The organism is Prauserella muralis (genome assembly GCF_003202285.1).
GTDB classification, from domain to species: domain Bacteria; phylum Actinomycetota; class Actinomycetes; order Mycobacteriales; family Pseudonocardiaceae; genus Prauserella_B; species Prauserella_B muralis.
The window spans coordinates 227,930-283,401 of record NZ_MASW01000007.1 but is presented as its reverse complement, the minus strand read 5'-3'; the positions used below and the strand labels follow the sequence as shown (position 1 = coordinate 283,401).

Sequence of the window (55,472 nt, the reverse complement as noted above, 5' to 3'; positions counted from 1 at the left end):
ATGATGAAACACGAGAACAACCGGTTCCAGCCCAGCGACGGTCAGACCGGCTCCGAGGTGTTCCCGTTCGTGGTCACCACCTACCGGCTCACCGAACACCACACCGCGGGCGGCATGTCCCGCTGGCAGCCGTACCTGTCCGAACTGCAGCCCGAGATGTTCTGTGAGGTCTCGCCCGAGCTGGCCACCGAACGGGGGCTGGAACACCTGGAGTGGGCGACGATCGTCACCGCGCGCACCGCCATCGAGGCGAGGGTGCTGGTGACCGACCGGATGCCGTCGCTGCGGGTGCAGGGCCGCACGGTGCACCAGGTGGGGCTGCCGTACCACTGGGGCCCCAACGGCCTCAGCACGGGCGACGCCGCCAACGAGCTGGCCTCGCTGTCACTGGACCCGAACACCCACATCCAGGAGGTCAAGGCGCTGACGTGCGACATCCGGCCGGGCCGCAGGCCACGGGGACCCCAGCGCATCGAGCTGGTGCGCGAGTACCAGCAGCGGGCAGGCATCACCGACGAGACCGGGACCGAGGTGTGAGATGACGACCGCGCGCGAGGCGACCGATCCCGCGGCCGAGAGCGGGTACACCGACCACCCGCCGAGGATGGGCTTCTTCACCGACACCACCGTGTGCATCGGCTGCAAGGCCTGTGAGGTGGCCTGCAAGGAGTGGAACGCCGTGCCCGCCGACGGCCTCGACCTGACGGGTATGTCCTACGACAACACCGTCGGGCTCGGTGCCAACACGTGGCGCCACGTGGCCTTCATCGAGCAGCGCAAGCCGCTCGCCGCGCAGGATCCCGGCCTGCACCACGACACCGACGTGCTGGCGATGGCCGAGCACGGGTCGGCGACCCAGCCGCCCGAGGCGGGCATGACACCCACCACGCCCGGCTCCGGCGACGACTTCCGCTGGCTGATGGCCTCGGACGTGTGCAAGCACTGCACGCACGCGGCATGCCTGGACGTGTGCCCCACCGGCTCGCTGTTTCGCACCGAGTTCGGCACGGTCGTGGTGCAGGAGGACATCTGCAACGGCTGTGGCTACTGCATCCCGGCCTGCCCGTACGGCGTGATCGACCAGCGCCCCGACGACGGCAGGGCCTGGAAGTGCACGCTCTGCTACGACCGGCTCGGCGAGGGCATGGAGCCCGCGTGCGCCAAGGCGTGTCCCACCGACTCCATCCAGTTCGGACCGCTCGACGAGCTGCGGGAGCGCGCCCAGCAACGCGTGCGGCAGCTGCACGAGGCCGGGGTGGGCGAGGCCCGGCTCTACGGCGACGACCCGGACGACGGCGTCGGCGGCGACGGGGCGTTCTTCCTGCTGCTCGACGAGCCGGAGGTGTACGGGTTCCCGCCGGACCCCGTGGTCACCACGCGCGACCTGCCCAGCATGTGGCGGCACGTGGGCGCGGCGGCGGCGACACTGCTCGCCGGTGCCGCCGCCGCGTTCCTCGGAGCCGGGAAGGGACGATGACGATGAGCGACGGGCACGGATCACTCGCCGCCCGCCCCGCGCGGGAGGCGACCACCGGGGTGAACACGGGCCGCCGCCGCGGGCGGCGGGGTGAGCAGCCGGTGGTCCCCGACACCCAGTTCACCTCCTACTACGGCAAGCCGATCATCAACGGCCCGGTCTGGAAGTCACCGGACATCCCCGCCTACCTGTTTCTCGGCGGGCTCGCCGGCGGCTCCTCGCTGCTGGCCGCGGGGGCCCAGCTGACCGGGAGGGGGCGGCTCGCGGCGGTCACCAAGGTCGGGGCGTTCGGCGCCATCACCCTCTCGCTCGGCGCCCTCGTCCACGACCTCGGCAGGCCCGCCCGGTTCCTCAACATGCTGCGCGTGTTCAAGCCGACCTCGCCGATGAACATGGGTTCGTGGCTGCTCGCAGGCTACGGCCCGCTCGCCGGTGGCGCCGCCGCCTCCGCCGTGACGGGAAAGCTGCCGAAGGCGGGCGCTGCCGCCACGGCGGGCGCGGCGCTCACCGGGCCCGCCGTCGCCGCCTACACCGCCGCGCTCGTCAGCGACACCGCCGTGCCCGCCTGGCACGACGGCCATCGCGAGCTTCCGTACGTCTTCGTGGGCTCGGGCGCGGCCGGCGCCGCGGGGCTCGGCCTGCTCGGTGCGCGCCAGGGCGAGGAGTCACCCGCCCGCAACCTGGCCCTGTTCGGCACCGCGCTGGAGCTGGCGGCATTCAAGCGGATGGAGAAGCGACTGGGCATGGTCGCCGAGCCGTACCGCGCAGGCCGGGCCGGTCTGCTGGTCCGCGCGGGGGAGACGCTGGCGGCCGCCGGCGCCGCGGGCTCGGTGCTCGGCAGGCGCTCGCGCGTGGCACGCCTGCTCTCCGGAGCGGCGCTGCTCGCCGGGTCGGCGTGCACCAAATGGGGTGTCTTCGAGGCAGGGCTGACCTCCGCCGAAGACCCGAAGTACACGGTGGTGCCGCAGCGCGAGCGGCTGCTCCGGCAGAATCACGCGGGTGGTGGCGAAGCGCAGCGCGGGAATCCTGCTGTACCGCAGAGCGGGTGAGGGCGCCGAGGTGCTGCTCGGGCACATGGGCGGCCCGTTCTGGGCCCGTAAGGACGCGGGCGCCTGGTCCGTGCCGAAGGGCGAGTACGGGCCCGGCGAGGAGCCGCTGGCCGCGGCCCGCCGCGAGTTCCAGGAGGAGCTCGGGCTGCCCGCACCGGACGGCGAACCCGCCGAGCTGGGCGCTGTGAAGCAGTCCGGTGGCAAGGTCGTCACCGTGTGGGCGGTGGAGGGCGACCTCGAGCCCGACACCATCGTGCCGGGCACCTTCGAGCTGGAGTGGCCCCGGGGCTCCGGCCGGATCCAGCTGTTTCCCGAGGTGGACCGCGTGGCGTGGTTCGGGCTCGCACAGGCCCGCGAGAAGCTCGTCGCCGGGCAGCGCCCGTTCCTCGACCGCCTCGCCGTCCGGCTCGGGCTGTGACGACGGTGGCGGGCGGCGAGCGTCGGCGTCACCAGAGCCCGTAGGCGTTCTCCAGCTCCTGGATGCACTCGTCGACGATGGCGTTGATGGCCGGGTCGGTGGTGCCGGACCTGAGGGTCTCGAAGTACCAGTTGGCCATCCACAGCCCGGCCGCGGTACCCGCCTCGGCGAAGACGTGCCGGAGGACCTGGACGGCGTGCTCGGGGTCCGAGCGCTCAGTGCTGATCGCCAGCTCCCGCGCCTGGCAGGCGAGGTAGGCGTTGCGATCGAGGTTCGGCAGGTCGCTGCCACCCATTGCCGTTCTCCCCGTCGTGCTGGAACACCAATCTCGCGCGGTGTACCCGATCGGACACGGTTGAAACCTGTACGGCCGCACGTTTGGTGATGTTCGTGCGGGGGCATGTTCCGCCCATGGACACTGCGCCGGTACCCACGCCGGGAGCGCCCGGGCCGGTCCGGCTCGGAGGCGGAAGCGAGCCGGGGCTCCTCTACGGGCCCGGCTGGTCGGTCGAGGTGCTGTGCGCATACCCGGCGGGCTGGACGGCCAGGCTCTACAGCCTCGCCGCGAGGATCGAGTTCGTCTGCGCCGAGTGCGGCGAGTGGTGCGAGGCCACGCTCGTGACCGTGAGGGACGAGCAACTCGTGTGCCCGGGCTGCTACCCGGCCGTGGCGGCCGGAGAACGGAACGCCGACGTCAGAATTGGGGGCTTTCGGCCCTGCCGTGAGGAGCCTGCGCCGGTCAAGCTGTATGCGTCCACCCGTTAGGGCCACGGTGAAACGGGGGAACCGATAGGGGTCCGTCCGTGGCAGGTACCGACCGTTGCGGGGAAAACAACCGGACGGTACCGGGGGCGTGTGGGAGCAGTGCGGTGTCGGGGCCGCGTGCGCCCGGTTCACGGCCCGATCAGGTGCGGGCAGCCGGCTCGATGCCGGCTGCCCGCACCAATACCCGTCACGGCAGTGGGTTCACGCCGGGCGGCCCGCCTCCGTCGTCGTCCGCGCCGCGCGCCGGGAACCACAACACGAACGTGCTGCCCTGGCCCGGCTCGGAGAACACCGCGACGCGACCGCCGTGCGACTCGACGATCTGGCGCACGATCGCCAGCCCGAGCCCCGTGTGCCGGTCGCGCGGCCGCCCGTCGGCCACATCGGTTTCGCGCCGCCAGAACCGGTCGAAGATCCGGGCGTGATCCTCGCCCGCGATGCCGGGGCCGTGGTCTCCGACGGCCAGCCACAGCCAGCCGCCGGACCGGCCGGAGCCGATGGTGATGAGGCCGCCGGCGGGGGAGAGCCGCACCGCATTGGACAGCAGGTTCCCGACGGCCCTGCGCAGCGCGTCGTGGTCGCCGATCACGGTCAGCTCGTCCCGCAGCCGGTAGGAAAGCCGCAGGCCGCGCTCGCCGGCCAGCACCGCGAAGTCCTCACCGGCCTCCCGCGCGACCGCCGCCAGGTCCACGTCGGTGTCGGCGAGGGTGTCGGTGTTCCTGCGGGCCGTCGCGAGCAGGTCCTCCACAAGGCGGGACATTCGCTCGGCTGCCCTGTCGATCACCTGCACCGCCCGCGCCCGTTCGGCGTCGCTGGCCTCGGGCGACTTCAGCGAGGCGTCCAGCTGGGCCCGCATGATCGCCAGCGGGCTGCGCAGTTCGTGCGAGGCGTCGTCGATGAGCTGGCGCTGGCTGCGGAACGCCTCGTCGAGCCGGTCGAGCATCGAGTCGATGGTGTCCGACAGCTCCCGCAGCTCACCGCGCGTGCCCTCCAGCCGGATGCGCCGGGACAGATCGGTCGCCTGGATCTCGCGTGCCGCGTGCGCGATCGAGCGCGCGGGCCGCAGCGCGCGGCCGGACAGCACCCAGCCGATGCCGAGACTGAGCACGAACAACCCGCCGCCCGCGGCCGCGGAGTAGTTCCGCAGCGCCTGCAGCGTGCGCAGGTTCACCTCCGACTCGATCTGCTCGACGGCGGCCACCTCCATCGTGCCCAGCACGACCTCGCTGCCGTCGGCCTTGCGTTTGACCAGTTCGGCCTCGTAGCGCTCGGTGACCGGCTTCGGATCGGTGCTGCGCTCCACCGCGACGTAGATGCCCACGAGCGCCACCCCGGCGAGCAGGAACAGCAGCGTCGAGTACAGCACCGTGAGCCGGAAGCGGATCGAGTGCACGAAGCCGGGCAGGCGCATCACTCCTCCTTGAGCCGGTAGCCGCGGCCGACGACCGTCTCGATGATCGAGTGCTCGTCGCCGCCCGCGATCTTGCGCCGCAGGGTGCCGATCGTGACGCGCACCGTGTGGGTGAACGGGTCGATGTTCTCGTCCCAGACGTGTTCGAGCAGCTCCTCGGCGGACACCACGTGCCCCGGCCGGGTCATCAGGTACTCCAGCACGCCGAACTCCTTCGGCGAGAGCGGCAGCGTCCGCTCGCGCCGCCACGCGCGGTGCCGCGCGGTGTCCAGCCGCAACTCGCCGACCTGCAGCACCGCGCTCCCGCCGCGCGTCTCCCTGCGCAGCAGCGCCCGCACCCTGGCCAGCAGCTCGTCGAGCGCGAACGGCTTCACCACGTAGTCGTCGGCGCCGTCGTCGAGACCCCGCACGCGGTCGGCGAGCGCACCGCGGGCGGTGAGCATGAGCACGCGCAGGTCGGTGCCGCCCACGACCGCGAGCTCGCCCTCGCGGATGGCGCGGCACAGCGAGAACCCGTCGCCGTCGGGCAGGGCGAGGTCGAGCAGCAGCAGGTCGTAGTCGTTGACGGTGAGCCGCTCGGTCGCCGTCGCCACCGTGGCGGCGGTGTCGACGGCGTAGCCCGCGCGCTTCAGGCCCAGCTGGACGGCCTCGGCCAGGTCCTCCTCGTCCTCCACGAGCAGCAGGCGCATCGGCTCACCTGCCCGCGATCAGTCGTTCGGCGACGTCGGCCGCACGGTCGACCGGGATGGCGAACCCGATGCCGATCGAGCCGCCGCCGTCGTAGGTGGCGATGGCGGTGTTCACCCCGATCACCTCGCCGCGTGCGTTGACGAGCGGGCCTCCCGAGTTGCCCGGGTTGATCGAGGCGTCCGTCTGCACCGCCGTCTGCGAGGTGCCGCCGAGCCGCACGTCCCGCTCGACGGCACTGACGATGCCGGAGGTGACGGTGCCCGCGAGCCCCAGCGGCGAGCCGACCGCCAGCACCCGCTCGCCCACCTGCACGTTGCCCGAGCGGCCGAGCGGCAACGGCCGCAGCGCCGAGCTCGGCTCCACCCGCAGCACCGCGATGTCGGTGCGGGGGTCGCGGCCGACCACCTCCGCGCTGACCCGCCGCCCGTCCGAGCCGGTGATGCTCACCGAGTCCGCCCCGGACACGATGTGGTCGTTGGTGAGGATGTGCGTGCGGTCGTCGAGCACGAAACCCGATCCGCCCGCGACCCCGCCGCCACGGGGCGCGGAGATGGAGACCACCCCGGCCCGCGCCCGCTCCGCGACGCCGACCAGCCCGCCGCTGTCATCGGGTGCGAGCTCGGCGCGGGGCAAGCTCACCTCGCCGGTGCCATCGGGTGCGGCCGCTCGCCCGGCGAGTGCGCCCGTGCTCGCGGAGACGGCGGCGACCAGCAGCCCGGCGCCGAGCAGCCGGGGCCACCGGCGCTGCCGGTCGCCGCCTTGCGGGGGAGAGTGGTACGGGGTGCCGGGCGGAGGCGGGGGCGCCGTCGCCCGCGGGGCAGGGACGAACCGCGGGCCGCGTGGCTCGCCGAGCCCGGTCGGTGCCGTGGTCATGACTGGTTCCTCGCTTTCACGGGATCCGGGAGAACCAGAGCATCGAGGTCCCTGCCGTGGCGAGCGCGAACACCAGCCCGAAGCCGATGAACCGGCTGGACACGTCGCGCTGCTCGCTGCGGAACCCGACGGAGCTGCCGATGTCGCCGTAGACCTCGCGCAGCTCGGAGGCCGTGGCGGCCTCGTGGTAGGCGCCGCCGGTCTGCTCGGCGACCATGCGCAGTGTCTCGCCGTCGACGGGAACGCCCTGGGTGCGCCCGCCGATGTCGACCTCACCGGCCTCGGTGCCGACCGAGATCGTGTCGACCGGGATCTCCTCGGTGGCGGCCTGCGCGGCCATCTCGGCGGGTGAGCGGCCGGAGGTGTTGGCGCCGTCGGAGAGCAGCACGACCCGGGCGGGCGGTGGTTCGGTGGCGGCCCTGGCGTCGAGGCTGCGCACGGCCTCGAGGGAGGCGGCGATGGCCTCGCCGATGGCCGTGCCCGCGGTGCCGGTGTTGCCGATGGACAGGCGGTCGAGCCCGGCCAGCAGCGCGTCGCGGTCGGTGACCGGGGGCACCACCACGGTGGCGTTGCCCGCGAAGGCGACGAGCCCGACGTTGAATTCCTCCGGCAGCGTGCCGACGAACTCGGCGGCGGCGTCGCGGGCGGCGGCGAGCCGGTCGGGCTGCACGTCGGTGGCCCGCATCGACAGCGACACGTCCACCGCCACCAGCACGGTCGCCCGCTCGCGGGGCACCTGCACCTCGTCGGCGGGCCGGGCGAACCCGACGACGAGCAGCCCCAGCATGGCCAGGAAGAGCCCGGCAGGCACGTGCCTGCGCCAGCCGGGACGGGCCGCCGAGACCCGTTCCAGCAGCGGCAGGTTCGTGAACCGCATCGCGTACCGGCTGCGGCGCCGCTGCAACACCAGGTACGCCACGAGCAGGGCGGCCACCGCCAGCAGCAGCCACAACCGCCCCGGTGAGAGGAACGTCATCGCCGGACACCCCCTGTGCTCATCCTGCGCTGCTCCAGCACGTGCCGGGCCAGGTCGGCGACCCAGTCCCGGTCGGTGCGCAGCGCCACGTGGGCCGCGCCCGCCGCGCGCACGGCGGTGCGGACACGGTGCCGTTGTTCGGCGGCCGCCTCGGCGAAGCGCTCCCGCAGCCGCCTGCTCCCGGTCGGGACCTCCTGCCGCCGCCCGGTCTCCGGATCGACCACGGTCAGCAGGCCGACGTCGGGCAGTTCCAGCTCCCGTGGATCGGTGACCTCCACGGCGATCACCTGCTGCCGCTGGGCCAGCCTGCGCAGCTCGGTGTCCCAGGGTCCGTCGTCGAGGAAGTCGGACACGACCACGACCAGCCCGCGCCTGCGCAGGCCCCGGCGCAGGCCGTGCAGCGCGGCGGCCAGCTCGGGGGCGGAGGCACCCTCGGCGGCCCTGGGCGCGCCGAGCAGTGCGTGCAGGATGCCGAGCAGGTGGGCCCGGCCCGCGCGGGCGGGAAACCGGCGCGGGCCGGACGCGCCCAGCAGCTCCGCGCCGAGCCGGTTGCCCGCGCCCGCGGTGAGGAAACCAACCGCCGCGACGGCGGCGACGGCCAGCTCCCGCTTCTCCAGGCGCACCGTGCCGAAATCCATGCTGGCCGTCCCGTCGACCAGCACGTGCACGGTCAGCTCCCGCTCGGCGATCGTGTCCCGCACGTGCGGCGTGCCGGTGCGGGCCGTGACGGCCCAGTCGATGCGCCGCACCTCGTCCTCTCCTGGCCGGTACTCGCGGCTGCCCGCGGGCTCGGTGCCCGCGCCGGGCAGCAGCCCCGCGTACTGTCCGCGCAGCAGCCCGTCGAGGCGGCGCGTGATGGTCAGCTCAAGGCGGCGCAGTCGCGGATCGGCGGTGAGGACACTCATGCCGCCGCCTCCGCCTGGCTGGGCGCCACCTGCGGCACGGGAACCGTCGTGACGACGCGGCGCACCACGTCCTCGGCCCGTACCCCGTCGGCCAGCGCGTCGAACGACAACACGAGCCGGTGGGCGAGCACGTCGACGGCCAGCTCCTGGATGTCGCCGGGCAGCACGTAGTCCCTGCCGCGCAGCAGCGCCAGTGCCCGGGCGGCGGCGACCAGCCCGAGCGTCGCGCGCGGGCTGGCCCCGAAGGCCACCAGTGGCACCAGCTCGGGCAGCCCGGCCTGCTCCGGCCTGCGCGTGGCCAGCACCAGGCGCACCACGTACTCGGCGAGCGCGTGATGCACGTAGACGTCGCGGGCCTGTTCCTGCAGCCGCAGGATGAGCTGCGGATCCAGCACCCGGCGGGCGACCGGCGGCCGCACGCCCATCCGGTACAGGATGCCCAGCTCGTCCGACTCGGTCGGGTAGTCCACGAACACCTTCATCAGGAACCGGTCCCGCTGCGCCTCGGGCAGCGCGTAGACGCCCTCGGACTCGATGGGGTTCTGCGTCGCGAGCACGAGGAACGGCTCGGGCACCGGATAGCTGCGGTCGCCGATCGACACCTGCCGGTCGGCCATCGACTCCAGCAGCGCCGACTGCACGCGCGCGGGAGCCCGGTTGATCTCGTCGGCCACCACGACGTTGGCCATGATCGGCCCTAGTTCGACGTCGAAGGTCTCGCTGGAGGACCGGTAGATCCTGGTGCCCACGATGTCGGAGGGCACCAGGTCCGGGGTGAACTGGATGCGCGAGAAGCTGCCGCCCGCCGCGGTCGCGAGGGTCTGCGCGGCCAGCGTCTTCGCCACCCCCGGCATCCCCTCCAGCAGGCAGTGCCCGTCGGCCAGCAGGGCGATGACGAGCCGCTCCACGAGCCGGTCCTGCCCGACGATCATGCGTTTGACCTCGAACAGGGTCTGTTCCAGCTGGTCGCTCACAGCCCGGTCTCCGTCGTGGGCGTGCCCGCCTCCCCGGGGCAGTCCCGCTGCTCACCGGGCTGGGAGTCCTGCACGATGCGCACGGTCGGTTCGGCGCCGCGCTCGCCGTCTCCGGTGCTCGCGTAGGCGACGCCACCCGCGATCGCCGCCGCCGAGGCGCCTGCGATGGCGATTCCGGCCAGAGTCCTGATCCGCATGATCCATCCCCTTCCACAGTTTCGTCCCGCTTCGCCGTTATCCGACCAGACGAAGGCGAAAGGCCCGGTAAGCAAAACCGAGGTGAAAGGGCGTTGCTGAGAGGAATCTCAGGATTTGCAGGAGGACCCGGCCGGCTGGATGTCCACTGTGCTTACTGCGCGTCGCGGTTGCCGGCGACATCCGAGTTCCCCGCCACCGGGGTTGGGCGGTGGGGAAGCGGTGACCGTGGTCCAGCCGGGGCGGCGGGAGAACCACCTCGAACGGATGGGCGGCGGCCCCGGTATGTCCGAATCGGACGTCGCGGTCCAGCCAGTGGTGTGGGCCATGTCCTCGGGAAAGCGCCGACCACGGTGCCGCCCCCGCCGCCGAACCAGCCCGGAGCGCACCACCCCGGGCGCGAGCCGAAGGGCACCGTGGGTACCCACCACATGCCCACGGTGCCCCTCGGCTCGGTGCCGGCCCGCGGACCACGTCCCGGAGGTGCCTGCGGAGCCCCGGCCTAGCCGGCGGCGGTGTCCCGCGGCGGCTGGCTGCGGGCCGCGTGCCGGAACAGCAGGGCCGATCCGGCGAAGAGCGCGACGAAGAACCCGTTCAGCAGCACGATCTCGGATGGTCCGCTCCACGGGCGGCCCAGACCGGCGGCGAGCGCGATCACGGCGACCACGGCCTGTGCGGCGGCCGTGGCGAGCAGCGCCCTGGCCATGCCGTGGGGCCGCCGGCGTGCGATGACGGCGCCGATGATCCCGACGGCGAGCACCCCGGCGTACATCAGGTTGGCGCGGTCGCCGTCCTTGCCGATGACGCCGACGCCCAGGCTCAGCCAGACGAGCAGGAACGCCGCCGCGACGGCGACGCCGACGGCGGAGCGGTAGGTGGTGCGGTGTGTCGTCATCGCGTCCTCCGGTGCTGTCGGCCGCCCGGCGGCGGCTCCGGCGTGCCGGCCGCGCCAGGCGGCGTCGGCGGCAACGCCGCGGATCATGCGGGACAGGATGCTGAGCGCGATGCGCCGCTCGCCGGTGCCGTGGGTCCGCTCGTGGGCGAGATGGTCGCGAAGGTCGGCGTCGATCTCCTCGATCCGCCGCTGGGCGATCGGGGTGGGCACGCCCCGCGTGTAAAGCCGTACCCAGCGCGCCACCAGCGCGGCGATGCGCTCCGGTGTCATGTGGGCTCCGGGGCGATGCGAGGGAGCCGTGCCGGCGCCGGGGCGGTGCCGGCTGCACGTGCGTGCTCGGCCGCCTGTGCACCGCGCCTGGTGAGTTCGTACAGTCGCCTGCGCGGGCGTCCCTCGGCCGCGGCCACATCCTCCCACCGGGAGGTGAGCAGGCCGAACTCCTCCAGCCGGCCCAGTGCCTTGTACAGCGTTCCGTGGCTGGTCAGCGACGAGGAGCCGCGCTGCTCCCGCATGAACTGCGCGATCCCGAATCCGTGGAAGCTCTGCCGGCCCGTACGCAGCATCGACAGCGCCACCTCGAGGATCTCGGTCTCGAGGGGCAGGAGGGTTCCGGGCTTGCGGCGCGGCATGCCACCACAATAGGAAGATATCTTCCTATTTGCAACCAGGCGGGGAACGCGCCACTGCCCGCCACCGGGATCCGGCGGCGGGCAGCGGCGGGTCGTTGGTGGGCCTGCGCTGCGCGGAACGGTCACGCCGATCCGCGAAGCGCGCGTCGAGGCCCCGGCGCGAGCGCAGAACTCGCGGGCCTGAACGCAGAACTCGCGGGTCTGAGCGCAGGACTCGCGGGCCTGGGCGCAGGACTCGCGGGCGTCAGGCGGTCAGGCGCAGGCCCGTCTCCGGGTTGAACGTGTGCGCGGAGTCGGTCTCGCGCAGCGTCACCCGGATCGTCTCGCCGAACGACGGCGTCGTGTGCGCCTCGGTGCGGACGATGAAGCGCTCCTGGGAGCCGCCGACGTCGACCCGGCCGTAGACGTAGGCGTCCGAGCCGAGCACCTCGACCAGTTCCACCTTCATCTCCAGCGCGGGCTCGCCCGCGCTCGCCGGGCGCAGGCCCTCGGGCCGGATGCCGACGGTCACCTCGTTGAGGTCCCTGGCCTGCGGACCGGACAGCAGTTCGCGGGCGATCGGCACCGTGAGCCCGTCGAGCTTGGCGCCCTCCGAGGTCAGCGGCACGGTGGTGAGGTTCATCGCGGGCGAGCCGATGAACCCGGCCACGAACACGTTGCCCGGCGCGTCGTAGAGCGCCCTGGGTGTGTCGCACTGTTGCAGCACGCCGTTCTTGAGCACGGCGACGCGGTGGCCCATCGTCATGGCCTCGATCTGGTCGTGTGTGACGTAGACCGTGGTGGTGCCCAGCCGGGTCTGCAGCGCGGTGATGTTGGCGCGCGTCTCCACCCGGAGCTTCGCGTCCAGGTTGGACAGTGGCTCGTCCATGAGGAACACCGCGGGCTCGCGCACGATCGCGCGGCCCATCGCGACGCGCTGCCGCTGCCCGCCGGAGAGTGCCTTGGGCTTGCGGTCTAGGTAGTCGGTGAGGTCGAGCAGCCGCGCGGCCTCCTGTACGCGCGCCGCGATCTCCGACTTGCTGATCCGCTTGATCTTCAGCGCGAAACCCATGTTCTCCGCGACCGTCATGTGCGGGTACAGGGCGTAGGACTGGAACACCATCGCGATGTCGCGGTTCTTCGGCGACACGTCGGTGACGTCGCGCCCGCCGATGGTGATCGCGCCCTCGTCGACGTCCTCGAGGCCGGCGAGCATGCGCAGCGCGGTCGACTTTCCCGAGCCCGACGGGCCCACCAGCACCAGGAACTCGCCGTCGTCGATGTCCAGGTTCAGCTTGTCGACGGCCCGGACCGGGGGACTGCCCGGGAAGATCCGGGACGCTTCGCGGAACGAGACATCGGCCATGATGCGCGGGTCCTTTCACCGGTGCGGGCCACTGGGTCCTGCCCGCCGTGCGCATCTGTCTATCCGATGCCGGGGCACCATGGCTAGACTTAAATAGTCTACTGGACGAACAAAAGGAGCCGATGTGCGGCGTGATGCCCCGGCGAGGCCGGTCCAGCAGCACGAACACAACCTGGCGCTGGTCGCCCGGCTGGCCGCCCGTGCGGGCCCGGTGTCGCGGGCGTGGCTGGCCCAGCAGAGCGGGCTGACGAAGTCGACCGTGACGCAGCTGACCGGTGAGCTGGTCGAGGGCGGCCTGCTGCGGGAGCTGGGTACCGGCCGGGCGGGGGGCCCGGGGCGGCCGGCCACGCTGCTGGAGCTCAACGCGCTCGGCCCGGCCGCGATCGGGCTGCAGGTGGAGGCCGACCACGTCGCCGGATGCCTCACCGACCTCACCGGGCGCGTGCGCGATCGCGCCATCCGCAGGGCCGGCGACCTGCGCGGCGAGCCCGGACTCGCGGTGCGGGCTGCCGAGCCGGTGCTGCGCAGGCTGCTCAACACCGCGCTCAGCACGGACAGCGTCGTGGCCGGGATCGCCGTCGGGCTGCCGGGCCGCGTGTCGCGCACGGGCACGGTGACCTCGGCCGGGCTGGGCTGGCAGGGCACGGACCTCGCCCGCCTGCTGGGGACGCGGCTCGCCGTGCTCGGCGGCTCGGGCATCCCGGTCACGGTGCGCGCCTCGGCCCGGCTCGCGGCGCTCGCCGAGGCCTGGTTCGGCGGCGAGCAGGACGCCGAGGTACTCGTCTGCGTGAGCGGCGAGCAGGGCCTCGGCGCGGGCATCCTCCTCGACGGCACCGTGCTGGAGGGAGCGCGGGGCGCGGCGGGGGACATCGGGCACGTGCGGGTGCGCGCCTCAGGCGGTGAGCCCTGCGAGTGCGGCGCGGCCGGGTGCCTGGACACGGTGGCCGGCCAGACCGCGCTCCTGCGCGCGGCGGGGGTCACCGAACCGGCGCGGTCCCGCCTCGCCGCGGGCGAGGGCCCGCTGCCCGCGCTGGTGCGCGAGGGCGAGCGGCGCGCGGTGACCGCGACGCGCCGCGCGGGCACGGCGCTCGGCGGCGCGCTCGGCGGCCTGGCGTCCGCACTCGACCCGGACGTGATCGTGCTCGGCGGGTATCTCGCCGGGCTCGGCCCGCGCTTCGCCGAGTGGGTCGGTGCCGCGCTCGGTCAACGCTGCCCCGGGTTCGCGCCGAGCGTGCGGGTGCGCCTTTCGCGGCTACCCGCCGACATCGTGGCCAGGGCGGCCGCGGCGACGGTCACCCGCGGTCTCGTCGACGACCCGGCCCGCTGGCTCGCGGAGTGAGGGCAGGCGAGGAGCCGTGCCGCACCGGCCTGCCTACGCTGGTGCGGCACGGCTCGACGGTGAGGCCCTGGGCGTGGCGCGGGTCAGCCGGCGTCGTTGCTGGGCAGGCCGGCGTACTCCTCGATGCGGGTGATGAGGCCGTCCTCGAAGCGGAAGTACACGGCGGCATCGAGCCGGAAGCGTGCTCCGTCCTTCATGACCACGTTCACGACGTGTTGCTGGAGGACCTCGCCGGGCTGGGAGAACTGCCTGGTGATGTCGTAGCGCATCGACTGGATGGGATCGACCTGGGCTTTCATGCCGGAGATGTTCTCCTGGATCGTCGATTCGCCCTTACCGTCGTTGTGCCAGACCATGGCCTTCTCGGAGCACATCGCTTGCGCATCGGCCCATTCCCTGTTCTCCAGGTGGCGGAGGTAGGCGATCGCCTTGTTCCTGAGGTCGGTGCTCATGGGTTGCTTCCTTCCGTGCGCGGTGAGTGGTGCCGGGTACCGGGTGCGCTCACGTGCCGGTGTAGACGAGAGCGCGTTCTCCCGCCTCGACTCGCATGGGCAGGTGGTTGCCGGGCGGCGAGAGCGGACAGGTGAAGACGGCCGGGGCCAGGTGGTGGTGCGACAGCGTTGCCTGGTTGAAGTCGACCGTCAGGGTGTTGCCGGGCTCCAGGAGGGGCAGCACCAGCCAACGGCCGATGCCGGGTGTCTCGGTTCCGTTGGTTTCGTCGGTGAAGACCACGAGCCGCTGACCCGGCATGTCTTCGAGGACCGACAACACGTAGTCGGTGCCGTCGATGGTGACGGCGAGATCGACGGGCGCCAGGATGGCTTCCGTGCTGCGGGGCGTCGTCAGGCGGCCCACTTCGATCCGGCGACCCTCTGGAGCCGCTCGATACTCGCCCTCGAAGACCCAGTCCGGGTCGTAGGGGAAGGTGTCGATGCCGGTGAGGCCCGACCGGGCGAGGGCCTCGTGGTCCATGACGACCACGCCGTAGAACCCGCCCGCGCCGCCCGCGAAGCCCACGCGTCCCCCGGGGAGTCCGAGAGTGCTGCCGGAGGGCACCTCGGCTGTTCCGTCCACCGTTTCGCCGTTGACCGTCACGCCGTCGGCGGCCGTGGCCGACACGGTCAAGGTACCCGCCTCGGTGACCTGCCACTGTCCGGGAACACCGGGGATGGCGACGGGATCCCGGCCGGCCACCCTGCCGTTGGCGACGACCTTGGCCTTGCCGTGCGGGCCTGCGATCTCCTCCCATCTGGCCTCGCGCCACGCCTCGTACTCGGCGGGCACGGTGTTCGCCGTCTGCGGGCGGGAGGAAACGGCATCGGTGTCCATGAGATGTCCTGCTTTCGCTGTCGCGGTGCGCACGGGCGTGCAGCCGTTGCGGATGTGGTTGCGGGATGGAGCTCAGCTGCGGCGTGCGGCCCACACGGTGCGTTCGGTGCGCACCGCGAGGTCGTCGCGCCGCAGGATGCTGTGCGGGCCGTTCGTGTCGAGCAGCTGATCCAGCGCCGTGCGATCCTCGCCCCCCGGTGCGGCAGGTGCTCGGCGTGGCGACGCTCGCTCGCGGAGTGGCAGCGCCGCTCCGGACCGGGGCGGAATTGTGAACAGCCCGCCAGGGACGAGCACGGCGCGCACCTGGCGCAGGACGCGGTCGGGATCGGTCATGTGGCGCAGGGATGCCGACGGCCACACTTGGTCCGGCTCGCCGAGTTCCGGCCAGGTCGCATCGAGGTCGGCCTGGACGGTGCGCACGCGGTCGGCCACGGCGCGTCCGTGGGCCCTCTCCCGCAGGCGACGCAGCAGGCGCGTCGAGGAGTCGACGGCGGCGACGGCGAGGACCTCCGCGTCGAGCTCGAGGATCTCGGCCTGGCAGTCCGCGTCGGTTCCGCTCCCGTGCCCCTGTGGGTGGTGGTGGCCGGGAAGGCCGTGGTCCTGGGCAGTGGGTGTCACGCCAACGACCGTAGGTGCCCCATGCGCTACATGCACGAAGTCTTGCGCAATAGGCAAGGCGGGGGCTGCTCGGGCTGCCGGCCGCGCAAGCGAGCCGGACGCCCGGCCGTCAGGGCCGGTCCGGGTCGGTGTGGTGCCCGCGGCGGGCCTCGCGGTCGAAGATGCCCAGGATTTCGCACGGGCCGCCGGCGGTGCCGATCGCGTGCGGGAGCATGGTCGGGAACTCGGCGGCCTGGTTGGTCTCCACGCGGAAGCGGCGGTGCCCCAGCATCAGGACGGCGGTACCCGAGAGGACGACGAGCCACTCCCGGCCGGGATGTGCGCGCATGCTGGCGGGATTGTCCGGTGGCGGGCTCGTCATGCGCTGGCGCATCACGGTCATTCCGGGCTCCGCCTTGATCGGCCACCGCAGCACACCGTGGGTGCCATCGATCATCGGACTGATGACCACATCGTCGGTGTCGGTCTCGACCAGCTGATCGAGAGAGGTGTCCAGGGCCCGGGCCAAGGTGACGAGCTGGTCGAGGGCAAGGCGGCGCTGGCCGTTCTCGATGCGGCTGAGTGACGACGGGCTCAGCCTTGCGCGGGTGGCCAGCTCCTCCAGCGACCAGCCCTGCGCGACCCGGAGTGCACGGATGCGTTTGCGTACCAGGCCGTCCAGCCCGCCATCGTCTTGCGTCATAGGCACGATCATATGTCAATGCCGCAAACCTTGCCTACCATCGTGGCGTAGCGCCCTGCACGCGAAGAAGGAGTAACCCGTCATGCCGGGGACCAGCACGGACCCACGACCGGAGGACACCGTCGACGCCGTGGTGATCGGCGGTGGCGCAGCAGGACTGAACGGCGCACTCATGCTGGCCCGCTCACGCCGCTCGGTCGTCGTGATCGACAGCGGCAGTCCCCGCAACGCCCCAGCCGCGGGAGTGCACGGCCTGCTCGGCATGGACGGCACGCCGCCCGCGGAGCTGCTGCGCCGAGGCAGGGAGGAGGTGCGCCGCTACGGCGGCCAGGTCGTGACCGGCGACGTGGTCTCCGCCATGCCTGCCGCGCCGTCCTCCGACGGCGACCCGCGCTTCACCATCACCCGGGCCGACGGCGATGTGGTGACGGCGCGCCGGGTGCTGGTCGCCACCGGACTGCGTGACGTCCTGCCCGACGTCCCCGGCCTGACCCCGCACTGGGGCCGCGGCGTGGTCCACTGCCCGTACTGCCACGGGTGGGAGGTCCGGGACGAACCGATCGGTGTGCTGGCCGTGGGTCCGGCCTCGGTCCACCACGCACTGCTGTTCCGCCAGCTGACCGAGGACCTGGTCTACTTCACCCGCGGCACCGATCTGGACCAGGCCACCCGCGCCGGGTTCACCGCCCGCGGCATTCGCGTCATCGACACCCCGGTCGCCGAGGTCCGGTCCGGCCGGACGGGGATCACCGGCGTGCTGCTGACCGACGGGCAGGTCGTGCCGCGCCGTGTCCTCGCCGTCGTCACCACGACGAGGGCACGCGCGGACGGGCTCGACGGCCTGCGGCTGCCGATGGAGGACCTGCCGGGCGGCATGGGCCGCCGCTTCGTCAGCGGCATGGCTGGCACGACCGGCGTGCCGGGGGTATGGGTGGCGGGAAACGCCACCGACCTGACCGCGCAGGTCGGCGCCTCCGCCGCGGCCGGAGCACTCGCGGGCGCCCACATGAACGCCGACCTCGCCACCGCGGACACCGCCGCGGCCCTCGCTGCCGCGTCCGGCCGCTACGTCCGGTCGAGCAGCGTGAGGTAGGCGTCCAGCTGGGCGGCGCCGGCGAGCAGGTCGCGGCTGCGGGCGGCCAGCCGGTCCTGCCAGGAGTCGAGGAACGCGCTCAGCGCGTCGGCGCCGCCCGCCTCGCGCAGCGACTCGAGAAACCGCGCGACCTGGTGCAGCAGGTACCCGCCCCGGCGCAGCTGCCGCGCGATCTCGGCGTCGCGCACACCTTCCGGTCCGTACTCGCGGTACCCCGTCGCCCGGTTGCGTTCGGGGCGCAGGATCCCCGCGGTCTCCCAGGTGCGCAGCGTCGCCGGATGCACACCGAGACGCCGCGCCAGCTCGCCCACGGTCAATGGCCGCCCGCCGACCGGCCTGGGTGCCGTGGTGGACAGGGCGCCCAGGGAGGCCGCGACCTCCGTGCGGGTGTCGCGTTCGGCGAGCAGCGCGACGTGTGCGGCGTCGATGAGCCGGTAGGCGGAGTCGCTGTCGCCCCGGTTGACCGCGCGCATGATCTCCATCGCCTGCTGGTGTCCGTGGCCGCGGCGCAGCGCGAGGAAGGCGCGCAGGGCCTGCGCGTGCAGGGGCGTGTAGCGGCGGTAGCCGCTCGCGCTGCGTTCGGCCGCCGGGAGGACGTCCGCGTCCTCGTAGTTGCGCACCGCCTGTGCGGACAACGCGTGTTCCCGGGCCAGGTCGATGGGTCGCAGCGCGTGCCTCCGGTTGAAGCTTGTGTCGTTTCTCTGCAGGTAGACGCTAGCGAAGTTTCACCCGATTCTTCAACGATACTGTCGATGGCATTCCGCTTTCGTTCTGGAGGATGCCCATGCCCACCGCCGCATCACTGCGTCCCATCGGCCGCCCGCTCGACGACCCTGCCGCCGTGGGCCGCGCCCTCGACGAGCTGCTCGCCGCGCGGGCCGAGCCGCCCGCCGTGCTCGCGCTCGGCGAACCGGCCCACGGGATCGCGGCGTTTCCGTTGCTGCGCAACGAACTGCTCGGTCATCTCGTCGAGCGCGGCTACCGGTCCATCGTGCTGGAAACCGATGTGTTCGCCGCGTCCATTGTCGACGACTACGTGGCCGGTGCGGCGGCGGATGTCGAGACCGTGCTCGCGACCGGGTTCAGCCACGGGTTCGGCGCCGTGCCGGGCAACCGCGAGCTCGTCGAATGGCTTCGCGCGCACAACGCCGGCCGTGCGCCGCGGGACCGGGTCCGCTTCTACGGCTTCGACGCGCCGGTGGAGTTCTCCGCGGCGCCGAGCCCGCGGCGCTCGCTGTTCGCGGTCATCGACCACCTGCCCGCGGCGCTGCGGCCCGGTTCGGCCCGCGACCTCGACGCGCTGCTCGGCGAGGACGCGGACTGGACGAACGAGGCTGCCATGTTCGACCCGGCGGCATCGGTCGGTGACTCCGACCGGGCCCGCGCCCTGCGCGTCGTCGCCGACGATCTCGCCAGCGGCCTGCGCCGTGCTGCCCCCGCCCTGCGAGCGGCCGACCCGGACGGCTACGCCCACGCCGCCGCGCACGCCCGCACGGCGCCGGGCCTGCTGCGCTACCACGCGGCCATGGCCGGCCCCGGACCCGACCGCATCGCGGCCATGCTCAGCCTGCGCGCCGAGATGATGGCGGAGAACCTGCTGGCGATCGTCGGTCAGGAGCGGCGACGCGGGCCGAGCCTGGTGTTCGCGCACAACGTGCTGCTGCGGCGGGCGCCGTCCACCACCGCGGCCGATGAGCAACAGCCGAGCTGGGACAGCGCCGGCGCGCTCGCCGCGCTCACCCTCGGCGAGCGCTACGTGGCCGTGGCGACCGACGCCAACCCGGACAGCGACCCGGACACACTCCAGGGGTTGCTGGCCGAGGCGACCAGCCGGCGTGCGCTCTTCCCGGCGCCGGCCCTGCGCGCCGCGCTCGACCCGTCGATCGGCGCGGGGCAGCCGATCGTGGCCGGCCACCTCCCGCTGACACCGGCGGATCTCGCCGGTGTCGACGCGGTCGTCTTCGTCGCCGACACCGACGGCACCCAGACCCGGTACTGGTGACGGCGTTCGCCGCGGCCACGCGAATCAGGTGACCAGGTCGGGAGCGAACTGGGCGAGCGCGGCCTGGCGTCCCGCCTCGATCGCGTCGGGAGCGCCGCCAGCGTTCTCGGCCGCGGTCGCCCACGCGCTGACGGCGTGCTGGGAGAACTTCTGGACGTCCTCGGAGTTCTCCCACGCCGTCAGGTCGTCGGGGGCGTCGCCACGCAGGAAGTTCTCCAGTCCCAGGAACGGGATGTCCCAGCCGGGACCCACGTACAACGCGCCCGCGACGCTGCCCGCGATCTCGAGCGGCACCGTGTGCTCCAGTTCGAGCACCGTGTCGTCGTTCTCGTCGGCGGCCAGCCGCACCTCGACGACGCTCACCTCGCCGCCGTAGGTCAGCCGGAGCAGGCTCGGCCGCTCGCACGCGAGAATCTCGCCGCTGGCGTTGTTCTCGACCTCGAACTGCCCGCCCACCTTCAGCTCGCCGCTCACGGGAGCGAACCACCGCCTGAGCCTGCCGGGGTCGGTGATGGCCTCCCACACGTCGTCGACACGCGCGTCGTAGCGCCGCCGCAGCAGCACGCTGACCAGTTCGCCCCCGGTGTCGTCCGGTCTTTGCTTGACCTCACGGGCCACGGCCTTCAGCTGGGTGGCTATGTCGATCATGACGTGCCCTCGCTTTCCTTCGTCAGCCGCCGCTCGCGTTTGCCCCGCGCGAGTTCGGTGGCCAAGGCGTCCAGATGCTGGTTCCACAGCCCGCGGAAGCGGTCCAGCCACAGGTCGACCTCCTGCAGGGCCGTGGTGTCCACCGCGTAGAGCCGCCTGGTGCCCTCGGCGCGGACGGTGGCGAACCCGTTGTCCCGCAACACCCTCAGATGCTGGGAGACCGCGGGCTGGGAAATACCGAACTCGTCCTGGATGATCGCGGTCACGGCGCCGGAGGACTGCTCGCCGTCGGCCAGCAGTTCCAGGATCCGGCGCCGCACCGGGTCACCGAGGACGTCGAACGCGTGCACACCCGCCATTGTTATAGGCGTCACTTATATAAGTCAAGACTGAGTATTTAACCGGGCGGCCATGTCATCGCCCGGCCCGCCAGCACGTGGCAGTGCACGTGGAACACGGTCTGCGCCGCGTCGGCGCCGGTGTTGAATACCAGCCGGTACCCGGAGCCGTCCACGCCGTCGGCCTTGGCCACGTCACCGGCGGCCGCCAGCACGGTACCGGCCAGCGCGGGGTCGGCGGCGGCCATGGCGGCGGCGTCGGGGTAGTGCTCCTTGGGGATCACGAGCACGTGGGTCGGCGCCTGGGGGTTGATGTCCCGGAAGGCGAGCACGGTCTCCGTCTCGTGCACCACGGTGGCCGGGACCGAGCGGTCCACGACGCGGCAGAACAGGCACTCGGCACTCATCGGGGTCACTGTAGACGGTCGGGCCCCGCGTCGCCGAGAGCCGGGAAGGCGAGCCGGAACGTCGTCCCCGCGCCGGGCGCCGTCGACAACTCGGCGCGGCCGCCGTGGGCCAGCACGAGCGACCGCACGATGGCCAGTCCCAGCCCGGCGCCGGTGCCGCCGTTCCTGCTGCGGGACGCATCGACCCGGTAGAAGCGGTCGAAAACGCGCTCGGCGTCCTCCGGCGCGAGGCCGGGGCCCGCGTCGGCGATCTCGAACACGGCCTCACCGGCCACGGTGCCGACGCCGATCCGCGCGGGCGTGCCCGGCGGGGTGTGCGCGGCGACGTTGCCCACCAGGTTCACCACCACCTGCCGCAGCCTCGCCTCATCGCCGAGCATGGGTGCGGCGGTGGCGTGCGGCTCGTCGCCGGGGCCGGTCAGCCGCACCGGCCGCGAGGCGTCCAGCGCCCGCAGGTCGTGTGCCGCGTCCGCCGCCAGCGTGCGCAGGTCCGTCGGGCCGGTCTCCAGGGGCGGCCCGTCGTGGGCCGCCGGGTTGTCGAGCCGGGCGAGCAGCAACAGGTCCTCGGTGAGCGTGGCGAGCTGGCCAGGCCGGTGCGCGAGGCCGCGAGTTCTGGGAGAACTCCCAGAAACGCTCAGCGACTTCTCAGTCACCACCCCGATCGAGTAAATGAAACCCCCGTTTCAGTGAGCCTGGCGATAGGCCTCGGTCACCTCGGAGGGAATGCGTCCCCTGTCGTTAATCTCGAAACCGTTCTCGCGGGCCCAGGCGCGAATCGCCTGATTCTGCTGGCGTTCGGCCGACGACGAACGGGCCGGAGCCTGACCGTTGGCGCGCTTGCCCGCGGCACGCTTGCGGCCTCCTGCGCGGCGGGCGTGCTCGATATACTGCGCGAGCGCGTCACGCAGTTCTTCGGCATTCTCCGTGGACAGGTCGATCTCGTAGCTGATGCCGTCCAGGCCGAACTCGATGGTCTCGTCGGCCTCGGAACCGTCCAGGTCATCCACGAGGGAGACAAGAACCTGCTGAGCCACCAGTTCCTCCTGTTATTGGGGTTGACTCCCACAAATGTGAGTATCCAGGTTATCCGGAAGTGTAGCGGATACCTGTGCTCGAAGAAAACGGCGCCGTTTGAAAAAGTGCTCGGAAAACTTCTGGCGGCGTTATCGCCTATTCGAAGGCGTGGCCGCTGGATCGGATCTAGCGGCGTCTCGCGCGGATCTCGCGCCTGCTGGGTGTGAGCACCGCACGCGAGAATCGGGCCGGGCAGCCCGGCAGCGACGGCGTGGCCGCGCTGCGCGTGGCCACGATCATCGGCAGCACGCGCGAGGGCCGGGTCGGGGAGTCCGTCGGCCGGTGGTTCGCCGAGCAGGCGGGCCGCCGTGCCGACGTGGAGCTCACCGTGCTGGATCTGGCCGACTTCGTGTTCCCGGCGCGGCTGCCGGAGGTGGCGACCCGCGAGATGGACGCCTTCGCCGAGCAGATCGGCCGGGCCGAGGCCTTCGTCGTGGTCACACCGGAGTACAACCGCAGCTTCCCGGCCTCGCTCAAGCAGGCGATCGACTGCGCCTACGACGAGTGGCACGGCAAGCCGGCCGGTTTCGTGTCGTACGGCTGCCGCTCCTCGGGGCTCTACGCCGTGGAGCAGCTGCGCGCGGTCTTCACGGAGCTGCACGTGGTGACCATGCGCGACACGGTCAGCTTCAACCTGTTGGACGGCGGCGTGGACGACGCGGGACGGCCACCGGACGACGGGGAGCCCGCGCGGGCGCTGACGGCGATGCTCGACCAGCTCGTCTGGTGGGGCCGCGCGCTGCGGGCGGCCCGCGCGGCGGTGCCCTACATCAGCTGAGAGAAGAAAAGGGGAAACCATGAACCAACACGCGACCGGGGTGGCGATCGAGACCCACGGCCTGGTCAAGACGTTCGGCAGGACCAGGGCGGTCGACGGCGTCGATCTGACCGTGCCCGCGGGCACGGTCTACGGGGTGCTCGGCCCCAACGGCGCCGGCAAGACCACCGCCGTGCGGATGCTGGCCACGCTGCTGCGGCCCGACGCGGGCGAGGCCAGGGTGTTCGGGCACGACGTGCTGCGGGAGGCGGACGCCGTGCGCGGCAGGGTCAGCCTGACCGGCCAGTACGCCTCGATCGACGAGGACCTGACCGGCGCCGAGAACCTGGTGCTGCTGTCGAGGCTGCTCGGCCACGGCAAGGCATCGGCGAGGAGACGCGCGGCCCAGCTGCTGGAGGCGTTCGGACTCACCGAGGCCGCCGAACGCCAGGTGAAGAACTACTCCGGCGGCATGCGCAGGCGCATCGACATCGCCGCCAGCATCATCAAGACCCCCGACCTGCTGTTCCTCGACGAACCGACCACGGGGCTCGACCCGCGCAGCCGCAACCAGGTGTGGGAGATCGTGCGGATCATCGTCGCCCAGGGCACGACGGTGCTGCTCACCACGCAGTACCTCGACGAGGCCGACCAGCTCGCCTCGCGCATCGCCGTGATCGACCACGGCAAGGTGATCGCCGAGGGCACGCCAGGCCAGCTCAAGTCGTCGGTCGGCGCGGGCTCGGTGCACGTGCGGCTGCGCGACGCCGCGCAGCGGCCCGAGGCCGAGCGGCTGCTGGCCCGCGCCCTCGGCGCCACCGTGCAGCTCGACCCCGACCCGGTGGGGCTCACGGCACGGATCTCCGGCGCCGAGACCGGATCCGGGGCGGCCGAGCACGCCTCCCGCGCGCTCGCCGAGCTCGCGCGTTCGGGCATCACCGTGGACAACTTCTCGCTCGGCCAGCCGAGCCTGGACGAGGTGTTCCTCGCCCTCACCGACCACACCACCACGACCACGAAGGAGGCGGCGGCATGACGACGACCGCGACCACATCGGAACAGGACGTCACGGCCGCGTACGTGCCGACGGCCGAGGGCCTCAGCGCGGTGCTGGCGGCCGGGGAGCAGCCGCCGCGGCCCAGCGCCCTCTCGGCGTCGATGACGTTCGGCTGGCGGGCGATGCTCAAGATCAAGCACGTGCCGGAGCAGCTGTTCGACGTCACCGCGTTCCCGGTGATCATGACGCTGATGTTCACGTACCTCTTCGGCGGTGCGCTCGCCGGTTCGCCCGGCGACTACCTGCAGTACCTGCTGCCGGGCATCCTGGTGATGAGCGTCGTCATGATCACGATGTACACCGGGATCGGTGTGAACACCGACATCGAGAAGGGCGTGTTCGACCGGTTCCGCACGCTGCCGATCTGGCGGCCCTCGGCGCTGGTGGGCGCGCTGCTCGGCGACGGGCTGCGCTACACCATCGCCTCGACGGTGATCCTCGTGCTGGGGCTGATCCTCGGGTTCCGGCCCGCGGGTGGCCTGGGTGGCGTGCTCGCCGCGGTGCTGCTGCTGGTCGTGTTCTCGTTCGCGTTCTCCTGGATCTGGACGATGTTCGGGCTGCTGCTGCGCTCCGAGCGTTCGGTGATGGGCGTGAGCATGCTGGTGCTGTTTCCGATGACGTTCCTCAGCAACGTGTTCGTGGACCCGAGGACGATGCCGGGCTGGCTGCAGGGCTTCGTCGACGTCAACCCGATCGCTCACCTGGTGGCCTCGGTGCGCGGGCTGATGGAGGGCCGCTGGGACGGCGGCGAGATCACGTGGACGCTGGTGTCGGCGGCGGTGCTGCTCGCGGTGTTCGGCACGCTCACCATGCGGCTCTACAACCGCAAGTAGCCGGTTGGTCTGTCCTGAGTGGACGTCTCGCCGGGGAGACCACTCAGGACAGTCGCCAGGAGACCGTGCCGTCCGGGTCGTAGCGGCAGTGTGTGCCGGTGGAGACGGTCGCCCGCAGATGCGCGGACAGCTGGGGGTGGCGATCGTCGAGCTTGCGCAGGGTGTCGCGGATCCGGGCGGTCACGGTCTTGCGGGCCCGCTCCGCCTCGTCGCCGAGGCGGCGCGGGCGCCCGCCCAGCCCCGCCGCCGCGCGTAGCTCGTGCAGCAGGGCGGCCCGTTCCCGGTCGAGTTGCGCGGCGCGGTCGTCGGCGCCGCGCTCGGTCGCGGCGTCGATCTGCTCGTCCAGCTCGGTCAGCCTCCGCTTATACCGCGACCTCGCCTCCTCGTCGAGCACGTCGTCGCCGCCCAGCCGCCGCGCGGCCACCACCAGCTCACCGCCCGCCGGGTCGAGCAGCGACACCGCGGGGATGTCGGCGCCGGGGCGGCTCAGCAGCGTGTGCAGGTCGCGCAGGCCCTTCGCGTCGGGCATGTGCACGGTCTCGCCGTTCAAGCTCAACCGCCACGTCCCGCCGGTGAACCGGAACTCTCCGGCGGGCTCGCGGTCCGTCGCGTCCACATCGGACGCCGGGGACGCCGGGGCCGGGGAGGCCAGATGCCGCAGCCCGAGCGTGTCCGCCTCCCGCTGCACCTCCCTCAGCAGGCCCGCCGCCCGGTCGTCGTCACCGGGCCCGCCCCGGGCGAGCAGGGCATCGGCCAGGCCGGACCGGGCCTCGACCGCCCACGGCCGCGCGCGCATCGCGTCGGCCGATCGGGCGGCCTCGGTGAAGCCCTCCACCGCGCTGTCCCAGCGCTGCTGCGCGGCGTCGAGCCTGGCCAGCCAGTACAGCACCGGACCGCCGAGGTCGAAGCCGAACATCGACACCAGGTACTGGCCGCGGTACGGGGCCAGTTCGGCTCGCGCCCGCTCACACAGTTCCGGATCCCGCGACACGGCGGCCGTCTGGGCGAGGAAGCGCAGCCAGAGCGGGCGCGTCCGGATCGAGAACCGCTGGGCGGCGTCCGGAGTCTCGGCGAGGTAGCGCAGCGCGGGGGCCGGGTCGCCGGTGGCCAGCGCGGTGATGGCCTGCACGACGCGCAGCCGTCCATGGTCCGTCTCGCTCAGCGAGGGGTAGAGCTGCTCCACCTCGTCGAGGCGGCCCTGTGCGTACAGGTGCTGCCAGCGCATGTGGTACAGCATCGACGCGAAGTGGACGTGCTCGCTGTCCTCCAGCGTCGCCAGCACCTTGGCGAACAGCGCGTCCGCCTCGGCGAAGCGGCCGGTGAATCCGGCGATGATGCACTCGTCGACCGTCGCGCCGAGCTTCATCCGTGTGTCGACACCCTGGTCGGCCAGCGTCACGAAGGTGTCGAGCTGGGCGAGATAGCCGGGGTCGCCGCGTTCGAGCAGTGCGACCCAGCGCAGCGAGGCCGCGTACTGCTCCATCTCCAGGTCTCCGGTGCGGCGGCCGACGGCGGCGAGCTCGTCGGTGAGCGCGAGCCGCCGCTCGGCGGTGCCCGGCCCCCAGATCGTGTCGTGGATCGTCCAGAGGATGAAGCCGAGCGCCTCGTCGTCGCCGCCCCGCCGCGCGAGCTGCTCCAGCTGGATGGCCAGCTCGGTGGCCAGCTGTTCGATCGGGGTGTCCCGCTCGGCGGGCTCGTCGCGCACCAGGCGTGCGTGTGCCTCTCTCAGCAGCGGCTCCCGGGCCGGGTGACCGGTGTGGTGCCCCAGCCGGTAGCCGGTGAGCGCGACCCGGGCGAGCAGCGCCGGATCGGCGTGCTCCCGGCAGAACGCCGCCGCCTCGTCCAGCAGCCGCCAGGCCTCCTCGGTGTCGCCGGCGTGGGCGAGTTCCGAGCACAGCTCCCCGACGAGTGTGATCCTGCGGTGGGCTTCGGCGGGCCCGGCCAGCTCGAGGCCCCGGCGGAAATGGCCGACGGCCTCGTCGAACGCCATGCGGGACGCGGCGCTGCGCCCGGCGGCCAGCAGCAGGTCGATGCGGTGGCCGAGCTCGACCTCGTCGCCGGCGAGGAAGGCGTGCCGGGCGAGGTCGCCGGGGAAGAGGCGTTCGGCGAGGGCGGGGGAGCGTCGCATGGCCGTGACGATGGCCGCGTGGCGGGCGCGCAACTGGGTGTCGTCGAGTGATTCGTGCAGCGACTCCCGCACCAGGTCGTGGGCGAAGGCGAACACGCCGCCACCCTTGGCCGTCACCAGCCGGGCGGCGATCGCGCGGTCGAGCAGCCGGTCCACCTGGGCCACCGGGGCGGCGACGGCGGCGGCGAGGACCTGCCGATGGAACTCGCTGCCGAGCACGGACGCCGCGGTGAGCAGCTGGGCGACCGGCGCGGGCAGCAGCGAGAGCCGGTGCCGCACGGCGTCGCGCACGCCGGGTGCGATGGCGGTGACCGAGCCGCCGCTGTGCCACAGCCGGGCGGTCTGCTCGACGAAGAACGGGTTGCCGCCCGTGCGCCGGTGCACCTCGGCGACCAGCTCCGGGTCGGGTTCGTGGCCGACGGTGCGGGCCATGAGGGCGGCGATGTCGTCGCGGTCGAGCCCGGTCAGCGTCACCGTGGTCGCCTTCGCGACCAGCGACAGGATCAGCGGGCCGAGTGCGTGGCCGGTGTCCTCGACCTCCACGTCCCGGTAGGCGCCGATCAGCAGGAGCCGCTCGAACCAGGTGTGGCGCGCGGCGAACTCCAGCAGGCGCAGCGACGCGGTGTCGGCCCAGTGCAGGTCGTCCAGCACCACCACGACGGGCCTGCTCTGGGAGACGGACACGAGCGCGCTGGTCACGGCGTCGTGGAGGGCGAACGAGTCGCTGGTGTCCTGCCGGGGCGCCTCGCCGAGCAGCACGGCGAGGCCGTCGCCGCCTGCCTGCTCGGCGGCCGACCACTCCTCGGGCGTGGCCGTCCGGCGCAGCGCGCGCAGCACCTGGACCCACGGCCAGTAGCCGGGTGCGCTCCCGGAGTCCCAGCAGGCGCCCGCCAGTACCAGGGCACCGTGGCGCCGTGCCTCGTCGGCGGCGCCGGCGACCAGGGTGGTCTTGCCGATCCCGGCCTCCCCGGTCACCAGGACGAGGCCGCCGTGGCTGTCGGCGGCCCTGGCGACCTCGGCACGCAGCGTCGACGCGGGATGGTCCCGGCCGATGAGGGCGGCGGCAGGCGTTCCGGTGGTCATGACGTCCCCGACATTAGCGACTCGGACCCCGGACGTGCCGGATCTTTACGCGCTGCGCAGAAACCGGTCCAGCACCCTGGTGCCGAAGCGCAGCGCGTCCACGGGCACGCGCTCGTCGACCCCGTGGAAGAGGGCCGAGAAGTCCAGGTCGGCGGGCAGGCGCAGGGGAGCGAAGCCGAAGTTGCGGATGCCCAGCCGCTGGAACGCCTTGGCGTCGGTGCCGCCGGAGAGCATGTAGGGCAGGGTGCGGGCGCCGGGGTCCTCGGCGGTGATGGCCGCCGTCATGGCGTCCACCAGCGCGCCGTCGAACGTCGTCTCGACCGGCGGCAGCTCCATCCACTCGCGCTCGATGTCGGGACCGAGCAGCTCGGCCAGCTCGCGGTCGAAGGCCTCCAGCCTTCCGGGCAGGATGCGGCAGTCCACGGCAGCCTCGGCGGTGGAGGGGATGACGTTGGACTTGTAGCCCGCGGTGAGCATCGTGGGGTTGGCCGTGTCGCGCAGGGTGGCGCCGATCATGCGGGAGATGTTGCCGAGCTTGGCGACGGCGCCCTCCAGGTCGTCCTCGGGGAAGTCCCAGCCGGTGATCTCGGTGACGCCGGCGAGGAACTCGCGGACGGAGTCGGTGAGCACCAGCGGGAACCGGTGGTTGCCCAGCCTGGCGACCGCCTCCGACAGCTTGGTGACCGCGTTGTCACGGTGGATCATGGAGCCGTGACCGGCGGTGCCGCGCACGCGCAGCTTCATCCAGCGGATGCCCTTCTCGGCGGTCTCCACCAGGTAGGCGCGGACGTTGTCCCGCAGCGTGATCGAGAAGCCGCCCACCTCGCTGACGGCCTCGGTGGCGCCCTCGAACAGCTCGGGCCGGTTGTCGACGAGCCACTGCGCGCCGAACTTGCCGCCCGCCTCCTCGTCGGCGACGAAGGCGAAGATGATGTCGCGGGGCGGGACGACGCCGTGGCGTTTGTAGTGCCGGGCCAGTGCCAGCGTCATGCCGACCATGTCCTTCATGTCGACCGCCCCGCGGCCCCAGACGTAGCCGTCCTGGACCGCCCCGGAGAACGGGTGCACCGACCACTCGGAGGCGTCCGCGGGCACGACGTCGAGGTGCCCGTGCACGAGCAGCGCGCCCCGGCTCGGGTCGGCGCCGGCCAGCCGGGCGACGACGTTGTGCCGGTTGCGCCCGCCGGACTCGACGTAGGAGATCTCGTAGCCGACCTCGGTGAGCTTCTCGGCCACGTACTCGGCGGCCTCCCGCTCGCCGACCAGGGTCTCCGGGTCGCCGGTGTTGGTGGTGTCGATGCGGATCAGCTCGCTGGTCAGGGTCACTGCCTCGTCGGCGGCTGCATCGATCAGGTTCGGTTCGGTCACCCGCTATTCCTATCATTGGTGCAGGTGAAACGTATGAGGCTGGCGCGCCGGGACCCCCGGTGTGCGCATCCGGAGGCGTCCGCTACTCTGTTCCGCAGCAAGTCCGAGTGGCGGAATGGCAGACGCGCTAGCTTGAGGTGCTAGTGCCCGTAAAGGGCGTGGGGGTTCAAGTCCCCCCTCGGACACAGTTTCGTGGCATCCCTGCTACATCTAGCGTATCTGTGCTTGAACGCACTCGACCACGTGGCCGTCGCGAGTAGGCGACGGCTGGGTGTCGTGTTGCGGTGGTCGTCATGAGCGGCGCTGTGATATCGCCGGTGACGATGTCGCGCACCGTGCCGACGTCCGAGGGCCGGGCGGTTGGAGGTCGGTCTGGCGCGGCGGTGCCTCGCCGGGGGTTGCCGTTGCCGAGCGTTCCGACGCGGCGGTCGAGCGGCGTGGTGTATGGGCTGTCGACGGTCGACGCCCGGGGTCGGCTGGCCGAGCGCGTTGTCGTGCGCTCGCTGGGTTGGGGGCCGGGCACACGGCTGGACATCCGGGAACGCGGCGGCGTGCTGATCGTGCGCGCCGAGGCGCGCGGCCGCTACTACGGGCAATGACCCTGCGCTGGACGGGATGGTGCTGGTGCTGCAGAACACCACGTGGGAGGTGACCGGCAAACGCTACTACTCGCACGGTGGGCAGACGGTCGCTGTCCGCACCGCTGGCGAGGGTGTGTCGCTGCTGATCGGGGACCATCAGGGCACCTCCTCGGTCGCGGTCGATGCCGCGAACCTGGAGGTCAGCACCCGCCGCCGGGACCCTTTCGGGCAGCCGCGGGGTGAGCAACCGCAGTCCTGGCCGGACGACAAGGGCTTCGTCGGGGGTACGAAGGATGACACGGGGCTGACCCATCTGGGCGCACGGGAGTACGACCCGGAAACCGGTCGGTTCATCTCTGTGGACCCGGTTCTCGATACCGCGGAACCACAGCAGATGAACGGGTACGCCTACGGCAACAACTCGCCGGCGACCAACAGCGATCCCAACGGTCTGTACTACAAAACCGTCACGGTCACCAAGCAAGTCGCGCGAACGACCGGGAGCGTCCGGCCGCCTGTGTAAGTGATCGTGGCGGTCATGGGGCGGGGATCCGCCCTTCGAAATAGATGGTGAACGCTTGCAGTACTTGTTTCCAGCCCGATGTTCGGATGCCGATGTTCGGCGTGCGGTAGTCCTCGAGGTTGCGGACGGCGAGGTAGAGCACCTTCAGCGCGGCCTGCTCGGACGGGAACTGGCCACGGTTGCGGGTGACCTTCCGCAGTCGGGCATTGAGCGACTCGATCAGATTCGTCGTATAGATCGCCCGCCTGACCTCGGGCGGGAACGCCAGGAATGGCGTGAACTCCTGCCAGTGGGTTCGCCACAGCCGCACGATCGCCGGGTAGCGGGCCTCCCACTGCTCGGCGAAGGCCTCCAGCGCGGCGGCGGCCGCGGCCTCGTCGCTGGCGGTGTAGATCGCCTTGAGGTCCTTGGCCAACGCCGGCCAGTACTTGCGAGACGCGTAGCGCAGCGAGGCGCGGATCAGGTGCACCACGCACAACTGCACGGTCACCTGGGGCCACACGGTGGTCGCCGCTTCCGGCAGCCCGGATAGCCCGTCGCAGCACAGGATGCACACGTCCCGCACCCCGCGGTTACGCAACTCCGCGAGCACCGACATCCAGAACTTCGCCGACTCACCGGTGGAGGCACCCACCCACATGCCCAGCACCTGCTTGGCGCCCTCGCAGTCGATCCCGATGGCCAGGTAGACCGGCCGGTTCGCGACGACGCCGTCGCGGATCTTGACCATCAGGGCGTCGATGAACACCACCGGAAACACCGCATCCAGCGCGCGACTGCCATTCGGTGAGTTCGTCGACGATGGCGTCGGTGACTCGGCTGATCAGATCCGGGCTGACCTCCACCCCGTAGATCTCCCGCAGGTGGGCCCGGATGTCGCGGGTGGTCATCCCGCGCGCGTAGAGGGCGATGATCCGGTCGTTGAACCCGTCCAGGCGGGTCTGGCCCTTGCGCACGATCTTCGGTTCGAAGCTGCCCCGCCGGTCTCGCGGCACCTGCAGGTCGACCGCGCCGGCCTCGGTCAGCAGCCTCTTCCCCGTGGCGCCGTTGCGGGAGTTGCCAGACCCGCGACCGGCCGGGTCGTGCTTCTCGTAGCCCAGGTGCTCGGTGAGCTCCTCGCCCAGGGCCCGCTCCAGCACGGCCTTGGTCACCTGGGACAGCAGGCCGTCCGGGCCGAGCAATTCGACCCCTTCGGCTTCGGCCTTCGCCAGCAGCTGATCAGCCAGCACACCGTCGATCAGCGACTCTTCCGCAGCCGGTCGAGCAGCCCTGCCCGCCGGCACTGAATCGGAATTCGTCATCACGTGGTCCCTTCCCGAACCGCTTCCGCAGTTCAGAGTCGAGCCACGTCACTTACACAGCCGGTAGGACACGCCCACCGACCGGCAACGCGCTGGCCGCCGCCGAGATCGCGGGCTGGCTGGAAGAGCGCTACAAGCTGGTGCGGCCCTGAGCTGATCGCGAATCTCGCTGAGAGCGCGACGGAACGACCGCATCGCAGGTACTGCAGAAGCACGGAGCAGTTCGGCGCCGAACGCGCTGGTGAAGGTCGTGTCATCGGTGTGCGTGCTGGGTTGGGTTCGTGATCGTGAATGTGGGCAGCGTGAGCGCGGAGTGCTCCGGTCGTCCCTGCGCCGCAGGCATGTCGCTGAGTTTGCGCAGTCTGTCGTTGCGTTGCTCCAGCGCCGCGACCGTGGTGGGGAAAAGGGTGGCGCCGCCCTCGCCGACCAGTCCCTGGTTCGCGGCCACGAACTCGCGCGTGTCGCGTTCATAGGCGGCGAAGCCCTCAGCGTGGTCGGCGTCGGCAAGGGAACCGGCGAGCATGTACGCGCCGACAAGCGCGAGGCTGGTGCCCTGTCCGGTGAGGAACGAGGGCGCGTACGCGGCGTCACCCGCCAGCGCGACCCTGCCGCGGTGCCAGCGGGGCATGCGGATCTGGCTGACCGCGTCGAAGAACACGTCGTCCGCCTCGCGCATCGCGGCGAGTATCCCGGGGACCTCCCATCCGGCGTCGGCGAAGACCGCGGCGACGAGATCGCGTTGGGCGCCAGGATCCGGGAACGCGTCGAACGGCGGCTCTGGCCGCGCGAAGTTCAGGAAGGCGTGCAGCTCGTCGCCGTGCCCTGTGGCGTAGAGCGCGGCGGCCCTGCCCGGTGTGTTCCACATGACGGTCTCGTGGGAGAGCCCGAAGGTGTTGCGCATGGTGAACACGGCGAAGCAATAGCCGAGGTAGCGATGGAACTGCTCTTCGGGGCCGAACACCATGTCCCGGGTACGTGAGTGCATACCGTCCGCGCCGAGGACCAGGTCGAACGTGCGGCTGCCGCCCCCGTGGAAGGTGACGTCGACCCCGTCGCCGGACTGGTCGAGGGTGTGGATGGAGTCGTCGAACACAAACTCCACGTCGTCTCGGATGGCCGTGTAGAGGGCGTCGGCGAGATCTCCGCGTCGCACTTCCAGGTCCCGGCCCGCAACACCGCCGGTGACCGTGTGAGGGTGGATCGAGGCCACCTGGCTGCCGTCCCCGCGGAGGAAGGTCAGCCGGCGTAGGTCGATGTGCGCGTCCCGCAGCCGGGACAGCAGCCCCATCCTCCGGAGGACCTCGAGCGCGGTGCCGCGCACGTCGACGGGGTAGCCGCCGCTGCGGGGCGCGCTCGCCTTCTCCACCACCGTGACCGCGTATCCGTAGCGGGTGAGCCAGAACGCGAGGACCGGACCCGCGATGCTGGCCCCCGACACCAGGACGGTGCGCCTCGGCACCGCGGGGAGGCTTGCGTGATCGGTGCGGGTCATTCCCTGACTCCTTTGCCCATGGTGCGAGTGACTAGCAGGGACAGTGCCGTGACCGCCCCGGCGAGGACGAAGCCGACGACAAAGGCCGATTCGGCCGGAACGTCCGACCCGGAAGGGGTGCCCGCGGTGAGGATCGCGCCGCTGACCTGCACGCCCACGGCGAAACCGAGCACGCGTGTGACGAGGACCAGGCTGGTGGCGATGCCGGTGTCGCCCTGGTCGACGGAGGTGGCGGTGCTGGTCACCATCGCCGTGATGCACAAACCGTTGGCCAGTGCGACGAGCGCCTTGCCGACGATGAGGTGCCAGACCTCGGTGTGCACGGCGGCCAGGCCGATCAGCGAGAAGGCCATCAGGACGATCCCGGCGGTGACTACGGCACGGGAGCCGAGGCGCCGTACCCCGATACCACCGATCGGCCCGGCCACCGACGCGGCCACCACCCCGGGGAGCAGGAACAAGCCGATCTGGGTGGCGGTGGCCCCGAACCCGTACTCGTCGGCGGGTACCGCGAACAGTTGCGGGACGAGGAAGACCGCCCCCGAGGTCCCGACGCAGATGACGAACGTGAGCACGCACGACTTCCACACCGCGGGGCGTGCCAGCATGCGCAGATCGACCATTGGCGAGGCCGCGCGACGCTCGACGGCTATCCATCCGGTCACGAAGGCGGCCAGCAGCACGACGGCGACCCCGAGCACCAGTGGTTGCGAGGCGATGTCGGGTGCCAGCGCCAGCACGAGCATGAGCGTGACCAGCGTCCCGCTCAGCAACACGAGACCGGGCCAGTCGATTCCGGCATCGTCGGGGCGGCCCGGCGAGTCGTGCGGCATCAGCCGGTTCACCAGCAGGGTCGCCCCGATGACGACGATCGTGGGCAGCGCGAACATCCAGTGCCGGGACAGCGCCTCGGCCACGGGCCCTGCGGAGAGCGTTCCCACCATCCCGCCCCCGACGAACAGGCCGCTGACGACACCGATGGCCACCTTCGACTCACCGGGGGGGCAGGTGTTTGCGCACGAGGATGAACGACAGTGGCAGGGCGCCCACCATCGCGCCCTGCAGCACCTGGCCGCACAGCAGCACCGGCAGGTTGGGAGCCAGCGCGGACACCAGGCCACCGGCGCAGACCACCGCCATCAGCCGGATCAGGACTCGCTTGCCGCCGTAGCGGTCGCCGAACTTGCCGGCGATCGGAGTGATGAGCGCGCCGGTGACGAGCAACACGATGCTGAGCAGCGCACCTTCGGCAGGGCTCATGTCCAGCTCACGTTGCAGGAGCGGCAGCGTCGGCGTCACCACCGATTCCAGGGCGCCGGTGGCGACCGCCAGTATGCCGAGGGCCCCGATAGCGGCCTTGCCGACGGAGATCGGGGGATGCGGAGTTGTGGTCATGAATGTCCTCTTTGACATTGCGGGGCGGGTGGGGTGTCGGCCGTACGTGTCGTGCTGCTGCTCAGGTGAGGGCCACGTCTCGCCGCAGTGTTCCTGGGGTGTGCCGGGTGAGGGGACGCATTGGTTGGTGGTGGTGGTCGACCGGCCATGTCGTCACACTCCGTTCCTGGGCGCCGGCACGTGGTGCTTACGGCGTGTGGTGGGCGGCGTGGTGGGCGGCGAGGACGTCGCCGCCGAAGTCGGTCTCGGGGTCCCGCCACACGGCGTGAGCGTGATTGACACCGCGGTGGATGTTGGTCCACTCGATGAGCAATCGCGGGCCCTGCAGGCGGTAGTAGTGCGGTTGCCCCGCCGTGGTCGAACCGGCCCAGGCGAGGTGTACGGCGTCCAGCGCTGCCGGGTCGTCATAGCGGGGTAGCGGGGAGACGCCGTCGGGGACGCGGTCGAGGTACGTGCCCAGCAGAGCACGGAGCAGCTCCCGCTGCGCGGTGTCGAGTTCGGAGCCCGGCAACCCCTTGGGCGCCGGGGTGAGGGCCAGCGCCCGTTGGTCCTGATCGTCGAGGCCGGTGGCGGGGTGCTCGGCACGGTCCGGAATGTGCGGGCCGGGGCGCCAGAGCTCGCTGCGCTTCACCACGCGGTCGTCGATCCGGGCGCTGTTGCCGGCCACGATGTCGTTCGGGGCGCGGGGCAGCAGCACCGCGCGGGTGGCGAGCTCGGGCCGCAGGGATCGGACCAGCTCGCGAGCCAGGTCCTCGGCCGTGCCCAGTGGGCGCAGCGTCGCGCCACCCAGCAGCGGCGACGCAGCCGGGTCGGCACCCAGGAAGCACGGCGTGGTGGCGGCGACCGTCCCATCCACCACGAGGTTGTTGATCGAGACGTGGTGACCGCCGAACCGCCATCCCCACGGTCGCCGTCCGCCTGGCTCGCCGAAGACCCGCAGGTAGTACATGCCCGGGTCGCGGGTCCGTTCCCGCCCCCAGTTCACGGAGAACCCCTCGACGCGGTCGAGCACGTTCTCGAGGCCGAGCACGGTGGCGACGGTGGTGTACCCGGCTTCGGACAGTCCACTCGCGATCAGTTGCATCGCCAAGCGGTGCTGGGCGGGATGTTGCTGGTGGAAGGTCAGGCCACCGTGATCGGTGGGCGTGTAGAACCAGCGGGTGCGTTCGGCCTCGGCGTCACCGTCGGCCGCGGGCGGCGGGCCGACCGCCACCGTGCGCTGGTCTGCGTCCAGGGAGTCCAGCCACGCCAGAGCCGCCTCGGCCATCCGGTGCGCGACGTCCCGGCCGGCCTCACTCATGGCGTCGGAGCGCCACCGAATCTGGGCGGGCCGTGTCCGCACACCGTTGCCACGCAGACCGGACGCCGGGGTGCGTCGCGCCGCTCACGCTGCCCTCACCCCGAGCAACTCCCGCACCCAGAGGGCGATCGTATCGGCGAATTCCATCCCGATCGCGTGCCGCCCGCCCTCGATCGACCGCAGTTGGGCATTCGGAATCCGTTGCTCCATCAGCACGGCACCGGCGTAGGGCGCCAGCTGGTCTTCGGTGCCGTGCACGATCAGGGTGGGTGCGGTGATCTCCCCGAGGCGGTCCCGGACCTCGTGCTGCCGGGCGGCAGCATGGCGGCGGGCGCGCTGCTCGTGATCGCGGGTGACGAGTGTCTCGGCGGCCCGGCTCCGCAGCTCGGCTCGGCCTCCGGGCGTGACGAAGAAGTCGTCGACCGCACGCCGCATGTCGTCGTAGGGCATGTTCAGCAGCTTGTCGATGGGCTCACCGGTCAACGCGAAGCTCGGCGTGGTGGCGATCAGGGTGAGAGACGCGACCCGCTCGGGATGCCGCAGCGCGGCGTGCTGCGCGACGGCGCCACCGAAGGACGTGCCCAGCAGATGCGCACTCTGGATCCCCAGTGCATCGAGCAAGGAGGCGACATCATCGCCGAGGTCGCCCATCGTGTACGGATCCGGTGGGTTCACGGTGATGCCCGAATCTCGCTGGTCGTAGGAGATCGCCCGTATTCCTGCGCCGAGGTGAGTACGGAGTGTCGCGTAGGCGGTGCGGTCGCTCTCGCCGCCGTGAATGAGCACGAGCGGCACGCCACTACCGCCGTCGATGTACCCGACTTCCAGTTCACCAGCCCGAATGGTGGTACTCGCCGAGCCGGTGGGCTCGCGCTCTGCCTGTTGCCCTGCCCCTTCGGACCTCCCTGCGGTCGGATACATAGAAGATCATCCTAATTGAGATTCGACTATCATATAGCTGCGGCCTCTGGTGCGAAAGGGTTCGCCTCGACGACCGGAATACTCGAGCGTTGCCGTGCCGGGGTGCCGGTCGAGCAGGGATGCGGCGGCCCGCTCGTCGAAGCCGGACCGGTGCCACGGCGGCACGTTCATCGGCTGCCCGGGCACGAGCCCGGGCAGAGCCGGATGCCGGGTTGGTCCGATCCGGGCTCTGGTGCCCGCCGGTGCCCCTTGCCGGGTCAGCCCACTCGCGCCCACCCGCGCAGGGCGCCACAGTACGCCTCGGTCAGCCGGGTGATGACCTCCCTGCGCGACAGAGGAGTCTCTTGCAGCAGGTCCTCGACCTCCCGCGGATCGAAGATCATGTTGTTGAGGAACAGCGCGTACTCGATCAGATCCTCCGGGAGCCCGATGTCGTCGAGCAGTCCCCGCACGGGCCTGCTCCAGGCGTCCCGCATGGCGGCGATGATCTTGTTCCCGTTGTGGAGACGCTCCAGGTAACCCCGTCGGGACCGAAGCTGCACCAACGCCGGTCCGTGCTCGGAGAGCAGGTCCATCCACTTGTCCACGACGGCGTCGAAGAGCGGCCGCCCCTCCGCGGTCGACGTCGCGCTGAAATCGCGGAGCTCCTCGACGACGCTGAGCACATAGGCCGCGAGCACCTCCTCCATCGAGGAGTAGTAGCGGTAGGCGGTGGCGGGACCGATCTCCGCGCGCGACGCGACTGCCTGCATGGTGAGCTCGTCGGGTGCCTCCCGGGCGAGCTCGCCGACGGCCTCGAGGAGGCGCCGGCGGTTGCGGCGGGTGTCACTGCGCAACTTGCGCCCCCCACGTGGAGCGGCCTGCTGATCGGACACGGACCTCCTCCGCCGGATGGAAGTGCAGGTAAGGGTATCGCGTCCGATCGCGGTACGTGCCACCGCTCAGCTGTGCCGGTAGGCGGACGCAACCGGCTCATCAGGAGCTCGCGGCGCCCAGATGGCCGACGATACGGGCTAGCCCGGTCCGCAGGTCGTCCTCGGAGGCCGCGAACGAGATCCGGATGTGCCCCTCGCCCGAGGGCCCGTACTCAGCGCCGGCCCGAACCATCACCTTCCGCTCGGCGAGCTCGCGGGCGACGTCCTCGGAGGCAAGGGCGGCGTCGTAGCGGAGGAATCCGTAGAACGCGCCCTCCGGCGGAATCAGGCGCAGGCCGGGGATGTCCGACAGGTACGCAACCACCAGCTCGCGCCGCTGCCGGTACTTCTCGGCCATGGCGTCCACGATGCCGTCCGGCAGATCGAGGGCGGCCAGGGCCGCGTGCTGGACCGCCGTGTTCACCGAGCCGTTGAGACTCCGGTGCACGTGGGCCGCCGCGTCCACCACCTCGCGCGGCCCGGTCAGATACCCCACCCGCCAGCCGGTCATCGCGTACGTCTTGGAGAACGTCTGGACGTACACCGTCCGGTCCCGCAACGATTCGATCGCCAGCGCCGACGTCCACTCGTTCCCCGGGTAGACCAGTCGGTGGTATGCCTCGTCACTGACGACCAGCACATCGGACCCCGCGAGATGGTGTCCGAGGGCCTCGAGTTCCCGCTCGCGGTGGACGATGCCGGTCGGGTTCGCCGGATTCGAGAACATCATCAGGCGGGCGCCGGGGAGCGCGGCGGCCAACGCGTCGAGGTCCCAGTGCAGGTCCGGGCCGAGCGGGACGAAGTCCACGGTGCCTCCGGCGAGGACGACCAGGTCGGCGTACAGCGAGTAGGCCGGCTCCGGGATGACCACGCGGTCGCCGGGACCGACCGTCGCCAGCACGACCGCCGCCAGCGCCGCGGTGGCGCCGTGGGTGACCACGATGTCGTCCGCGCTCCACGTCCGGCCCGGGCGCGCCGGCAACCGGGAGGCGAGCGCGGCACGCAGTTCCGGCAGGCCCTTCTGGTCGGCGTAGTGCGTTTCGCCTGCGCGCAGGGCGGCCACGGCGGCCTCGATGATGGGCGGCGGTGTCGGGAAGTCCGGCTCGCCCATGGCGAGTGACACGGCACCCGGCGGGGCCGGGGTGAGTGCCGGACGCCGCGAACGGCGGCACAGTTCCGCGACACGAAGGGCGGGCAGGGCGGCGCTCATCGGGCCGGCACCGCGCTGTCGGGGCGTGCGGCGAGGATGCGCCGTCGCAGCGCCTCCTCGTTCTCGCCGATCCCCTCGACTGCCTCGACGACCTCCTGCACCCGGTGCCGCGGGACGACGACGACGCCGTCGGAGTCGCCGACAAGCACGTCACCCGCCGCGATCACCACGCCGCCGACCGCCACCGGTGCGCCGATGGTGCCGGGCCCGTGCTTGAAGGGGCCAGCGGGGGTGGCCGCGCGCGCGTAGACGGCCAGGCCCATCTCGGACAGCACCTGGACGTCGCGGACCGCGCCGTCGACCACCGCGCCGACGACACCGGCGTTCACCATGATCTCGCCGATAAGGTCGCCGATCAGGGCGCGAGTGAGGTCGCCGTGCCCGTTGACGACCAGGACGTCGCCCGGGCGGGCTTCGTCGAGCGCTCGGTGGATGGCCAGGTTGTCACCCGACCGCACGTGGACCGTCAGGGCGTTGCCCAGAAGCGGAGTGCGCCCGGTGAGCAGCCGGATCCCGCCGTCCAGCACGGTCATCCGCTGCAGTGCGTCACCGACGTTCGCGGCCGGTACCTCTCCCAGATGGCGGATCACCGCCGCTGCGCTGCGAGGCCAGTTCGGCGAGACGGACACGCTGTCGGTAGCCGCAGCGATGAACATAGCGAGCTCCACTCTTAATTGAGATATTACTCTTAGATTTTCTGAGAATAGCCCCTCAGCCGCCGGGCTACAACGGCTCGGACAGCCGGATGCCGGTCCCCGTACTCGACCAGCGTGCTGTCGGGAGGAGCCGCCCGGCGGCGACGGTGTCGCCGTCCGACCCGAACGGCGCCGCGCCGGGCTCGGGCGCGTGGTAGAGGGCGCCGATGGCGAGGCCCGGCGCTGGTCTCGGTCGGCAGGGCGGCGGCTCGGCTGTCGGCACGGTCAATCCGGCGACGGACTCGTGCTCGCCGAACGCGTGGAGCCCGCAGCGGGACGTCGCGGCGCGTTCGGCGTGCGCCATGGGGATCGTTTCCCGCTCCGGCCGCCGCCGGGCGCAGTCCTCGTCGCGTGGTCCGCGGCGGAAACGGACCGATGGCCGGCCGTGCGCGCCGAGGCCGGGGACGAGGTCCGCGCCTGGTATCGCACTGCTCTGGCGATGGTGAGAGACGGCGGGTTCGCCGTGGAGCAGGACAGGCCGACCCGCCCTGGTCCATCGGCGGCCGGGCTACGGGCTGAACGAGATCGGCCGGAGGAACGGCAACCTGTCCCGCCCTTGTCCACCTCGCTTTGTGCAAGTCACAGGGCGTCCATGACGATTCGTCCAGCGAATGGAGGAGGGGACACATTCGCGGGACGGGCATCCGGGAACTGGCTGCACATTGACAGCCGGTTCCTGGGTGAACCGCACCCAGGAACACCGGGTCCTGCCAGCCGTCGGCGAGCGAGGTCAGCGTGGGAGTGTGCGGCGAAACCTCGCCAGTGCTTCTCTGACTATCGAGACGAGGAACCCTCATGCGTTACACGCTTCTCGGCCGTTCCGGTATCCGCGTTGCCGAATTCGCCCTCGGCTCCATGACCTTCGGGGACGAATGGGGTTGGGGCGCTCCGCCGGAGACCAGCACGAGGATGCTGCAGGTCTACGCGGACGCGGGCGGGAACTTCATCGACACCGCGAACGCCTACACGGGGGGTGCGTCGGAGTCGATCATCGGTCGTGCCCTGCGGGGGCGTCGCGACCGCTTCGTGCTCGCGACGAAGTACACGCTGCAGACCTCACCTGGCGACCTGAACACGGCGGGCAACCATCGTAAGAACCTGGTCACCTCGCTCGAGGCGAGCCTGCGCCGCCTGGACACCGACTACATCGATGTGCTCTGGGTGCACGCCCGCGACACCCTGACCCCGTTGCCGGAGTTGATGCGCGCGCTGGACGATCAGGTCCGCGCTGGCAAGGTACTGCACGTCGGCGTCTCGGACTGGTCCGCGTGGGAGATCGCGCAGGCGAACACCCTTGCGGAGCTGCGTGACTGGTCACCGTTCGTCGGTGTCCAGATGCGCTACAACCTGCTGGCCCGCTCGGTCGAGTCCGAACTGACGCCCATGGCCCGGGCCCACGACCTCGCGATCGTCGCGTGGGGTCCGCTCGCTGAAGGACGGCTGACCGGCAAGTACCTCGATGGCGCTGAAGGCCGCCTCACCCGTGGCGGCTGGGACTTCAGCGGCCAACGCCGCGACCACATCGTGCGCGAGGTCGTCGATGTCGCGAAGGCGGGTGGCTGGACGCCCGCCCAGGTTGCGTTCGCCTGGTTGCGCTCACGGCCCGGCACTGTCATCCCCCTCCTCGGCGCCACCAGCGAGCAACAGCTGACCACGAACCTCGGCGCCCTCGACGTCACCCTCGACGAGGAGGCCCTGCGCCGGCTCGACGAGATCAGCGCCCCCGAACCCGGATTCCCCCATGATGTCATGGCAGGAGAGGACATGATTGGCCTCGCCTACGGCGACCAGTGGCGGCAGGTCGTCGACCGCCGACGAGGCTCCCGCCGTCCTGTCAACGACAACGACCGGCTGGCCGGTAGCGCACCGGCGTAGTCGGCTGTTGCGCGCGGATACCACGGACCTGGTTGGGTGTGGAACACGACGTCGCCGCACCCAGCGGTGACGTGCGTGCTGCCCGACACGGACTTCCCGGCGCACGCGCGACCGCTGCCGGACCGCTGCCGGACCTCTGCCGGAGGGCCAGGTCGCCGGGTCCAGCCCAGGTTCGTCCAGCCCTCCGGCGGAGGCGGTCGAGCTCGATCCCCTGCCCCAGGCTTAACAGCTGTCCGTGTCGGCCGGCTCGAGTGCCGCTATGTCCGTGCCGCCCCTGGCCAGGTGAAGGATCAGGCTGGCCACCTTGTCGAGATAGGAGGGCGTCACCGGCCGGCTGAGGGCGATCATCCGCCAGAAAATCAGGCTCCCGAACACGTCGAGGATGAGATCCTGGTCGGCATTCCCGGCGAGTTCTCCGCGGGCAGCGGCCCGATCGAGAACGGCCTGGGCACGCAACCGCCGAGGGTTGCCGATATGGTCCATGAGCGCCTCGGCGAGCATGGGGTTGCGTTGCGCCTCGGCGAGCAGGTCCGGGTAGATGCGGCGGACCTGTGGTGCGCTCAGCCAGTTGAGGATGTCGTCGAGCAGCGCGCGCACGTCTTGCTCAAGCGAACCGGTGTCAGCGGCAGGCTCCTCGGTGACGCTGAGGGTGCTGAGCACGTCAGCCGTCATCTCAACCTTGGACGGCCATCGGCGGTACAGGGCACTTTTGCCGACTCCGGCGCGACGCGCGACCCCATCCATGGACATCCCGAGAAAGCCCCTTTCGGCCAGCTCGGCGAGTACGGCTTCGACGATCGCGTCGGTGACTTTGGGACGGAGTGCCGCCGAGCCCTTCCCGTTGCTGCCGTGGGTTTGCCGCGCCATGCCGAGCAGTGTAGGGGAGGTTCGCGCCGGGGAACCCTGCTTGCGTCGGCCCGGTTCTGGGGTGGCCGTACTGCTCTGGGTCATGGGTGCCTCTCAAGCAGCCGACCCACCCGCCGGGTCGGCTCCGTCGTCCCGGCCAGCGCGACGCGACGCACCCGGTCCCCGCGTGAACAGATGCCGCGACGGTGGACCCGTCGGGGATACGCCCGGCGTGCCGCGTCGGTGGTGTCGGGTCTGGCCATGCGGTACCTCTCAGTGAGCGATTCGCAACGGTACTGTCCCGTACTGCCGGAGTCTAACAGCTTGCCGAGGCCGGGCTGACGAAACGGCGCGAAACGTCGGAAACTCCTGCACTTCGTGCCTCCGCGAAGGTGTGCGAATTACTCCTAGACTCCGTGGGCGCGGAGGTCTACTCTGCAAGCCAGCAGAACGGAACGGTGTCGTTCCGTTTGCGAACTCGAGGCGGGGGCACCAACTCGAAAGAGGTCAACATGGTTCAGATCATCCGGCCGCGAGCTCGCCTCAGGCGGGCAGCCGCCACTGCTCTTGCGATGACGCTGCTGCTGACAGGGGCGGCGTGCGGAGGCTCGGCCACGAGCCCCGCCGCCGGAGGTCTCAAGGTCCTGGTGCCGGTTCAAGGAGCGCTGCTGGATCCGACCCAGGCATCCATTCAGTCCCTCGGCATCCTCCTGCTTGGCCTCGAACCTCTGCAGCGGCTGCGGCCCGACGGCAGCCTGAGACCCAACCTCGCAACGGAGGTCGAGCAGCCCGACCCGCGCACTTTCGTCTACACAATCCGCAGTGGTGTCCGGTTCTGGGATGGGACGCCACTCACGGCCGACGATGTCGTTCACTCCTTCAACCTGCACGCGGCAAAAGGGTCCAAGAGCATCAACGCATCGCTGTGGGCGTCCGTGTCGAACGTCGCGAAGACGGGGGAGGACGAAGTCACGGTGGAACTGGCCGAGCCCGACCCCCAGTTCCCGTATGTCGTCGCCCAGACCGGGATCGTCTCCAAGGCCTTCTATGAGAAGCACAAGGGCAACGTCGGGACTCCGGCGGTGATGAACATGGGGACCGGTCCCTACGAGTTCGCGTCCTTCAAGCCGTCGAGCGAAACCGTACTGCGAGCCAACCCCGAGTACTGGGGAGACAAGCCCGCGCATGACGAAGTCACCGCACGAACCGTCGGCGACGACTCCACCCGGCTCCTCGCGGTCCAGTCCGGCGAGTTCGACGGCATCTTCAATGTTCCCCTCAACCAACTACGCTCCTACGCCGGCCTTGAGGGTTTTGAGCAGGCCGAAGCGCCGGACTATGCCGTCTACAAGTTCAACTTCGACACCAGCAAAGCGCCGTGGGACGACATTCATCTGCGCCGTGCGGTCACGCTGGCGATCAACCGGGCAGATCTGATCAAGGGGCCGCTGGGCGGCAAAGCCACGCCGGCACCCACCCTCGTGCCCGCGGACGTGATGACCACGCTCGCAGCCACCGACGAGGTGAGCCGCCTCTACCAGCGGTTGGAATCCGACCTTCAGTTCGACATGAAGGTCGCCAAGCAGGAAATGGCCCGGTCGTCGGTGCCCGACGGTGTCTCGGTCACGGTGCCGGTTACCGGGAGCGACCCGAATCTTTCAGCGATAGCGCAGACGGCGGCCCAGTCGCTTGCCGAAATCGGCGTGGAACTGAAGATCCAGGAGGTTGACGACAACACCTACTACGATGCCGTCTACTTCAAACACACCACCGACGGATTCACTCTGGACAACTTCGGTGCGACTTCCCCTGACCCGGCCAACCTGCCCCTCTATTGCCTGCTTTCCGCCAATGGCCTGCCCGACGGGTCGGGTGTCAACATCGCCGAGTACTCCGACCCGCAGGTCGACAACGCGCTTCAGCGCAGCCAGCGGCTGGGCACCGAGGATCCGAAGCGAGGCGCGCTGCTGCTCGACGCGCTGGAATCCGCTGCGAAGGACATACCGTACGTGCCTATCGCGCACCCCAACGTCTACGCGGTCGGTAACTCCAAACTCGACCTGTCGCACTTCAGCACGTTCTGGTGGCTGACCGACTGGACGAGGCTGGGTTCGTCGTGACCACGACCACCGTCGTGCCCAGGCGCCACCCGAAGGGGGCCGGTCTGGCGCCGTTGGCCGGCTACCTTGCCCGCAGGCTGCTGTCTGCCGCCGTCGTCGTGGCGATCGTCTCGATGCTGGTCTTCGCGTTCGTGCACGCCGCGCCCGGCGGGCCCGAACGGTCTATCGGTGGACGGTTCGCGACCGCTGAACAACTGGTCGCCATCCGGGAGCAGTACCGCCTCAACGATCCGCTGTGGACGCAGTACGGGCAGTTCGTTTCGTCGGCTCTGGGACTTGACTTCGGAACGTCCTATTCCATGCGGGAACCAGTGACGGACTCGATCAGCCGGGCCGCGTCCACGACCGTCCCGCTGGTCCTGTTCGGGTGGCTGGCAGCCCTGTTGATCGGGACGGCGCTCGGGGTGGTGAGCGCCCGCCACGCCGGTGGAGCCTTCGACCGTGGCGTTCTGGGCTTCACCGTCGTCGGAGCCAGCGCCCCGATCTTCGCAACGGCGATCCTGCTGAGCTATGTGTTCGGCGTCGCGCTGGGATGGCTGCCGACGCTCGGGGAAGGCGACGGCGGAATGGACCGGATCAGACACCTGGTACTCCCCGGCGTGACCCTCGCCATCGCGGCGATGGCGGCCATCACGAAGGTCACGAAGGTGCGGGTCGGGCAGGTCCTCGAAGCGGACCACATCACGTTCGCGACCGCACGCGGGCTCCCACCGCGTGGAGTGCTCGTCAGCGAGGTGCTGCGAAACTCCGGTGTCCAGCTCGTCACACAGGCCGGCGCCGTCCTGGTCGCGATGCTCTCGGCAGTGATCCTGGTCGAGGAGGTGTTCGATCTTGATGGCCTCGGCTCCCTGCTGATCCAGGCGATCACCGCCCGCGACATCCCGCTGATCCAGGCGATCACATTGTTCACGTGCATCTTCATCGTCGCGGTGAATCTCGTGGTCGACCTGGTGTGTATGGCCATCGACCCACGCCTGCGCATCGGCCGGGGAGGAGTCACCCGATGAGTACCTCGCTGACGCTGACCGGATGGCGGACACGGAGACCTCGGCGGCGCCCTGGCATCCCCGTAGGGGTCCTCATCGCGGCCGTCCTGCTTCTTGTCCCCATCGTATGCGTGCTCTTTCCGTCGCTGGGCCCGGGCAACGCCACCCGGATCGTCGCCTCGGACGCACTGCTGACTCCTTCTGCCGAACACTGGCTCGGCACCGACTCGCTGGGTCGCGACGTTTTCGCCCGGATGGTGCACGGGGCCAGCAGCGCCTTGCTCGGCCCGCTGCTGCTCGCCTCGGTCACTGTCGCCATCAGCACGGTTCTGGCGTTGATCGCCGGGTACTACCGGGGTTGGGCCGATGGGGTCATCAGCCGCTTCGTCGACGTCCTGTACTCGGTACCGCCGCTGGTCGTCGCCGTTGTCCTGGTGGGTGTCCTCGGCGGTGGGTTCTGGCTTGGCGTGGCCGTGTTGACGGTTTTCAATCTTCCGCACAACGTGCGGGTCCTGCGGGCGGCCGTGGAGGAGCAGGCGCAGCTTCCCTATATCGAGGCCGCCAAGACGCTCGGCACGAAGTCGATACGAATCTTGTGGCGACACCTGGTCCCAGTGATCAGCCCGCTGATCGTCGCATCGTTCTTCCTGCGGTTCACCTACGGGATCGTCGATCTGTCCGCCCTGTCGTTCCTCGGTCTCGGCGTGCCTCCGGGATCCACGGACTGGGGCCGGATGCTCGCCGAGAATCGCGTGACCATGCTGCAGAACTTCTGGGCGACCGCGGCACCCGGCCTCGCACTGATCGTGATGGCAGTCTCCGCGAACATCGTCGGCGACTGGCTTTACAACCGCTACGAGGCTGCCGGGAGAGCACGATGACATCACTCGACACGACCGAATCCGCGGTCTTGGACGTTGCCGCCCTCAGCATCCGGGGGCGACGGGCGGGCGCCGAGGTCGGGATCGTCGACAACGTCGCACTGCGGGTGGCATCAGGTGAGGCGATCGCCGTCGTGGGGGAGTCGGGGAGTGGCAAGTCGCTGACGGTCCGGGCGCTACTCGACTTGTTGCCGCCTGGTGTCACAGCCGCAGGCTCGATCCGGTTCGACCACCGATCGCTGGGCAAGCTGACGGCCCGGGAGCGACACCGCTTGCGCGGCTGTCAGCTGGCTTTCGTCATGCAGGACCCGTTCACGATGCTCAACCCGCTCCAGCGATGCGGGGAACAGATCATGGCGGCCCTGCGTGCTCGAGACCGCAGACTGACCAGAAAGCTCTGCCGTGCCCAGGCAGTCGCACGACTGGAAGAGGTCGGGATCTCCGATCCCGCTGTGGCCGACCGGTACCCGTTCGAGCTTTCCGGCGGGATGCGGCAGCGCGTGGCGATCGCGGCCGCGATCGCGGAGCGGCCGCGAGTTCTGGTCGCGGACGAGCCGACGACCGCACTCGACGTGACCACACAGCGGGAGATCCTTTCCCTTCTCGACCGGCTGCGCCGCGACCACGGGCTCAGTCTGGTACTCATCACCCACGACCTGGACGTCGCGTTCAGTGTGTGCGACCGCGTCTATGTCATGTACGCGGGGACCGTCGTCGAGTCGGGACCGACCGCGGCCGTCGCCGACCGTCCGCGGCACCCGTACACGTTCAGCTTGATCCAAGCCAAGCCGCCGCTGGACGTCCGGGTCGATCGGCTCCTGAACCTGCCCGGAGGGGTTCCGTCTCCCGGCAACTGGCCGGAGGGCTGTCGCTTCGCGCCACGCTGTCGCTGGGCTACTGACGAGTGCACGCACGAACATCCGGCGCTGAACGACGTCGCGCCGGCCCACCAGGTGCGCTGTGTGCGAGCAGGCGAGATCGAACATGAGTTGGTTCCGAGGGCCGCGCCGACGGTTATCGGATCGGACCGCCTGGCCCGCGCCGACGAGACCGAGGCGCTGGTGCACGTACGCGCTGCGCGGAAGACGTTCGGAACCGGCCGCCGGGCAAAGGTGGCTGTCGAGAGCGCGGACATCGACGTCTTCGCGGGCGAGAGCGTCGGTCTCGTCGGCGAGTCGGGGTCGGGCAAGACCACGCTGGCCCGCATGATCGTCGGCCTCACCCGGCCCACCTCCGGAGAGGTGCGCGTCGGCGGCGTCGACCTCGGCCAGGGCAAGCTCAGCCGGGCGGACTGGTCCATGGTGCGCTCAACGGCGCAGATGGCATTTCAGGATCCGTACTCGACGCTCAATCTCAGGCTCAGCGTCGGCGACACGCTCAACGAGGCGATACGGCTGGCCCCGAAGGACACGGTTCGTCGTGATCCGGCGGAGTTGCTGGACCTCGTCGGCCTGCCGACCTCGTACCAGCAGCGCCGGCCGACCCAGCTCTCCGGTGGCGAACGGCAACGCGTCGCCATCGCCAGAGCGCTTGCCCGCAATCCCCGGCTGATCGTCTGCGACGAGATCGTCTCGGCCCTCGACGTGTCGGTCCAAGCGCACGTGTTGAACCTCCTCGCCGATCTCCGGCGAGACCTTGGTCTGTCGTACCTCTTCATCACCCACGACCTCGCGGTGGTGCGGCAGGTGACCGAACGGGTCTATGTCCTGATGGACGGCCGGATCGTCGAGCAGGGGAGTACGCCGGCGGTGCTCGACGACCCGAGGGACAGCTACACCAAGCAACTCATCCGATCCGTCCCGGCGCACCACCGCCGCGACGGTCTTGTCGACAGAAGCAGGAGAACCCCGTGACCATCGCGACCGCGACGGGCCTTGACCACTTCGAGTTCTGGCCGGAGAACAGCTTCTGGTCGTTTCAGTTCCTCCGCATGATGGGCAAGATCCCGGCAGGTGGCGGCGACTTCTCGGAGATGATCCTGGCACTGCGGGGAGTCGCGCCGGGAGACGGAGAGGCGTGGTATGGCGCGTTTGCCGGCCTTGCGCACAGGCTTGATCAGGAGGCGCAGCGCAGCCTGGAACGAGGCAACCCACTCTCGGCCAGGGACAAGCTGTATCGCGCGACGAACTATCATCAGGCTGCTGGGTTCTTCCTCGCCGACGCCGATCCGCGGCACTCGGCCTGCATCGAGGCGCGACGAGCGTCGTTTCGCAGCGCGGCTCCGCTGACCGAGCCGGCCTACACGGCCGTGGAGATTCCCTACGAGGACGGCGCCAGGCTGCCCGGTTACCTGTTCCCGGCCGCCAGCGTGAGGGACAGCGGTGCTCGGCAGCCGGCGGCGGTGATCTTCGGCGGTACGGACGCGGTCGCCGAGGAAATGTACTTCTTCCTCGGTAAAGCCTTGGCCGAGCGCGGCGTCCACACGCTGGCGATCGACGGTCCGGGCCAGGGTGAGGCACTCAGGCGCGGGATCGCAGGCCGCTACGACTGGGAGGTCCCGGCCGCCGCGGCCTACGACTTCCTCGCGCGTCTAGAGTCGGTGGACCCTCGCAGGATCGCGGTTGTCGGGCAGAGTCTGGGCGGCTACCTGTCCGCACGCGCGGCGGCGTTCGAACCGCGCTTCGCGGCCTGCGTGATCTGGGGCGCCATCTACGACCTGCCGCACGTACTCGGTGTCGAGCTCGCGGGCACCCCGGCAGGCGAGCATTTCACGACGTTGTGGCGAAAGATCCTCCGAATGGAGCCGGAGGCCGACCTGATGGCAGCACTGGCGCCCTACAACCTGCACGGTGTCGCCGAGAAGATCGCGTGCCCGACGTTGCTCATGCACGGCGAGTCGGACCGCATCACCCCGTTCGCCGAGGCGGAGAAGACGTTCGCGGACCTGACGGTGGAGGACCGCACGTTTCTGCGGTATCCGGCCTGGACCAGTGGATGCACGCATTGTCAGGTGGACGCGGCGCTGATCGCCGCGGACGACATCTGCGACTGGCTCTGCGACCGGCTCGCCGTGGCGGGGTGACCGGCCGGGGCACGAAGGACGTCGAAGACTATCGACGTCGACGACTCATCACGACAGAAGGGTCCGCAATGCAGAATCGCTATAGGTCGTCCGCTCTTACCGCTGCGGTGACGGGAGGCGATGTTCTTCCCAGCCAAAGCCCCTATATCCCGCGTGGTGCGGAGGGCATCAGCAGGGAGGCGTTGGTCGCGGCGCGGATGGGCGCGAGTTCGGTGCACCTGCACGCCCGTGACGCCGAAGGGCGACCTTCCGCATCGGCTGAGCTGTTCGTCGAGATCGTCGAGCGAATCCGTGCCGAATCCGACGTGGTCGTCAACGTGACCACCGGTGGGGCTCCGGGTATGAGCTTTGCCGAGCGTTTGGCCGGCATGCAGGCCACCAGGCCCGACATCGCGACTTTCAACCTGGGCACCATGAACTACGAAGGCTTCCCAACGCCGGCGCGCTGGCCCAAGGTCGAGTCCGAATGGGAACGGGAGCTCGTCGAGACATCGTCGGGAAACGGCACGTTCGTCAACACTCTGTCCATGCTCCGCGACGCTGCCGCAGCCGCGCGTGATGTCGGCGCGACGCCCGAGTTGGAGGCCTACGACCTTGGCCACCTGCACATGGCTCGGTTCCTCATCGACGAGGGAACCCTGGTCGCGCCAGTGCGCATCCAGCTTGTGCTCGGTGTCCTTGGTGGTGCGGGCAACGACCTGGAGGACCTGTTCGCCTTACGGGGCCGTGCCTTGCAGATCCTCGGCCCTGACCTTGCTGATCTCGGTGTCGCGGGCCTTGGCTACCCCATGCAGTTCCGCCATGCCGCCGTCGCGCTCGGACTCGGCATGGATTGCCGCGTCGGGCTTGAGGACAGTCTCCGTGTGCGGCGGGACCGGCAGGCAGAAGGCAACGGCGACCTCGTGCAGGTCGCGTTGAGCCTCGCCGACCTGCTCGGCAGGCCGATCGCGACGCCGACGGAGCTGCGTGCACGGCTCACCCGCTGGGACAGGTCCGCGGCATCCGCTCAGGCTGTCCCGGCACCCCTGGCCCGATGACCATGGGCAGCGGAACCGACGACCTCGCCGGCAAGGTCGCCATCGTCACGGGTTCGCAGGGCGCGCTGGGCGAGTCGATCTCCGCGGCGCTGAGCCGCCGTGGTGCCACCGTCGTCGGCGTGGACATCGCCGGCGACGCTGACATGGTCGCCGACATCTCCTCGGCGACGGACAACGAAAGGGTCGTCGAGGAGACCGTCAGCCGGTATGGCCGCCTGGACATCCTCGCGCTGAACGCGGGGGTGCAGCACCTGGCGCCCATCAACGAGTTCCCGCCCGGCAAGTGGACGCAGCTGACCGGCGTCATGCTGACCGGACCGTTCCTGATGATGGCCGCCGCATGGGAGCACCTGGCCGCGGCCGGTCAAGGGCGGATCGTCGCCACGGCGTCGACTTCCAGCTTCGTGGCCGAGAAGTACAAGGCGGCCTACGTTGCGGCCAAGCACGGACTTCTCGGGCTGGTGAAGGTCGCTGCCCTCGAGGGCGCCGAGAAGGGAATCACCGTCAACGCGGTGGCGCCGTCGTGGATGCGGACGGCGATGGTCGAGAAGCAGGTTGCCGAACGGAGTCGGCTGCTCGGCAAGTCCGCGGACGACGTGATCGCCGACCTTGTCGCTGAACAGGCCGTCAAGCGGTTTGTCGAGCCGGACGAGGTGGCCGAGACGATCGCGTTCCTGGCGTCCCCTCGGGCGGCGGCCATCACCGGCAGCTGCGTCCCCGTTGACCTGGGGGCGCTCGCGTAGAGCGAGCTCTCACCTCGACAAAAGGATTGATGGAAATGATGCGGATCGCCACGGACATGGGCGGCACGTTCACCGACTTGATCGTGGAACGGGGGGACAGTGGTGTGCGCCTGTACAAGAGCCCGACCACCCCGAACGAGCCACTGGTGGGCGTCTTCAATGCGATCCAGCTGGCCGCGGACGACTTCGGCCAGACGATGTCGGAACTCCTTGCCGGAACCGACACATTCGTGCACGGGACCACGCGCAGTCTCAACGCGGTCGTGACCGGGCAGACCGCGAGGACTGCTCTGCTCACGACCGAAGGCCATCCCGACATCCTGTTGTTCCGTGAGGGTGGGCGAGGTGCGCCTTTCGATTTCACCCGCTCGTATCCGCGGCCCTGGGTGCCTCGTGACCGTACCTTCGAGGTGCCGGGTCGTATCGCGGCGGACGGCAGCGAGGTCCGCCCGCTCGACGAGGAGGCGGTGAAGACCATCGTCGAACGGTTGCGGGAAGGGGAGATCGAGGCGGTGGCGGTCTGCCTGCTGTGGTCCGTGGTCAACCCGGCTCATGAGGCTCGTGTCGGTGAGTTGCTCGCCGAGCTCGCACCCGGGTTGCCCGTAACGTTGTCGCACGAGATCAACCCGATCGTCCGGGAATATCGGCGGGCCTGCTCGACTGTTCTGGATGCCTCGCTCAAGCCGCTGATGGGCGCCTACCTGCGTGCCCTGCAAGGCTCGCTGGAAAGCCGTGGCTTCCGTGGCCGTCTGCTCATCAACACATCCGCTGGAGGTGTCCAGGATGCGCTCGACGTGGCGGCGGCGCCCATTCACACCATCAACTCCGGTCCGGCGATGGCTCCGGTCGCCGGACGCTATTACGCCGGCAGGGATGCCGGCAACGCGGTGGCCATCGTGGCCGACACCGGCGGCACCACCTATGACGTGAGCGTCGTCCGCGACGGTCGCATTCCGGTGACCCAGGAAGCCTGGATCGGTGAGCGGCACGCGGGACAGCTGACCGGTTTCCCCGGAGTCGACATCCGCAGTGTCGGGGCAGGGGGCGGTAGCATCGCGTGGGTCGACGCCGGCGGAATGTTGCGGGTGGGCCCGCAGAGCGCCGGATCCGAGCCCGGGCCCGTCTGCTACAGCCGCGGTGGAACCGAGCCCACGGTGACCGATGCGTGCCTGGCACTGGGCTACCTCGACGGCGACTACTTCCTCGGTGGTCGGATGAAGCTCGACGTCGAGGGTGCACGTCGGGCAGTCACGCGGATCTCCGGCGCTCTCGGCCTGACAGTCGAAGAGGCGGCGGCGGCGATACTCGAGCTTGCCACGGAGCATATGGTCGGCGCCATCGAGGAGATCACCCTCAACCAGGGCATCTCCGCGCAGGACGCTGTGCTCGTCGGCGGCGGTGGCGCTGCCGGTTTCAATGCGGTGGCGATCGCGCGCCGTCTCGGCTGTGACACCGTCGTGGTTCCGGCGCTCGGCGCGGTGCTCAGCGCGGCAGGGGCGCTGATGTCGGACCTGTCCGCCGAGTGGGCTCGGACGCTGCGAACCTCCACCGACGATTTCACCTACGACGACGTCAACGCCGTCCTCGCCGAGCTCCAAGGGGAGTGTGCGGCCTTCGCGGACGGGCCTGGGGCGAACGCCATCTCGACGACGGTCGAGCTGGTCGCCGAGGCCCGCTATCCCAGCCAGGTGTGGGAACTCGAAGTTCCCCTGCGGGTCGCCACCTTCGCGGAGAGGGCCGATGTGGAGCAGCTCAGGTCGGACTTCCACCGCGTCCACCGCGAGATCTTCGCCATCGACGATTCACGCTCGCCGGTCGAAATCGTGGGCTGGCGAGCCCGGGTTCGATGCCGGATGCACGATCGGGGTCTCCTTCCCGACGCGTCCGGGAGCGCCGATCGTGCTCTGGCGCACCGGCCGGTGTACCTGCGTGCACTGGGCGCCGTGGACGTCCCGGTCGTGCCGTTGGCTCTGCTTTCCACCACCGACCCCGTCCCCGGGCCGCTCATCGTCGAGTCCCCGGTGACGACCATCGTCGTCAACCCGGGGGCGAGCGCGGTCCGTACCGCAACCGGCAGCGTGCTCGTTCGCCTCGACAAGAGCGTCCCCTCGCCGACTCGTGCCCGGAGGTAGTCGCCAGATGTCCATTCGGAACACCTCATCGGTCGACGGTGTGCGGCTGGCGCTGCTCACCAGTCGCTTGCAGAGCGTCGCGCGCGCCATGATGAACACCCTGGCTCGCACCGGCCGGTCCGGCATCCTGAACACCGCTCGCGACTTCTCGTGCTGCATCGTCACCGCGCGGGGCGAGCTGCTCGCGATGGCCGAAAGCCTGCCGATTCACGTCATGTCCGGCCCTGATCTCATGGCACAGGCGATGCTGGAGTTCCATCCCGAGGTGGCGAAAGGTGACGCGTTCCTGCACAACTCGCCGTACCACGGCAACTCTCACGCGGCGGATCACACGCTGCTCGTCCCCGTCGTCGATGGGGGAGAGCACCGCTACACGCTGATGGTGAAGGCGCATCAGGCGGACTGTGGCAATGCGGCCCCCACCACATACTCGGCCGACGCGACCGATGTCTACGCCGAGGGCGCGCTCATCTTTCCGTGTGTACAGATCCAACGCGACTACGAGGACGTTGCCGACATCGTCCGGATGTGCCGGATGCGTATCCGTGTGCCGGACCAATGGTGGGGCGACTACCTGGCGATGCTGGGAGCAGCGCGGATCGGTGAGCGGATGATGTTCGAACTCGGCGAGGAGATCGGGTGGGATGTCCTCGACGAGTACCGGCGAGAATGGTTCGACTACTCCGAGCGCTGTATGATCGAGGCGATCAGCCGGCTCCCGGCCGAGTCGGTGACGTACGAGACCTGTCATGATCCGTTCCCCGGTATCCCCGACGGTGTCACGATCAAGGTCGTGGTCGACGTGGACCCGATTGAGAAGCGAATCCGTGTCGACCTTCGCCATAACGACGACTGCCAGCCCAGCGGACTCAACCTGACCGAGTCGACTGCCAGAACCGCGGCGATGATCGGTGTGTTCAACTCGCTCGGGCCCGGCGTTCCCCCGAACGCGGGCAGCTTCAGACGTCTCGAGGTGTTACTGCGCGACAATTGCATCGTCGGCCGACCGACGCATCCTTACAGTTGTTCGGTCTCCACGACCAATCTGGCCGACCGGCTCACCAACGCCGTGCAGGGCGCGTTCGCCTCGATAGGCGACGGCTATGGGATGGCTGAAACGGGCGCCGCCATGCCGCCTGCGTGGGGCGTGATTTCCGGGCGCGACCCACGACATGGCCACCGGGCCTACATCAACCAGATCTTCCTGCCGTCGGTGACCGGCGGCGCCGGCGGCCCGGTCACCGACGGCTGGCTGACCATCGGACATGTGGGCAATGCGGGCATGATGTTGCGCGACAGCGTCGAGATCGACGAGATGCACCACCCGATCCGGATCGAAAGACAGCACATCCTGCCTGATACCGAAGGCGCCGGACGTCGGCGCGGAGCGCCTGCGGCGCTTGTCGAGTACGGGCCGACACACGCCGCGATGGACGTGATGTACGGCAGTGACGGCGCGGTACACGCCGCCAAGGGTGTGCGTGGTGGCGGCGCAGGCGCGACCAGCGCGCAGTTCTTGCGCCGGGCCGACGGGGAGCTGGTCGAGCTCCCACCGGTTGCGCGGGTGACCCTCCAGGTCGGCGAGACCATCGTCTCCCACAGCACAGGTGGTGGCGGCTACGGCCACCCGCGCGACCGCGAGCCCGACTTGGTGCTGCACGACGTCATGGACGGCCTGGTCACGTCCGGCCGTGCCCGGACGGTCTACGGGCTCGACACCGCCTTGCCCACGAAGAACCCGTGACCACACTCGGAATCCGGTGGCAGTTCGTGTGCCCGGTGTCAGCCGGGTCAACGTGGCTTCTCCGCTGGTCCAAGACAAAGGGAGAGAAGAATGAGAATCAGCCTCGAAGGCAAAGCAGCGCTCGTCACCGGCGCCAGCTCGGGGCTCGGCGCGGGCATCGCGGCCGGACTGGCCTCGGCTGGAGCGGAGGTGATGCTGGTGGGTCGCGACCGTGAGCGCCTGGAGAAGACCCGGGACGCGGTGGAGGCGGCAGGGGGAAGAGGCGTGGTCCGCATCGCCGATGTATGCGCCCCCGAGTCGGCAACGTCGATCGTCGACGCGGCGATCAGTGAGCTCGGCGCTCTCGACGTGCTGGTCAACGCCGCCGGTCTCTTCGAGGTCGGCTGCGACGACGAG

57 protein-coding genes, 1 tRNA gene and 1 pseudogene (2 of these 59 running past the window's edge) are annotated in these 55,472 nt (G+C 70.6%); 25 read left to right on the top strand and 34 right to left on the bottom strand.

Annotated elements, in window-relative coordinates:
- The 4 genes in view from fdh to BAY60_RS30875 are tightly spaced (at most 2 nt apart) and all read left to right on the top strand, a layout consistent with a single transcriptional unit that may run on beyond the window.
- Positions 1-537 carry the 3' end of a formate dehydrogenase gene (gene fdh, locus BAY60_RS30890; protein WP_112284938.1) on the top strand. The gene continues 2,724 nt to the left of window position 1, outside the view, so only the last 537 of its 3,261 coding nucleotides appear in the window; the start codon falls outside the window, past its left edge; the stop codon is at positions 535-537.
- A 1-nt stretch (position 538) separates the two neighbouring features.
- A complete protein-coding gene (locus tag BAY60_RS30885) occupies positions 539-1,477 on the top strand; it encodes a 4Fe-4S dicluster domain-containing protein (protein WP_112284937.1) in 939 nt (312 codons plus the stop codon).
- 2 nt (positions 1,478-1,479) lie between these two features.
- Positions 1,480-2,526 (top strand): NrfD/PsrC family molybdoenzyme membrane anchor subunit, encoded by a 1,047-nt coding sequence (nrfD, locus tag BAY60_RS30880; RefSeq protein ID WP_425466495.1) that lies wholly within the window; start codon positions 1,480-1,482, stop codon positions 2,524-2,526.
- Positions 2,477-2,944 (top strand): NUDIX hydrolase, encoded by a 468-nt coding sequence (locus BAY60_RS30875; RefSeq protein ID WP_112284935.1) that lies wholly within the window; start codon positions 2,477-2,479, stop codon positions 2,942-2,944. Before nrfD ends, BAY60_RS30875 begins: the two co-directional genes overlap by 50 nt.
- A 28-nt stretch (positions 2,945-2,972) precedes the next feature.
- On the opposite strand, the gene BAY60_RS30870 is transcribed toward BAY60_RS30875, so the two are convergent.
- On the bottom strand, positions 2,973-3,239 hold the full coding sequence (locus tag BAY60_RS30870; RefSeq protein ID WP_112284934.1) for a hypothetical protein: 267 nt from the start codon (positions 3,237-3,239) through the stop codon (positions 2,973-2,975).
- A gap of 116 nt (positions 3,240-3,355) precedes the next feature.
- Here BAY60_RS30870 and BAY60_RS30865 point away from each other — a divergent pair, with 116 nt between their 5' ends.
- Positions 3,356-3,709 (top strand): hypothetical protein, encoded by a 354-nt coding sequence (locus BAY60_RS30865; protein WP_146771116.1) that lies wholly within the window; start codon positions 3,356-3,358, stop codon positions 3,707-3,709.
- A gap of 187 nt (positions 3,710-3,896) precedes the next feature.
- On the opposite strand, the gene BAY60_RS30860 is transcribed toward BAY60_RS30865, so the two are convergent.
- From BAY60_RS30860 to BAY60_RS30815, 10 genes are all read right to left on the bottom strand, one after another.
- The gene (locus BAY60_RS30860; RefSeq protein ID WP_112284932.1) at positions 3,897-5,120 is read right to left on the bottom strand and encodes a sensor histidine kinase; all 1,224 of its coding nucleotides are present in this window, start codon (positions 5,118-5,120) and stop codon (positions 3,897-3,899) included.
- Entirely contained in the window at positions 5,120-5,809 is a 690-nt protein-coding gene (locus tag BAY60_RS30855; protein ID WP_112284931.1) for a response regulator transcription factor, read from the bottom strand. The genes BAY60_RS30860 and BAY60_RS30855 overlap by 1 nt, the downstream gene beginning before the upstream one ends.
- Before the next feature lie 4 nt (positions 5,810-5,813).
- A complete protein-coding gene (locus BAY60_RS30850; RefSeq protein ID WP_112284930.1) occupies positions 5,814-6,683 on the bottom strand; it encodes a S1C family serine protease in 870 nt (289 codons plus the stop codon).
- A gap of 16 nt (positions 6,684-6,699) precedes the next feature.
- Complete coding sequence (locus tag BAY60_RS30845) at positions 6,700-7,659, bottom strand: VWA domain-containing protein (protein WP_112284929.1); 960 nt, start codon at positions 7,657-7,659, stop codon at positions 6,700-6,702.
- Positions 7,656-8,564, bottom strand: coding sequence for a DUF58 domain-containing protein (locus BAY60_RS30840; RefSeq protein WP_112284928.1), 909 nt, complete (start codon positions 8,562-8,564; stop codon positions 7,656-7,658). The genes BAY60_RS30845 and BAY60_RS30840 overlap by 4 nt, the downstream gene beginning before the upstream one ends.
- Positions 8,561-9,496 (bottom strand): AAA family ATPase, encoded by a 936-nt coding sequence (locus BAY60_RS30835; RefSeq protein WP_112285572.1) that lies wholly within the window; start codon positions 9,494-9,496, stop codon positions 8,561-8,563. Before BAY60_RS30835 ends, BAY60_RS30840 begins: the two co-directional genes overlap by 4 nt.
- Positions 9,497-9,534: 38 nt before the next feature.
- Positions 9,535-9,735, bottom strand: coding sequence for a hypothetical protein (locus BAY60_RS30830; RefSeq protein ID WP_112284927.1), 201 nt, complete (start codon positions 9,733-9,735; stop codon positions 9,535-9,537).
- Positions 9,736-10,235: 500 nt separating this feature from the next.
- The gene (locus BAY60_RS30825) at positions 10,236-10,898 is read right to left on the bottom strand and encodes a hypothetical protein (RefSeq protein ID WP_112284926.1); all 663 of its coding nucleotides are present in this window, start codon (positions 10,896-10,898) and stop codon (positions 10,236-10,238) included.
- Positions 10,895-11,257, bottom strand: coding sequence for a PadR family transcriptional regulator (locus BAY60_RS30820; protein WP_245992891.1), 363 nt, complete (start codon positions 11,255-11,257; stop codon positions 10,895-10,897). The genes BAY60_RS30825 and BAY60_RS30820 overlap by 4 nt, the downstream gene beginning before the upstream one ends.
- Before the next feature lie 244 nt (positions 11,258-11,501).
- Complete coding sequence (locus BAY60_RS30815; protein ID WP_112284925.1) at positions 11,502-12,602, bottom strand: ABC transporter ATP-binding protein; 1,101 nt, start codon at positions 12,600-12,602, stop codon at positions 11,502-11,504.
- A 124-nt stretch (positions 12,603-12,726) separates the two neighbouring features.
- Here BAY60_RS30815 and BAY60_RS30810 point away from each other — a divergent pair, with 124 nt between their 5' ends.
- On the top strand, positions 12,727-13,941 hold the full coding sequence (locus BAY60_RS30810) for an ROK family protein (RefSeq protein ID WP_112284924.1): 1,215 nt from the start codon (positions 12,727-12,729) through the stop codon (positions 13,939-13,941).
- A gap of 83 nt (positions 13,942-14,024) precedes the next feature.
- On the opposite strand, the gene BAY60_RS30805 is transcribed toward BAY60_RS30810, so the two are convergent.
- From BAY60_RS30805 to BAY60_RS30790, 4 genes are all read right to left on the bottom strand, one after another.
- Entirely contained in the window at positions 14,025-14,393 is a 369-nt protein-coding gene (locus BAY60_RS30805; RefSeq protein ID WP_112284923.1) for a nuclear transport factor 2 family protein, read from the bottom strand.
- A gap of 49 nt (positions 14,394-14,442) precedes the next feature.
- Positions 14,443-15,270, bottom strand: coding sequence for a DUF1684 domain-containing protein (locus BAY60_RS30800; RefSeq protein ID WP_112284922.1), 828 nt, complete (start codon positions 15,268-15,270; stop codon positions 14,443-14,445).
- 72 nt (positions 15,271-15,342) lie between these two features.
- Positions 15,343-15,888 carry a methyltransferase domain-containing protein gene (locus BAY60_RS30795; protein ID WP_211330529.1) on the bottom strand — a complete coding sequence of 182 codons (546 nt, stop codon included), beginning with the start codon at positions 15,886-15,888 and terminating at the stop codon, positions 15,343-15,345.
- Positions 15,889-15,997: 109 nt separating this feature from the next.
- A complete protein-coding gene (locus BAY60_RS30790) occupies positions 15,998-16,570 on the bottom strand; it encodes a helix-turn-helix domain-containing protein (protein ID WP_170160626.1) in 573 nt (190 codons plus the stop codon).
- Between the two features lie 82 nt (positions 16,571-16,652).
- Here BAY60_RS30790 and BAY60_RS30785 point away from each other — a divergent pair, with 82 nt between their 5' ends.
- A complete protein-coding gene (locus BAY60_RS30785) occupies positions 16,653-17,663 on the top strand; it encodes an NAD(P)/FAD-dependent oxidoreductase (protein WP_112284921.1) in 1,011 nt (336 codons plus the stop codon).
- Here the strand turns inward: BAY60_RS30785 and BAY60_RS30780 are convergent.
- A complete protein-coding gene (locus BAY60_RS30780; RefSeq protein ID WP_112284920.1) occupies positions 17,636-18,331 on the bottom strand; it encodes a MerR family transcriptional regulator in 696 nt (231 codons plus the stop codon). The genes BAY60_RS30785 and BAY60_RS30780 overlap by 28 nt on opposite strands.
- Before the next feature lie 116 nt (positions 18,332-18,447).
- Between BAY60_RS30780 and BAY60_RS30775 the strand changes: the two genes are divergently transcribed.
- On the top strand, positions 18,448-19,665 hold the full coding sequence (locus BAY60_RS30775; protein ID WP_112284919.1) for an erythromycin esterase family protein: 1,218 nt from the start codon (positions 18,448-18,450) through the stop codon (positions 19,663-19,665).
- A gap of 24 nt (positions 19,666-19,689) precedes the next feature.
- On the opposite strand, the gene BAY60_RS30770 is transcribed toward BAY60_RS30775, so the two are convergent.
- From BAY60_RS30770 to BAY60_RS30750, 5 genes are read right to left on the bottom strand one after another with little or no spacing between them, the layout of a single operon-like run.
- Positions 19,690-20,313: an SRPBCC family protein gene (locus BAY60_RS30770; protein WP_112284918.1), complete on the bottom strand. Its 624-nt coding sequence runs from the start codon at positions 20,311-20,313 to the stop codon at positions 19,690-19,692.
- Positions 20,310-20,663, bottom strand: coding sequence for an ArsR/SmtB family transcription factor (locus BAY60_RS30765; protein ID WP_211330528.1), 354 nt, complete (start codon positions 20,661-20,663; stop codon positions 20,310-20,312). The genes BAY60_RS30770 and BAY60_RS30765 overlap by 4 nt, the downstream gene beginning before the upstream one ends.
- Before the next feature lie 47 nt (positions 20,664-20,710).
- Positions 20,711-21,058 carry a histidine triad nucleotide-binding protein gene (locus BAY60_RS30760; protein WP_112284916.1) on the bottom strand — a complete coding sequence of 116 codons (348 nt, stop codon included), beginning with the start codon at positions 21,056-21,058 and terminating at the stop codon, positions 20,711-20,713.
- A gap of 5 nt (positions 21,059-21,063) precedes the next feature.
- Positions 21,064-21,711: a sensor histidine kinase gene (locus tag BAY60_RS30755; RefSeq protein ID WP_245992889.1), complete on the bottom strand. Its 648-nt coding sequence runs from the start codon at positions 21,709-21,711 to the stop codon at positions 21,064-21,066.
- Positions 21,712-21,741: 30 nt separating this feature from the next.
- On the bottom strand, positions 21,742-22,092 hold the full coding sequence (locus tag BAY60_RS30750; RefSeq protein WP_112284914.1) for a histone-like nucleoid-structuring protein Lsr2: 351 nt from the start codon (positions 22,090-22,092) through the stop codon (positions 21,742-21,744).
- A gap of 203 nt (positions 22,093-22,295) precedes the next feature.
- Here BAY60_RS30750 and BAY60_RS30745 point away from each other — a divergent pair, with 203 nt between their 5' ends.
- The 3 genes from BAY60_RS30745 to BAY60_RS30735 are packed head-to-tail and all read left to right on the top strand — an operon-like array spanning position 22,296 to position 24,779.
- On the top strand, positions 22,296-22,910 hold the full coding sequence (locus BAY60_RS30745; RefSeq protein WP_245992888.1) for an NADPH-dependent FMN reductase: 615 nt from the start codon (positions 22,296-22,298) through the stop codon (positions 22,908-22,910).
- A gap of 19 nt (positions 22,911-22,929) precedes the next feature.
- Positions 22,930-23,925 carry an ATP-binding cassette domain-containing protein gene (locus tag BAY60_RS30740; protein WP_112284913.1) on the top strand — a complete coding sequence of 332 codons (996 nt, stop codon included), beginning with the start codon at positions 22,930-22,932 and terminating at the stop codon, positions 23,923-23,925.
- Complete coding sequence (locus BAY60_RS30735; protein WP_112284912.1) at positions 23,922-24,779, top strand: ABC transporter permease; 858 nt, start codon at positions 23,922-23,924, stop codon at positions 24,777-24,779. Before BAY60_RS30740 ends, BAY60_RS30735 begins: the two co-directional genes overlap by 4 nt.
- A gap of 43 nt (positions 24,780-24,822) precedes the next feature.
- On the opposite strand, the gene BAY60_RS30730 is transcribed toward BAY60_RS30735, so the two are convergent.
- Complete coding sequence (locus tag BAY60_RS30730) at positions 24,823-27,990, bottom strand: ATP-binding protein (RefSeq protein ID WP_112284911.1); 3,168 nt, start codon at positions 27,988-27,990, stop codon at positions 24,823-24,825.
- A 45-nt stretch (positions 27,991-28,035) separates the two neighbouring features.
- Positions 28,036-29,358: a M20/M25/M40 family metallo-hydrolase gene (locus BAY60_RS30725; RefSeq protein ID WP_112284910.1), complete on the bottom strand. Its 1,323-nt coding sequence runs from the start codon at positions 29,356-29,358 to the stop codon at positions 28,036-28,038.
- 101 nt (positions 29,359-29,459) lie between these two features.
- Between BAY60_RS30725 and BAY60_RS30720 the strand changes: the two genes are divergently transcribed.
- The 3 genes from BAY60_RS30720 (at position 29,460) to BAY60_RS30715 (ending at position 30,462) form a co-directional block, all read left to right on the top strand.
- Positions 29,460-29,543: transfer RNA gene (locus BAY60_RS30720), tRNA-Leu, on the top strand.
- Between the two features lie 252 nt (positions 29,544-29,795).
- Entirely contained in the window at positions 29,796-29,957 is a 162-nt protein-coding gene (locus BAY60_RS37400; RefSeq protein ID WP_170160625.1) for a hypothetical protein, read from the top strand.
- Positions 29,958-29,973: 16 nt separating this feature from the next.
- A complete protein-coding gene (locus BAY60_RS30715; RefSeq protein ID WP_112284909.1) occupies positions 29,974-30,462 on the top strand; it encodes an RHS repeat-associated core domain-containing protein in 489 nt (162 codons plus the stop codon).
- A 13-nt stretch (positions 30,463-30,475) separates the two neighbouring features.
- Here BAY60_RS30715 and BAY60_RS30710 read toward each other — a convergent pair.
- The 10 genes and pseudogenes from BAY60_RS30710 to BAY60_RS30670 form a co-directional block, all read right to left on the bottom strand.
- A pseudogene (locus BAY60_RS30710) lies at positions 30,476-31,763 on the bottom strand (IS256 family transposase).
- A 253-nt stretch (positions 31,764-32,016) separates the two neighbouring features.
- Positions 32,017-33,255: an FAD-dependent monooxygenase gene (locus BAY60_RS30705; RefSeq protein ID WP_112284908.1), complete on the bottom strand. Its 1,239-nt coding sequence runs from the start codon at positions 33,253-33,255 to the stop codon at positions 32,017-32,019.
- A complete protein-coding gene (locus BAY60_RS30700; protein WP_211330527.1) occupies positions 33,252-34,241 on the bottom strand; it encodes an MFS transporter in 990 nt (329 codons plus the stop codon). The genes BAY60_RS30705 and BAY60_RS30700 overlap by 4 nt, the downstream gene beginning before the upstream one ends.
- A 7-nt stretch (positions 34,242-34,248) precedes the next feature.
- Entirely contained in the window at positions 34,249-34,650 is a 402-nt protein-coding gene (locus tag BAY60_RS37655; protein WP_211330526.1) for an MFS transporter, read from the bottom strand.
- Between the two features lie 187 nt (positions 34,651-34,837).
- On the bottom strand, positions 34,838-35,950 hold the full coding sequence (locus tag BAY60_RS30695) for a DUF3500 domain-containing protein (protein WP_112284907.1): 1,113 nt from the start codon (positions 35,948-35,950) through the stop codon (positions 34,838-34,840).
- A gap of 84 nt (positions 35,951-36,034) precedes the next feature.
- Positions 36,035-36,871, bottom strand: a complete 837-nt coding sequence (locus BAY60_RS30690) for an alpha/beta fold hydrolase (protein WP_112284906.1) — start codon at positions 36,869-36,871, stop codon at positions 36,035-36,037.
- A 257-nt stretch (positions 36,872-37,128) separates the two neighbouring features.
- Complete coding sequence (locus tag BAY60_RS30685; protein ID WP_112284905.1) at positions 37,129-37,746, bottom strand: TetR/AcrR family transcriptional regulator; 618 nt, start codon at positions 37,744-37,746, stop codon at positions 37,129-37,131.
- 100 nt (positions 37,747-37,846) lie between these two features.
- Positions 37,847-38,995: a pyridoxal phosphate-dependent aminotransferase gene (locus tag BAY60_RS30680; RefSeq protein WP_112284904.1), complete on the bottom strand. Its 1,149-nt coding sequence runs from the start codon at positions 38,993-38,995 to the stop codon at positions 37,847-37,849.
- A complete protein-coding gene (locus tag BAY60_RS30675) occupies positions 38,992-39,651 on the bottom strand; it encodes an RraA family protein (protein ID WP_112284903.1) in 660 nt (219 codons plus the stop codon). The genes BAY60_RS30680 and BAY60_RS30675 overlap by 4 nt, the downstream gene beginning before the upstream one ends.
- A 67-nt stretch (positions 39,652-39,718) precedes the next feature.
- On the bottom strand, positions 39,719-39,994 hold the full coding sequence (locus BAY60_RS30670; protein WP_112284902.1) for a biotin/lipoyl attachment domain-containing protein: 276 nt from the start codon (positions 39,992-39,994) through the stop codon (positions 39,719-39,721).
- Positions 39,995-40,485: 491 nt separating this feature from the next.
- Between BAY60_RS30670 and BAY60_RS30665 the strand changes: the two genes are divergently transcribed.
- Positions 40,486-41,565 (top strand): aldo/keto reductase, encoded by a 1,080-nt coding sequence (locus BAY60_RS30665; RefSeq protein ID WP_112284901.1) that lies wholly within the window; start codon positions 40,486-40,488, stop codon positions 41,563-41,565.
- Positions 41,566-41,787: 222 nt separating this feature from the next.
- Here BAY60_RS30665 and BAY60_RS30660 read toward each other — a convergent pair whose 3' ends face one another.
- Positions 41,788-42,432 (bottom strand): TetR/AcrR family transcriptional regulator, encoded by a 645-nt coding sequence (locus BAY60_RS30660; RefSeq protein WP_112284900.1) that lies wholly within the window; start codon positions 42,430-42,432, stop codon positions 41,788-41,790.
- Between the two features lie 491 nt (positions 42,433-42,923).
- Here BAY60_RS30660 and BAY60_RS30655 point away from each other — a divergent pair, with 491 nt between their 5' ends.
- The 10 genes from BAY60_RS30655 to BAY60_RS30610 form a co-directional block, all read left to right on the top strand.
- On the top strand, positions 42,924-44,531 hold the full coding sequence (locus BAY60_RS30655) for an ABC transporter substrate-binding protein (RefSeq protein WP_112284899.1): 1,608 nt from the start codon (positions 42,924-42,926) through the stop codon (positions 44,529-44,531).
- Positions 44,495-45,538, top strand: a complete 1,044-nt coding sequence (locus tag BAY60_RS30650) for an ABC transporter permease (RefSeq protein ID WP_342769797.1) — start codon at positions 44,495-44,497, stop codon at positions 45,536-45,538. The genes BAY60_RS30655 and BAY60_RS30650 overlap by 37 nt, the downstream gene beginning before the upstream one ends.
- Positions 45,535-46,398, top strand: a complete 864-nt coding sequence (locus tag BAY60_RS30645; protein WP_112284897.1) for an ABC transporter permease — start codon at positions 45,535-45,537, stop codon at positions 46,396-46,398. Before BAY60_RS30650 ends, BAY60_RS30645 begins: the two co-directional genes overlap by 4 nt.
- Positions 46,395-48,251: a dipeptide ABC transporter ATP-binding protein gene (locus tag BAY60_RS30640; protein WP_112284896.1), complete on the top strand. Its 1,857-nt coding sequence runs from the start codon at positions 46,395-46,397 to the stop codon at positions 48,249-48,251. Before BAY60_RS30645 ends, BAY60_RS30640 begins: the two co-directional genes overlap by 4 nt.
- A complete protein-coding gene (locus BAY60_RS30635; RefSeq protein ID WP_112284895.1) occupies positions 48,248-49,420 on the top strand; it encodes an alpha/beta hydrolase family protein in 1,173 nt (390 codons plus the stop codon). The genes BAY60_RS30640 and BAY60_RS30635 overlap by 4 nt, the downstream gene beginning before the upstream one ends.
- Positions 49,421-49,488: 68 nt before the next feature.
- On the top strand, positions 49,489-50,457 hold the full coding sequence (locus BAY60_RS30630) for a beta-keto acid cleavage family enzyme (protein ID WP_112284894.1): 969 nt from the start codon (positions 49,489-49,491) through the stop codon (positions 50,455-50,457).
- Positions 50,454-51,200, top strand: a complete 747-nt coding sequence (locus BAY60_RS30625) for an SDR family oxidoreductase (RefSeq protein WP_112284893.1) — start codon at positions 50,454-50,456, stop codon at positions 51,198-51,200. The genes BAY60_RS30630 and BAY60_RS30625 overlap by 4 nt, the downstream gene beginning before the upstream one ends.
- A gap of 38 nt (positions 51,201-51,238) precedes the next feature.
- Positions 51,239-53,332, top strand: coding sequence for a hydantoinase/oxoprolinase family protein (locus BAY60_RS30620; protein WP_112285568.1), 2,094 nt, complete (start codon positions 51,239-51,241; stop codon positions 53,330-53,332).
- Between the two features lie 7 nt (positions 53,333-53,339).
- Positions 53,340-55,076, top strand: coding sequence for a hydantoinase B/oxoprolinase family protein (locus BAY60_RS30615; protein WP_112284892.1), 1,737 nt, complete (start codon positions 53,340-53,342; stop codon positions 55,074-55,076).
- A 90-nt stretch (positions 55,077-55,166) separates the two neighbouring features.
- A protein-coding gene (locus BAY60_RS30610) for an SDR family NAD(P)-dependent oxidoreductase (RefSeq protein ID WP_112284891.1) crosses the window boundary here: on the top strand, positions 55,167-55,472 show its 5' end (the start). It continues 438 nt past the right edge of the window; only the first 306 of its 744 coding nucleotides appear in the window; the start codon lies at positions 55,167-55,169; the stop codon falls past the right edge of the window.

Bases quoted from the DNA above. Each gene is read 5' to 3' on its own strand.
- BAY60_RS30885 (WP_112284937.1), top strand. From the start codon at position 539: ATGACGACCGCGCGCGAGGCGACCGATCCCGCGGCCGAGAGCGGGTAC.
- nrfD (WP_425466495.1), top strand. From the start codon at position 1,480: ATGAGCGACGGGCACGGATCACTCGCCGCCCGCCCCGCGCGGGAGGCG.
- BAY60_RS30870 (WP_112284934.1), bottom strand. From the start codon at position 3,239: ATGGGTGGCAGCGACCTGCCGAACCTCGATCGCAACGCCTACCTCGCC.
- BAY60_RS30865 (WP_146771116.1), top strand. From the start codon at position 3,356: ATGGACACTGCGCCGGTACCCACGCCGGGAGCGCCCGGGCCGGTCCGG.
- BAY60_RS30860 (WP_112284932.1), bottom strand. From the start codon at position 5,120: ATGCGCCTGCCCGGCTTCGTGCACTCGATCCGCTTCCGGCTCACGGTG.
- BAY60_RS30855 (WP_112284931.1), bottom strand. From the start codon at position 5,809: ATGCGCCTGCTGCTCGTGGAGGACGAGGAGGACCTGGCCGAGGCCGTC.
- BAY60_RS30850 (WP_112284930.1), bottom strand. From the start codon at position 6,683: ATGACCACGGCACCGACCGGGCTCGGCGAGCCACGCGGCCCGCGGTTC.
- BAY60_RS30845 (WP_112284929.1), bottom strand. From the start codon at position 7,659: ATGACGTTCCTCTCACCGGGGCGGTTGTGGCTGCTGCTGGCGGTGGCC.
- BAY60_RS30840 (WP_112284928.1), bottom strand. From the start codon at position 8,564: ATGAGTGTCCTCACCGCCGATCCGCGACTGCGCCGCCTTGAGCTGACC.
- BAY60_RS30835 (WP_112285572.1), bottom strand. From the start codon at position 9,496: ATGATCGTCGGGCAGGACCGGCTCGTGGAGCGGCTCGTCATCGCCCTG.
- BAY60_RS30830 (WP_112284927.1), bottom strand. From the start codon at position 9,735: ATGCGGATCAGGACTCTGGCCGGAATCGCCATCGCAGGCGCCTCGGCG.
- BAY60_RS30825 (WP_112284926.1), bottom strand. From the start codon at position 10,898: ATGACACCGGAGCGCATCGCCGCGCTGGTGGCGCGCTGGGTACGGCTT.
- BAY60_RS30820 (WP_245992891.1), bottom strand. From the start codon at position 11,257: ATGCCGCGCCGCAAGCCCGGAACCCTCCTGCCCCTCGAGACCGAGATC.
- BAY60_RS30815 (WP_112284925.1), bottom strand. From the start codon at position 12,602: ATGGCCGATGTCTCGTTCCGCGAAGCGTCCCGGATCTTCCCGGGCAGT.
- BAY60_RS30805 (WP_112284923.1), bottom strand. From the start codon at position 14,393: ATGAGCACCGACCTCAGGAACAAGGCGATCGCCTACCTCCGCCACCTG.
- BAY60_RS30800 (WP_112284922.1), bottom strand. From the start codon at position 15,270: ATGGACACCGATGCCGTTTCCTCCCGCCCGCAGACGGCGAACACCGTG.
- BAY60_RS30790 (WP_170160626.1), bottom strand. From the start codon at position 16,570: ATGACGCAAGACGATGGCGGGCTGGACGGCCTGGTACGCAAACGCATC.
- BAY60_RS30785 (WP_112284921.1), top strand. From the start codon at position 16,653: ATGCCGGGGACCAGCACGGACCCACGACCGGAGGACACCGTCGACGCC.
- BAY60_RS30775 (WP_112284919.1), top strand. From the start codon at position 18,448: ATGCCCACCGCCGCATCACTGCGTCCCATCGGCCGCCCGCTCGACGAC.
- BAY60_RS30770 (WP_112284918.1), bottom strand. From the start codon at position 20,313: ATGATCGACATAGCCACCCAGCTGAAGGCCGTGGCCCGTGAGGTCAAG.
- BAY60_RS30760 (WP_112284916.1), bottom strand. From the start codon at position 21,058: ATGAGTGCCGAGTGCCTGTTCTGCCGCGTCGTGGACCGCTCGGTCCCG.
- BAY60_RS30740 (WP_112284913.1), top strand. From the start codon at position 22,930: ATGAACCAACACGCGACCGGGGTGGCGATCGAGACCCACGGCCTGGTC.
- BAY60_RS30735 (WP_112284912.1), top strand. From the start codon at position 23,922: ATGACGACGACCGCGACCACATCGGAACAGGACGTCACGGCCGCGTAC.
- BAY60_RS30730 (WP_112284911.1), bottom strand. From the start codon at position 27,990: ATGACCACCGGAACGCCTGCCGCCGCCCTCATCGGCCGGGACCATCCC.
- BAY60_RS30715 (WP_112284909.1), top strand. From the start codon at position 29,974: ATGGTGCTGGTGCTGCAGAACACCACGTGGGAGGTGACCGGCAAACGC.
- BAY60_RS30705 (WP_112284908.1), bottom strand. From the start codon at position 33,255: ATGACCCGCACCGATCACGCAAGCCTCCCCGCGGTGCCGAGGCGCACC.
- BAY60_RS37655 (WP_211330526.1), bottom strand. From the start codon at position 34,650: ATGACCACAACTCCGCATCCCCCGATCTCCGTCGGCAAGGCCGCTATC.
- BAY60_RS30695 (WP_112284907.1), bottom strand. From the start codon at position 35,950: ATGAGTGAGGCCGGCCGGGACGTCGCGCACCGGATGGCCGAGGCGGCT.
- BAY60_RS30690 (WP_112284906.1), bottom strand. From the start codon at position 36,871: ATGTATCCGACCGCAGGGAGGTCCGAAGGGGCAGGGCAACAGGCAGAG.
- BAY60_RS30680 (WP_112284904.1), bottom strand. From the start codon at position 38,995: ATGAGCGCCGCCCTGCCCGCCCTTCGTGTCGCGGAACTGTGCCGCCGT.
- BAY60_RS30675 (WP_112284903.1), bottom strand. From the start codon at position 39,651: ATGTTCATCGCTGCGGCTACCGACAGCGTGTCCGTCTCGCCGAACTGG.
- BAY60_RS30670 (WP_112284902.1), bottom strand. From the start codon at position 39,994: ATGGCGCACGCCGAACGCGCCGCGACGTCCCGCTGCGGGCTCCACGCG.
- BAY60_RS30665 (WP_112284901.1), top strand. From the start codon at position 40,486: ATGCGTTACACGCTTCTCGGCCGTTCCGGTATCCGCGTTGCCGAATTC.
- BAY60_RS30660 (WP_112284900.1), bottom strand. From the start codon at position 42,432: ATGGCGCGGCAAACCCACGGCAGCAACGGGAAGGGCTCGGCGGCACTC.
- BAY60_RS30655 (WP_112284899.1), top strand. From the start codon at position 42,924: ATGGTTCAGATCATCCGGCCGCGAGCTCGCCTCAGGCGGGCAGCCGCC.
- BAY60_RS30645 (WP_112284897.1), top strand. From the start codon at position 45,535: ATGAGTACCTCGCTGACGCTGACCGGATGGCGGACACGGAGACCTCGG.
- BAY60_RS30640 (WP_112284896.1), top strand. From the start codon at position 46,395: ATGACATCACTCGACACGACCGAATCCGCGGTCTTGGACGTTGCCGCC.
- BAY60_RS30630 (WP_112284894.1), top strand. From the start codon at position 49,489: ATGCAGAATCGCTATAGGTCGTCCGCTCTTACCGCTGCGGTGACGGGA.
- BAY60_RS30625 (WP_112284893.1), top strand. From the start codon at position 50,454: ATGACCATGGGCAGCGGAACCGACGACCTCGCCGGCAAGGTCGCCATC.
- BAY60_RS30620 (WP_112285568.1), top strand. From the start codon at position 51,239: ATGCGGATCGCCACGGACATGGGCGGCACGTTCACCGACTTGATCGTG.
- BAY60_RS30615 (WP_112284892.1), top strand. From the start codon at position 53,340: ATGTCCATTCGGAACACCTCATCGGTCGACGGTGTGCGGCTGGCGCTG.